General features: G+C 60.8%; 65 protein-coding genes. 7 read left to right on the top strand and 58 right to left on the bottom strand.

Going from position 1 to position 54,714, the window contains the following annotated elements; translation table 11 throughout:
* Window positions 1–55 precede the first annotated feature (55 nt).
* The 22 genes from ABCN01_RS06725 to ABCN01_RS06620 all read right to left on the bottom strand — a co-directional run bounded on the left by ABCN01_RS06725 (window position 56) and on the right by ABCN01_RS06620 (window position 9,148).
* The gene (locus ABCN01_RS06725) at window positions 56–370 is read right to left on the bottom strand and encodes a hypothetical protein (protein WP_342996554.1); all 315 of its coding nucleotides are present in this window, start codon (window positions 368–370) and stop codon (window positions 56–58) included.
* Window positions 360–686 (bottom strand): DUF4406 domain-containing protein, encoded by a 327-nt coding sequence (locus ABCN01_RS06720; protein WP_343014239.1) that lies wholly within the window; start codon window positions 684–686, stop codon window positions 360–362. Before ABCN01_RS06720 ends, ABCN01_RS06725 begins: the two co-directional genes overlap by 11 nt.
* Before the next feature lie 24 nt (window positions 687–710).
* A complete protein-coding gene (locus ABCN01_RS06715) occupies window positions 711–905 on the bottom strand; it encodes a hypothetical protein (protein WP_342996556.1) in 195 nt (64 codons plus the stop codon).
* A complete protein-coding gene (locus ABCN01_RS06710) occupies window positions 905–1,306 on the bottom strand; it encodes a hypothetical protein (protein ID WP_342996557.1) in 402 nt (133 codons plus the stop codon). The genes ABCN01_RS06715 and ABCN01_RS06710 overlap by 1 nt, the downstream gene beginning before the upstream one ends.
* The gene (locus ABCN01_RS06705; RefSeq protein WP_342996558.1) at window positions 1,306–1,608 is read right to left on the bottom strand and encodes a hypothetical protein; all 303 of its coding nucleotides are present in this window, start codon (window positions 1,606–1,608) and stop codon (window positions 1,306–1,308) included. Before ABCN01_RS06705 ends, ABCN01_RS06710 begins: the two co-directional genes overlap by 1 nt.
* On the bottom strand, window positions 1,605–1,901 hold the full coding sequence (locus ABCN01_RS06700) for a hypothetical protein (RefSeq protein WP_342996559.1): 297 nt from the start codon (window positions 1,899–1,901) through the stop codon (window positions 1,605–1,607). The genes ABCN01_RS06705 and ABCN01_RS06700 overlap by 4 nt, the downstream gene beginning before the upstream one ends.
* 8 nt (window positions 1,902–1,909) lie before the next feature.
* Window positions 1,910–2,212, bottom strand: a complete 303-nt coding sequence (locus ABCN01_RS06695; protein ID WP_342996560.1) for a hypothetical protein — start codon at window positions 2,210–2,212, stop codon at window positions 1,910–1,912.
* 222 nt (window positions 2,213–2,434) lie between these two features.
* Window positions 2,435–2,677 (bottom strand): hypothetical protein, encoded by a 243-nt coding sequence (locus ABCN01_RS06690; protein ID WP_342996561.1) that lies wholly within the window; start codon window positions 2,675–2,677, stop codon window positions 2,435–2,437.
* Window positions 2,674–3,537, bottom strand: a complete 864-nt coding sequence (locus ABCN01_RS06685; RefSeq protein ID WP_342996562.1) for a DUF6291 domain-containing protein — start codon at window positions 3,535–3,537, stop codon at window positions 2,674–2,676. Before ABCN01_RS06685 ends, ABCN01_RS06690 begins: the two co-directional genes overlap by 4 nt.
* Window positions 3,538–3,646: 109 nt before the next feature.
* Window positions 3,647–4,123: a single-stranded DNA-binding protein gene (gene ssb, locus ABCN01_RS06680; protein WP_342996563.1), complete on the bottom strand. Its 477-nt coding sequence runs from the start codon at window positions 4,121–4,123 to the stop codon at window positions 3,647–3,649.
* The gene (gene mihF / locus ABCN01_RS06675; RefSeq protein WP_342996564.1) at window positions 4,120–4,461 is read right to left on the bottom strand and encodes an integration host factor, actinobacterial type; all 342 of its coding nucleotides are present in this window, start codon (window positions 4,459–4,461) and stop codon (window positions 4,120–4,122) included. Before mihF ends, ssb begins: the two co-directional genes overlap by 4 nt.
* A gap of 3 nt (window positions 4,462–4,464) precedes the next feature.
* Window positions 4,465–5,463, bottom strand: a complete 999-nt coding sequence (locus ABCN01_RS06670) for a DUF1351 domain-containing protein (protein ID WP_343014238.1) — start codon at window positions 5,461–5,463, stop codon at window positions 4,465–4,467.
* Window positions 5,463–6,326, bottom strand: coding sequence for a hypothetical protein (locus ABCN01_RS06665; RefSeq protein WP_342996566.1), 864 nt, complete (start codon window positions 6,324–6,326; stop codon window positions 5,463–5,465). Before ABCN01_RS06665 ends, ABCN01_RS06670 begins: the two co-directional genes overlap by 1 nt.
* Window positions 6,319–6,684 (bottom strand): hypothetical protein, encoded by a 366-nt coding sequence (locus ABCN01_RS06660; protein ID WP_342996567.1) that lies wholly within the window; start codon window positions 6,682–6,684, stop codon window positions 6,319–6,321. Before ABCN01_RS06660 ends, ABCN01_RS06665 begins: the two co-directional genes overlap by 8 nt.
* The gene (locus tag ABCN01_RS06655; protein WP_342996568.1) at window positions 6,684–7,142 is read right to left on the bottom strand and encodes a RusA family crossover junction endodeoxyribonuclease; all 459 of its coding nucleotides are present in this window, start codon (window positions 7,140–7,142) and stop codon (window positions 6,684–6,686) included. Before ABCN01_RS06655 ends, ABCN01_RS06660 begins: the two co-directional genes overlap by 1 nt.
* Window positions 7,139–7,279 (bottom strand): hypothetical protein, encoded by a 141-nt coding sequence (locus tag ABCN01_RS06650; RefSeq protein WP_342996569.1) that lies wholly within the window; start codon window positions 7,277–7,279, stop codon window positions 7,139–7,141. Before ABCN01_RS06650 ends, ABCN01_RS06655 begins: the two co-directional genes overlap by 4 nt.
* Complete coding sequence (locus ABCN01_RS06645; RefSeq protein ID WP_342996570.1) at window positions 7,260–7,508, bottom strand: DNA-binding protein; 249 nt, start codon at window positions 7,506–7,508, stop codon at window positions 7,260–7,262. Before ABCN01_RS06645 ends, ABCN01_RS06650 begins: the two co-directional genes overlap by 20 nt.
* Before the next feature lie 281 nt (window positions 7,509–7,789).
* Window positions 7,790–8,002: a hypothetical protein gene (locus ABCN01_RS06640; protein ID WP_342996571.1), complete on the bottom strand. Its 213-nt coding sequence runs from the start codon at window positions 8,000–8,002 to the stop codon at window positions 7,790–7,792.
* 2 nt (window positions 8,003–8,004) lie between these two features.
* Window positions 8,005–8,175 carry a hypothetical protein gene (locus tag ABCN01_RS06635; RefSeq protein ID WP_342996572.1) on the bottom strand — a complete coding sequence of 57 codons (171 nt, stop codon included), beginning with the start codon at window positions 8,173–8,175 and terminating at the stop codon, window positions 8,005–8,007.
* On the bottom strand, window positions 8,172–8,459 hold the full coding sequence (locus ABCN01_RS06630) for a hypothetical protein (protein WP_342996573.1): 288 nt from the start codon (window positions 8,457–8,459) through the stop codon (window positions 8,172–8,174). The genes ABCN01_RS06635 and ABCN01_RS06630 overlap by 4 nt, the downstream gene beginning before the upstream one ends.
* Before the next feature lie 2 nt (window positions 8,460–8,461).
* Entirely contained in the window at window positions 8,462–8,794 is a 333-nt protein-coding gene (locus ABCN01_RS06625) for a hypothetical protein (protein ID WP_342996574.1), read from the bottom strand.
* Between the two features lie 150 nt (window positions 8,795–8,944).
* Entirely contained in the window at window positions 8,945–9,148 is a 204-nt protein-coding gene (locus ABCN01_RS06620; RefSeq protein WP_342996575.1) for a hypothetical protein, read from the bottom strand.
* A gap of 120 nt (window positions 9,149–9,268) precedes the next feature.
* Between ABCN01_RS06620 and ABCN01_RS06615 the strand changes: the two genes are divergently transcribed.
* From ABCN01_RS06615 to ABCN01_RS06600, 4 genes are all read left to right on the top strand, one after another.
* Window positions 9,269–9,907 (top strand): helix-turn-helix domain-containing protein, encoded by a 639-nt coding sequence (locus tag ABCN01_RS06615; protein ID WP_342996576.1) that lies wholly within the window; start codon window positions 9,269–9,271, stop codon window positions 9,905–9,907.
* An 18-nt stretch (window positions 9,908–9,925) separates the two neighbouring features.
* Complete coding sequence (locus tag ABCN01_RS06610; RefSeq protein ID WP_342996577.1) at window positions 9,926–11,215, top strand: SNIPE associated domain-containing protein; 1,290 nt, start codon at window positions 9,926–9,928, stop codon at window positions 11,213–11,215.
* Between the two features lie 97 nt (window positions 11,216–11,312).
* Entirely contained in the window at window positions 11,313–11,762 is a 450-nt protein-coding gene (locus tag ABCN01_RS06605; protein WP_342996578.1) for a hypothetical protein, read from the top strand.
* Window positions 11,763–11,915: 153 nt separating this feature from the next.
* Window positions 11,916–13,043, top strand: coding sequence for a hypothetical protein (locus ABCN01_RS06600; RefSeq protein WP_342996579.1), 1,128 nt, complete (start codon window positions 11,916–11,918; stop codon window positions 13,041–13,043).
* Between the two features lie 146 nt (window positions 13,044–13,189).
* Here ABCN01_RS06600 and ABCN01_RS06595 read toward each other — a convergent pair whose 3' ends face one another.
* From ABCN01_RS06595 to ABCN01_RS06580, 4 genes are all read right to left on the bottom strand, one after another.
* Window positions 13,190–13,849: an SGNH/GDSL hydrolase family protein gene (locus ABCN01_RS06595; RefSeq protein WP_195544807.1), complete on the bottom strand. Its 660-nt coding sequence runs from the start codon at window positions 13,847–13,849 to the stop codon at window positions 13,190–13,192.
* Window positions 13,850–13,928: 79 nt separating this feature from the next.
* Window positions 13,929–15,029 (bottom strand): TIGR02452 family protein, encoded by a 1,101-nt coding sequence (locus ABCN01_RS06590; RefSeq protein WP_342996580.1) that lies wholly within the window; start codon window positions 15,027–15,029, stop codon window positions 13,929–13,931.
* A 138-nt stretch (window positions 15,030–15,167) separates the two neighbouring features.
* On the bottom strand, window positions 15,168–15,863 hold the full coding sequence (locus tag ABCN01_RS06585; RefSeq protein WP_342996581.1) for a Bax inhibitor-1 family protein: 696 nt from the start codon (window positions 15,861–15,863) through the stop codon (window positions 15,168–15,170).
* An 83-nt stretch (window positions 15,864–15,946) separates the two neighbouring features.
* Window positions 15,947–16,249, bottom strand: coding sequence for a hypothetical protein (locus ABCN01_RS06580; protein WP_117646482.1), 303 nt, complete (start codon window positions 16,247–16,249; stop codon window positions 15,947–15,949).
* A 286-nt stretch (window positions 16,250–16,535) separates the two neighbouring features.
* On the opposite strand from ABCN01_RS06580, the gene ABCN01_RS06575 reads away from it, so the two are divergent.
* The 3 genes from ABCN01_RS06575 to ABCN01_RS06565 all read left to right on the top strand — a co-directional run bounded on the left by ABCN01_RS06575 (window position 16,536) and on the right by ABCN01_RS06565 (window position 19,090).
* Window positions 16,536–17,585 (top strand): inorganic phosphate transporter, encoded by a 1,050-nt coding sequence (locus ABCN01_RS06575; RefSeq protein WP_117655139.1) that lies wholly within the window; start codon window positions 16,536–16,538, stop codon window positions 17,583–17,585.
* Window positions 17,586–17,652: 67 nt separating this feature from the next.
* Window positions 17,653–18,276 carry a DUF47 domain-containing protein gene (locus ABCN01_RS06570; RefSeq protein ID WP_117820377.1) on the top strand — a complete coding sequence of 208 codons (624 nt, stop codon included), beginning with the start codon at window positions 17,653–17,655 and terminating at the stop codon, window positions 18,274–18,276.
* A gap of 283 nt (window positions 18,277–18,559) precedes the next feature.
* Complete coding sequence (locus tag ABCN01_RS06565; protein WP_342996584.1) at window positions 18,560–19,090, top strand: nitroreductase family protein; 531 nt, start codon at window positions 18,560–18,562, stop codon at window positions 19,088–19,090.
* A 167-nt stretch (window positions 19,091–19,257) separates the two neighbouring features.
* Here ABCN01_RS06565 and ABCN01_RS06560 read toward each other — a convergent pair whose 3' ends face one another.
* From ABCN01_RS06560 to ABCN01_RS06405, 32 genes are all read right to left on the bottom strand, one after another.
* Window positions 19,258–19,953: a DivIVA domain-containing protein gene (locus ABCN01_RS06560; protein ID WP_342996585.1), complete on the bottom strand. Its 696-nt coding sequence runs from the start codon at window positions 19,951–19,953 to the stop codon at window positions 19,258–19,260.
* Window positions 19,954–20,014: 61 nt separating this feature from the next.
* Window positions 20,015–20,260 (bottom strand): YggT family protein, encoded by a 246-nt coding sequence (locus tag ABCN01_RS06555; RefSeq protein ID WP_227790178.1) that lies wholly within the window; start codon window positions 20,258–20,260, stop codon window positions 20,015–20,017.
* A 57-nt stretch (window positions 20,261–20,317) separates the two neighbouring features.
* Window positions 20,318–21,040 (bottom strand): cell division protein SepF, encoded by a 723-nt coding sequence (locus ABCN01_RS06550; RefSeq protein WP_055251691.1) that lies wholly within the window; start codon window positions 21,038–21,040, stop codon window positions 20,318–20,320.
* A gap of 60 nt (window positions 21,041–21,100) precedes the next feature.
* Complete coding sequence (locus tag ABCN01_RS06545; protein WP_342996587.1) at window positions 21,101–21,838, bottom strand: YggS family pyridoxal phosphate-dependent enzyme; 738 nt, start codon at window positions 21,836–21,838, stop codon at window positions 21,101–21,103.
* Window positions 21,839–21,957: 119 nt separating this feature from the next.
* Window positions 21,958–22,815, bottom strand: coding sequence for a phosphate signaling complex PhoU family protein (locus ABCN01_RS06540; protein ID WP_006234247.1), 858 nt, complete (start codon window positions 22,813–22,815; stop codon window positions 21,958–21,960).
* Between the two features lie 92 nt (window positions 22,816–22,907).
* On the bottom strand, window positions 22,908–23,711 hold the full coding sequence (gene pstB, locus ABCN01_RS06535) for a phosphate ABC transporter ATP-binding protein PstB (RefSeq protein ID WP_006234249.1): 804 nt from the start codon (window positions 23,709–23,711) through the stop codon (window positions 22,908–22,910).
* A 12-nt stretch (window positions 23,712–23,723) separates the two neighbouring features.
* Entirely contained in the window at window positions 23,724–24,629 is a 906-nt protein-coding gene (gene pstA / locus ABCN01_RS06530; protein ID WP_006234250.1) for a phosphate ABC transporter permease PstA, read from the bottom strand.
* A gap of 3 nt (window positions 24,630–24,632) precedes the next feature.
* Entirely contained in the window at window positions 24,633–25,559 is a 927-nt protein-coding gene (pstC, locus tag ABCN01_RS06525; protein WP_006234251.1) for a phosphate ABC transporter permease subunit PstC, read from the bottom strand.
* 1 nt (window position 25,560) lies between these two features.
* Entirely contained in the window at window positions 25,561–26,397 is an 837-nt protein-coding gene (locus tag ABCN01_RS06520) for a phosphate ABC transporter substrate-binding protein (RefSeq protein ID WP_195232066.1), read from the bottom strand.
* Window positions 26,394–27,194, bottom strand: coding sequence for a purine nucleoside phosphorylase YfiH/LACC1 family protein (locus ABCN01_RS06515; protein WP_138374476.1), 801 nt, complete (start codon window positions 27,192–27,194; stop codon window positions 26,394–26,396). The genes ABCN01_RS06520 and ABCN01_RS06515 overlap by 4 nt, the downstream gene beginning before the upstream one ends.
* Window positions 27,195–27,404: 210 nt before the next feature.
* Window positions 27,405–28,559: a cell division protein FtsZ gene (ftsZ, locus tag ABCN01_RS06510; protein WP_022094491.1), complete on the bottom strand. Its 1,155-nt coding sequence runs from the start codon at window positions 28,557–28,559 to the stop codon at window positions 27,405–27,407.
* A gap of 199 nt (window positions 28,560–28,758) precedes the next feature.
* On the bottom strand, window positions 28,759–29,754 hold the full coding sequence (locus tag ABCN01_RS06505; RefSeq protein ID WP_342996588.1) for a cell division protein FtsQ/DivIB: 996 nt from the start codon (window positions 29,752–29,754) through the stop codon (window positions 28,759–28,761).
* Window positions 29,755–29,971: 217 nt separating this feature from the next.
* Window positions 29,972–30,883, bottom strand: a complete 912-nt coding sequence (gene murB, locus ABCN01_RS06500; protein WP_006234257.1) for a UDP-N-acetylmuramate dehydrogenase — start codon at window positions 30,881–30,883, stop codon at window positions 29,972–29,974.
* A 5-nt stretch (window positions 30,884–30,888) separates the two neighbouring features.
* Entirely contained in the window at window positions 30,889–32,307 is a 1,419-nt protein-coding gene (murC, locus tag ABCN01_RS06495; RefSeq protein WP_055286074.1) for a UDP-N-acetylmuramate--L-alanine ligase, read from the bottom strand.
* Between the two features lie 97 nt (window positions 32,308–32,404).
* Window positions 32,405–33,520, bottom strand: coding sequence for an undecaprenyldiphospho-muramoylpentapeptide beta-N-acetylglucosaminyltransferase (gene murG, locus ABCN01_RS06490; protein WP_342996590.1), 1,116 nt, complete (start codon window positions 33,518–33,520; stop codon window positions 32,405–32,407).
* Window positions 33,510–35,003 (bottom strand): putative lipid II flippase FtsW, encoded by a 1,494-nt coding sequence (gene ftsW / locus ABCN01_RS06485; protein WP_342996591.1) that lies wholly within the window; start codon window positions 35,001–35,003, stop codon window positions 33,510–33,512. Before ftsW ends, murG begins: the two co-directional genes overlap by 11 nt.
* A gap of 35 nt (window positions 35,004–35,038) precedes the next feature.
* On the bottom strand, window positions 35,039–36,445 hold the full coding sequence (gene murD, locus ABCN01_RS06480; RefSeq protein ID WP_342996592.1) for a UDP-N-acetylmuramoyl-L-alanine--D-glutamate ligase: 1,407 nt from the start codon (window positions 36,443–36,445) through the stop codon (window positions 35,039–35,041).
* Between the two features lie 9 nt (window positions 36,446–36,454).
* Window positions 36,455–37,474, bottom strand: coding sequence for a phospho-N-acetylmuramoyl-pentapeptide-transferase (gene mraY / locus ABCN01_RS06475; RefSeq protein ID WP_006234262.1), 1,020 nt, complete (start codon window positions 37,472–37,474; stop codon window positions 36,455–36,457).
* A 3-nt stretch (window positions 37,475–37,477) separates the two neighbouring features.
* Entirely contained in the window at window positions 37,478–38,902 is a 1,425-nt protein-coding gene (locus ABCN01_RS06470; protein WP_342996593.1) for a UDP-N-acetylmuramoyl-tripeptide--D-alanyl-D-alanine ligase, read from the bottom strand.
* Between the two features lie 126 nt (window positions 38,903–39,028).
* Window positions 39,029–40,729 carry a peptidoglycan D,D-transpeptidase FtsI family protein gene (locus ABCN01_RS06465; protein ID WP_343014236.1) on the bottom strand — a complete coding sequence of 567 codons (1,701 nt, stop codon included), beginning with the start codon at window positions 40,727–40,729 and terminating at the stop codon, window positions 39,029–39,031.
* Window positions 40,730–40,911: 182 nt separating this feature from the next.
* Window positions 40,912–41,382 (bottom strand): hypothetical protein, encoded by a 471-nt coding sequence (locus tag ABCN01_RS06460; protein WP_022094483.1) that lies wholly within the window; start codon window positions 41,380–41,382, stop codon window positions 40,912–40,914.
* 90 nt (window positions 41,383–41,472) lie between these two features.
* Complete coding sequence (rsmH, locus tag ABCN01_RS06455; RefSeq protein WP_006234266.1) at window positions 41,473–42,438, bottom strand: 16S rRNA (cytosine(1402)-N(4))-methyltransferase RsmH; 966 nt, start codon at window positions 42,436–42,438, stop codon at window positions 41,473–41,475.
* Window positions 42,439–42,458: 20 nt separating this feature from the next.
* Complete coding sequence (locus tag ABCN01_RS06450; protein ID WP_006234269.1) at window positions 42,459–42,893, bottom strand: division/cell wall cluster transcriptional repressor MraZ; 435 nt, start codon at window positions 42,891–42,893, stop codon at window positions 42,459–42,461.
* Between the two features lie 462 nt (window positions 42,894–43,355).
* Window positions 43,356–44,297 (bottom strand): site-specific tyrosine recombinase XerD, encoded by a 942-nt coding sequence (xerD, locus tag ABCN01_RS06445; protein ID WP_342996595.1) that lies wholly within the window; start codon window positions 44,295–44,297, stop codon window positions 43,356–43,358.
* Window positions 44,298–44,299: 2 nt separating this feature from the next.
* Window positions 44,300–45,961: a CTP synthase gene (locus tag ABCN01_RS06440; RefSeq protein ID WP_055286060.1), complete on the bottom strand. Its 1,662-nt coding sequence runs from the start codon at window positions 45,959–45,961 to the stop codon at window positions 44,300–44,302.
* Window positions 45,962–46,139: 178 nt separating this feature from the next.
* Entirely contained in the window at window positions 46,140–46,478 is a 339-nt protein-coding gene (locus tag ABCN01_RS06435; RefSeq protein WP_161159711.1) for a helix-turn-helix domain-containing protein, read from the bottom strand.
* A gap of 256 nt (window positions 46,479–46,734) precedes the next feature.
* The gene (locus ABCN01_RS06430) at window positions 46,735–48,216 is read right to left on the bottom strand and encodes a DUF1846 domain-containing protein (RefSeq protein WP_342996598.1); all 1,482 of its coding nucleotides are present in this window, start codon (window positions 48,214–48,216) and stop codon (window positions 46,735–46,737) included.
* Between the two features lie 605 nt (window positions 48,217–48,821).
* Complete coding sequence (locus ABCN01_RS06425) at window positions 48,822–50,309, bottom strand: YfcC family protein (protein WP_425458736.1); 1,488 nt, start codon at window positions 50,307–50,309, stop codon at window positions 48,822–48,824.
* A gap of 138 nt (window positions 50,310–50,447) precedes the next feature.
* A complete protein-coding gene (gene argF, locus ABCN01_RS06420) occupies window positions 50,448–51,443 on the bottom strand; it encodes an ornithine carbamoyltransferase (RefSeq protein WP_006234279.1) in 996 nt (331 codons plus the stop codon).
* A 105-nt stretch (window positions 51,444–51,548) separates the two neighbouring features.
* Window positions 51,549–52,790: an arginine deiminase gene (gene arcA, locus ABCN01_RS06415; protein WP_006234281.1), complete on the bottom strand. Its 1,242-nt coding sequence runs from the start codon at window positions 52,788–52,790 to the stop codon at window positions 51,549–51,551.
* Between the two features lie 574 nt (window positions 52,791–53,364).
* Window positions 53,365–54,489, bottom strand: a complete 1,125-nt coding sequence (locus tag ABCN01_RS06410; RefSeq protein ID WP_342996600.1) for an aminotransferase — start codon at window positions 54,487–54,489, stop codon at window positions 53,365–53,367.
* Window positions 54,490–54,638: 149 nt separating this feature from the next.
* Window positions 54,639–54,714, bottom strand: a 76-nt coding sequence (locus ABCN01_RS06405) for an arginine deiminase family protein (protein ID WP_195239190.1), incomplete at its 5' end; no start/stop codon positions are given.

The following is a 54,714-nucleotide window of genomic DNA, read 5'->3' as shown; positions in this document are numbered from 1 at the left end:
TACCCCCTAAAGCTCGCCCGCCACGGCAGAACCTTATCAAGCGCCGGGGACCAACTCACCAAGGACGCTCGATTATCGACCCGCAATCAGGGCAGTACGTTGCATCCAGTAGGTATAGCGCAGTGCACCCGCACTCTGAACAAGCTGTGCGCCCGTCCTCGTCCTCGACGAGATGGCACGTCGGCCGGTCGATTAGATCTGCAAGGGCCGCGTACGTCTCGTTCTCAACCTCGTGACTGAACTTGCCGTCCACCTCGACGCCGATTGAGTTTGCAATCACGTCGAGTGAATCAACGTGGCGGTATGCCCCGGTCGATGCTTCGCGCAACTCGGCCACCGCTCGCTTGCGCTCGTCATCGCTAATCCTCATAAAGCACCTCGAGACCGTACGCGACGGCGGCATCATGCTCGATGCGGCATCCACGTGCGTTCTCCCAGCCTTTGCAGAAGTAGGCCGCATGGCACAGGCTCATGTTCTCAAGAGATTTCGCGAGATAGCAGAGCGGGACCTGCACCACGCCGCGCTCCTCCATGGCCTCGTCGCTGTACCACTCGTCGGTGAACAGGGTGTTTACGAACTCGTAGCCCATCTCGCGCAGCTTGGCGTGCGCCTTATCCCTCGTCTCCGCGATTTCCTCGTCTGTCTTACCGGCCATAGGCTGCGAAATCATCGCTCGCTTATTCATTTGTCATCATCCTCAAATTGGTAATCATTCGTCCATCTTCTCCAGCTTGCGCCCGCAGAACGGGCAGAAGTTAATCGGGATGCTCCAAGTTCCGTAATTGTCATGAGGGTGGTCGACTGTGATCGTCGGGTATCCGTCGAGCGTCCAACGAATGAGAATTGCGTCCGGACCGCCCTCGGCGGCATCGAGGCCGTCGTAGCCCCTGCAGTAGTCGCACATCAGTCCTCACCCCGCAGCTTGCGGATGCGCTCCTTGATGTCCTTTAGCGCATACGAGTCACCATGACATGGGCCGTCGCCGTCCAAGATGCATTTGAAACACACTCCGGACGGGTTGTGGTACGAACAAAGGCCGTCCGCCTCGATGCACCTGTCCAAGTCATCCTCCAATTTCTCCCATGTGTCGGGCTCGGGGGTGGTGAGGTACACGAGTGCTGGGTCGAGTGCAAATCCACGGTCGGTAATCGCACGCCATTTGTTCGACCATCCGTCACTCAAATCAAAGTCCGTGGTGAATGTCCAGCGCACGATGCTATATACGTTCCCGTCACGGTTGAACAGCGCCACGGTATCAAGCGGAATCTCTCGTCCCTCGGCATCCTTGGGCAATTCGACGCTCATCACTCAACCTCCTCGTAGTCGCGGCACTCGCCGCACTCGTCCTCGCAGTACAGCAGGTTCCCCATGAGCCACACCACGGCCCACTTCGCCAGGCGCCAGAACCCCTCCTTGCGGTCAGGCGCCTCCGCGTCGAAGGCGCGCTCGAACCCGAGGTGGCAGTAGCCGTAGTCGACGTGGATGTCGCTGCTGCAGAAATGCCTGCAGTTCCCGCACATCCTGGGCTCGCAGGCCCCGCCGAAGTGGCGCTCGATGGCGGCGTCGGTCACCCCCATCGGGTAGCCGCCGACCCTCGAGTCACTCATCGCAGTCCGCCCCCCCCTACGCTCTCGTCGAGCAGGTCGATGGCGTCCCCGACGGTCGCCTCGATGCTCGTGAGCTGGCGGCGCAGGTTCTGCACGAGGTTCGCGCCGGCGACCTCAGCCCTTCCCGCCTCGTAGGCGCGCTCGATCATGTCGGTCACCGCGACCTGCATCGCCGTGTCGTTGTAGCCGCGCCTGACGCGATACTTCCCCAGGTAGGCGTGCGCCCTGTCCTGCGGCCTGCACTCGCGGTCGAAATGGAACACCTCGACCGCGTCGGCCTTGATCTGATCCAAAGTCTCCATCACAAACGTCCCCTCTCTCGGTTCCTCTCGTTGCAGCGCTCGATTGCCGCGTCCACATCCTCCTGCGTGAACCCCTCGGCGTCGAGCAGGCTGACGACCGCCTGGACCACGTCCATGCACTCGTCAATGAGGTCGCGTCTTAGCTCGTCGCAAAAGGCCGCGATCCGGCAGTCCCGGTAGTCGTCGCACTGCTGCCACACGCCGTATACCTCGGCCGCCTCCTCGAGCGGCTTGAGCGCCTGCACCTTGGGCGCATCCGGCTCATCGAGCGCCCCGAACTCGAACCTGTATCCGTCGCGCATCAGATGCGCCTCCCCTCCGCCAGCGCCGCGCGCATGGCGTTGACCTCTCGGCCCGACTCACTCCTCGTTCCGAGGTACACGTCAACGGGCCGCTTGCTCGCATCCCTTCGCGCCACGTTCTCGCACCACCCGCAGCAGTACCTCTGGTTCCTGTACGCCGTGCGGAACCGCCTGCCGCACTGCCCGCACACGAGCACGTAGGCCCCGCGCCTGTCCAGCGACTCAGCCCTCATGTCGCGCCTCCCAGTAGTTGCACCTCGCGAGCCCCTGCGTGGCGTGCACGAAGTCGGGGCAGCGCATGCACGTGTACCGCTTGCGGCCCTCGCCGGACGCCGTCATGACCGCCTCGCTCACGGCGCAGAACCCGCACGTCTCGCAGCGGGCGCTGCGCGGCCCGTCGTCGTAGATGCTCACAGACCCCTTCGGTCTGCCCATGTTCTCGTTCCTCTCGTCGTCCAAGCTCATGACGCCCTCCTCTCGCATGCGGCCCTCGCATCCAGCAGACGCCGCGCGTCCTGGTACGCCTTGAGCGCCACCGGGTCGGCGGTCGTCCCCCTCGGGGCCTTCACCTTCGCCGGGTCGATGCCCGGATGTTCCTCTCGCCACCTGCGCTCGAGCTCCGACCTCGTCTGCTCGGGCGTCCTCGTGGGCCTGAACGTCGCGGCCTCGACCTCCGAGGCGGTGGGCTTGCCGCGGCTCCGGGCCTCGGCGTCGAGCTCGCGCTGGCGGCGGTGCCACTGCCGGGCCTGCGGCTGCCAGTCCGAGATCGGCATGCCGTTTGACTTGCGCCAGCCCTGCGACGCGTAGAAGTCGAAGAACGCCTGCGGGTCGCCGTTCAGGCAGTTGGCCCCGAAGTACGCGGCGACCTCCTCGGCGGTCGGCGGCTCGAAGCCCTCGGGCGCGTCGGGCGCGATGCACTGTCCTGCATTGGCCTGGCTTGGTATGGCTTGGTATGGACTGGTATATAAGGAGGGGTTTTCATGTTCCGAAACCCCCGTTTCGGCAGTTTCCGAAACCCCGAAACCCCCGTTTCGGTTTTCCGAAACCCCCGTTTCGGCAGTTTCCGTATCCTCCGAAACCCCCGTTTCGGCCTTGGAGCCCTTTCGCGGCCTGCCGCCCTTGTTCTTGTTGCGGGCGGCGATGCTGTTGTCGATGTCCTCGCGGAGGCCCTCGAACACGGCCCTGAGCGCCCAGTTGTCGAACTCCGGCTCGACGCCGTTGGTGCCGTACTGGATAATCGCCCAACAGAGTTCCCCGCGCGGCCCATCCGGCACGCATTTCAAGGCGTTGGTGAGCTTCGGGAACCACGTGAACTTGTTGTCCATCAGAACCACCCCCAAAGGATTGAAGAGAAGAACAGGAAACCCGCGGAGAAGGAGGCGGCGAACAGTGCCGCCTCCCAGTGGTCGCGGATGGTGTCGGGTACGCGCCTCATCAGAACGGCACGTCCTCGTCGTAGAACTCGGGCTGCGGGACCGCGGCGTAGGCCTGCTGGGCGCTCCACTGCGGCGCTGCCTGCGCCCGGGACTGAACGGGTACCGTGTCCGCGAGGCTCTGCTGCGGCTGGGCCTGCGTCTGCCCCTCGCGGCGCACCATGACATCGAACTCGTCGACGATCACCTCGAGCTTCGAGCGCTTCTGCCCGTCGCGCTCCCAGGAGCTGTAGCGCAGCTTGCCCTCGATGGCGACCTTCATGCCCTTGGCGAGGAAACGGCTCACGGCCTCGGCGCGGCTGCCGAACATGGTGCAGTCGACGAAGTTGGGATAGTCCTCCCACTCGCCCGTCTGTGCGTTGCGGCGGCGGTCGTTCACGGCGACGCCGAAGGACAGGACCTGCGTCCCGCTCGCCGTGGCGCGCAGCTCGGGGTCGCGGGTCAGGTTGCCGGTGATGTTCACTCGGTTGATGCTCACTGCCCGTCCTCCTTTGCGGTCATGCAGCCCTTGATGGCATCGACGAGGCGCGGCCCCTGCATGTAGCCCAGGCCGCTCACGCGGCGGCCGTCGCGGATATGGCACACCTCGACGATCTTCTGCGCCGTGACCGGGCCGATGCCCGGGAATGAGCGGGCGAACTCCTCGACCTTGAGCCTCTGCGCGATGGGCGCCTCGATGGCGACCTCGGGCGGGATGTTGCCCGCCTTGCACGCCGCCTTGAACGCGGCGCGCTCGCGGCGCGTGTGGACGGCCCTCGCCATCGCCTCCTTACGCTGCTCCGGCGTCCGGAGCGGCGGCAGGTTCTTCTCCTCCATGTCCTACATCCTCTCGACGTATCCGTGAATGTCGTTGTCGACCATGACGGCCCTCACGCGGCGCAACTCGTCCGCCGTGGCGCACTCGATGACCACGCGGTAGCCCCTCTGCGGTGCCGGGGCCGCATCCTCGGCCACATCCGGCTCGGGGCGCGACGGCACCACCCGCACGCACCTCGGCACGCCCAAGGGCGGCTCAGGCTCGGGCTGCTCGTCGGGCAGAGGCTCGGGGTCGGGCGGCTGCGGCGCGGGCTCGGGCTCTGGCGCGGGCTCCGGTGCGGGCGCCGCCGCCTGCTCGTAGGTCGACACGAGCGCGGCGGCCTTGGCGACCTCCTCGCGGTGCGCGGCGACAGCCGCCGCCACCTCGCCCGAGTCCATCGGCAGCGTCCTCGTCCACCATGCGACGGCCCACGCCTTCTCGGACTCGTCCGCGTAGTCCAGCCCGTTGACGAACTTGAACTGGTGCAGCAGCTCGCCCACGCGGCGCTCGATGACGTTCTTGGCCTTGACCTCGCCGAAGCTAGCGTTGAGCCACTTGTCGTCGGCGATGCGCTCGTATGGCACCAGCGGCCCCATCTCGCCCGCGAGGTCGTAGTAGTGGCCCTTGAGCGCGGTGAGTCGGCGGGTCCTGCACTCGCCGTCGTAGCGGTCTATCTCGGCCTTGTACTCATCGGAGAGCGCGTCGATGGGCGCCGTGATCTCGCCGATGGTCTTGTCGAACGTCTTGAGCAGGTCGCTGTACTTCTTCTTCGCGGCCTTTCGCTGCGCCTCGATGGGCTTCTTCACGTCGTTGACCGCCGCGCGGTACTTCTTCGCCGCCTTGAAGTCCTCGTCCTTCTCGATGCGCTTGACGTCCACGTAGTCCGCCAGCTTCTCGTCGACGCTCTCCTTGAGCTTCGCCAGCTTGTCCTCGAGCGTGTCGTCGATGGCGAGCGACGCCACCAGCGTGTCGAAGTCCTCCTCGAGCGGCACGGCCTCGACCGCCAAAACCTCATCTGCCATCAGAAGCCTCCCAGCAGGTCGTCGTCGGTCGCATACTCGGCGGGCGCGGGCTCATAGACGGGCGCGGGCTCCGGCTCGGGGGCGGCGGGCTCGGGCTGCGCCTTGCGTGCCGCGATCTCCTCCTCCATCCAAGAGGCCGCGCGGCGCGCCTGCATGAGCGTCATGTCGTGCATGTTGCCCGACGAGCAGCCCACGGCGGCGCAGATGGCGGCCATGGCCCCGGCGCTGTCGAGCCCAGTCGCCGCCATGAACGGCTTGAACAGGTCGCGCACCGGCTGGAGGTCGACCTCGGGGGCGCGCTCGACCGTGGCCTCGACCGCCACGGGCTCGGCGGCGCCGTCGGGCCCGGTTTGCGAGGCTCCCAGCTCCTCGCCCGTGTAGACGACGCCGTAGAGCGCCTCCGGGCAGGCGTCGCGCGCGCACTCGGTGATGGAACGCGCCGTCAGCATGGCCATCGGGTATTTCTTCCAGTTCTCCTTGTTTGAGAGGTTCGCCTGCTGCGCCTTGGCCATGTCCCATGTCGCGGTGAACGTGAAGTCGGGGTCGTCCCTGCGCACTATCTCGCACGTGGCCGTCCTCGCCCTGTTGTCCTTCGTGACGCGGAGCCTGTGGCCGGCGCGTCGCACGTTGGCCGCGATGAGCTCGGCGCTGGCCGAGGGCCTGCCGCTGATGACCGTGATGCGGTACAGACTCTCGGCGGGCGACAGGCCCATCGAGCGGCCGAAGTCCATGGCGATGAGGACGTTGGCCGGCTGGCCCCTGTAGGCGCTCGGGACCAGCGAGCCCTGGCACACGGTCTTGGCGTACTGCATCTGCTCGGCGAAGGTCATCGCCGGCTGCTGGAGCGCGATCTCGTTACTCATCGACGACCACCTCATCGAACTCGTAGGGCGTGACGGTGTAGTTGTCCTCGTCGAGGAGGGTGTCGTCGTCCATCATGAGGGCGAGCACGCCGGCCGCGCCCTTGCTCTTGAACTCCTCCTCGCAGCGCATCGCGTACGAGACCACGGCGTTGAGCTCCTCTGGCGTGAAGTCGCGAGGCTCGTCGAATGCGCTCTGCGCGATGCCCGCGCAGTAGCCGATGCCGCGCAGCACGGCGGGGTCGACGCCGGTCGCCGACGTCTCGGACTCGGCGTTGAACAGCGCGTTGACGCCGAGGTCGCCCATGTAGCCGATGAACGTGTCCTCCCAGCACGGCTCCGGCTTCTTCTTGCAATCCATTACATTTCCTCCGTTTCGTCCCTGCGCCCGGACCACCCGGGCGCTATCGATATGTCCATGCGCTCGGCCTGCCCGCGCACCCTGGGGTGCTTTACCACGTGCAGGTCGACCACTTGCGCGTCGTCGGCCCAGACGAGCCCGTTGAGCGCGTCCATGACCAGCTTGCCCTCGTTGTCCCCGTCCGGCTTGTAGGTGTCCGGCTCCGAGCGCACGCGCTTGGGCCGACTCTCCGGCAGCGGACGGTAGGCGTCGACGTTGAGGATCACCGGCTCGTGCGGGCCGAAGACCAGGGGCTGGATGCCCGCCTCGGCCATCGCCTCCCGACACGCCGCCGCGATGGCCCGCTCGGCCCTCAGCGTCTCGGTCGGCGTATACATCCGAGCGTGGCGCCGGTCGAGCCTGTGGCGCTGCTTGCCCGCCGCGAACTTGACGGTGAACGCGAATCGCCTGCCGGTCACAGTACCGACCCCATCCCGAGCACAACGCGGATGCCGTCCGCCGCGAGCAGCATCGCCCGCAGGACGTAGGGCATGAGCGCGTACACCGCGAACAGGAGCGCGATGTACGCAGCGCACCTAAGCAGCCTCGATGCCATGCGTTCCCTCCTCGATCCACTGCTCCACCCATTCCGGGCGCACCATGCGCCCCACCTTGCGCCCCTCGGGCAGCTGCGAGCGCAGGCGGCCCGCCTTGCACTCGACGCGCAGCGTGTCGTATGGCACCCCCGTCACCCTCGACGCCTCGCGCAGCGTGTACATCAGCTTGTGCCTGATGCCAAGCTCGTCGGCCATCTGCTGGAACGTTTTGGCTCTGCTAGAATCCATGAGTGACCTCCTTTCAGGTCTGGAGCCGTCCCCGCTTTCCACACCGGGCGGCTCTTTTTTTGTCGGTTTCGGGGCCTCGCCCCCGGCACGGCACCGGTAGGGAACGTCCCCGCGGATGGTTATTGGAGAGCCGCGGGGCAACGGTGCCGCCCCGGGAATGGGGCCCGCGGGATGCCTGAGCGGCAATACCCGCGTTGACGCGTTACACACGCGTTAGGCTTCGGGCCATGATTCGTAGACAGCAGACATATCGCCCGAAGCACGTCCGACCAGCGGGCCCCCTACTCGTGCGGCTCGTCGACTGGGTCGAGCGGCACCCTCGCATCAGCGCCGCGATCGTCCTCGCCGGGTTCATCAACGACGCCTGCGACCTGCTTGGGCGCGTCGTTGATCTCGCGATGCTTCTCATGAAGCTCGCGGGTGTGCTCTAGCACGAACGCGAGCGCAAGAACGTCGAGGAAGACCCGGACGGCCGCATGGATAAGGTCCAACATCCCTACTCGCCGCCCTTGAGAGTCCTGAGGATTGAGATGCCGAGCGTTGTCAACGCCCCGGAAACCATCCTCAAGAGGCACTCGACCAGCGCGAGCGCCGCGACGACCAGAACGAGCGGCGTGGTGACGACGATGGCGACCACGAGGCGAACAGCCTGACAGAACTTGCTCATCGCCCATCGCCGCCCAGGTAGACTTCCTCCAGGCCGGGCATGTAGACGAGCGAGTTGCCCAGCGTGAAGTAGACTTTCCCGTACAGGGCGAACGTCACGGACGAGGCGATGTAGTACGCGGTCCCGTCGAGCTTTCCCAGCTTCTCGGTGCCCTTCTCCAAAATCTTGATGTTCTTCTCGTTGGTGAAGCCGAACGTCTCCGAGATACGGAACGCGGCGCTCTTGTCGGTCTCGACATAGGAGCCGTCGACAAGCTCGAAGTCGTAGCGGACCCGCTTACCCATCGCTACTCACGCCCCTTCTGCAGCTGATACATGACCCACTCGCCCACAGCGAGGCCGACCTCAACCGGCTGGATGCCGGGGTCGATGGCGTCGGCGGTGTTCATGCAGACCGTGCGCTGGACGTAGGCCATGACCGCCTCGCCGCGCAGCAGGCCGTCCAGGCGCCCGCGGGCGTCGAGGAACGACTCGAAGGCCTCATGGTGCCAGCCGCCGCCGGCGTCGCACCAGCAGACGATGGCCTCGATGCTCGCGAAGCCACTCGGGCACTCGATCTCGAAGGACTTCCCGCGCGCCTCGTACCTGATGTTCTCGCGGCGCATCTTCACGTCTCCCATGTCGCCCTCCCCTACAGCTTGAAGTCGGAAAAGTCGCGGGCCTCGACGGGCTCGGCCTCGACCGTGATTGCCTCGGGGATGTTCCAGCCGCCCAGCTCGATGTCGATGTAGTTCTCGTTCATGGTTCTCTCCGTTTCGTTACGGTCAAATCTAATTTGACTTATCAGCTAAAAAAATAGTCGGGTCCACCCCGAAGTGCTCTCCGAGCGCCTTGGCTCTTGCAGGGTTCATACGGTGCTCTTGGTCGTTCTCAAGGGCATCATATGCCGGCAAAGAGATTCCGAGAGCTGCGGCGATGTTCTTCTTCTGGAAGCGTTCGACGCCCGCCTCTCGGTACTCCTGTAAGCTCTGCATGTGCTCCTCCTTTCGTTGACCTAAGGTTAAACCTTATTTGACCGCGGGTCAACTTAAAATTATCTATAAATCAATTTTTCTTTTATTAGAATTAAATTACGTTTAACCGAAGGAGGGTCCATGAGTTTCGCAAACCGAGTAAGAGCCCTGCGTGAGGCGCGTAATTGGAACCAGGAGGACGTCGGAAACAGACTCAACCCGAAGGTCACCAAAGCCGCCGTTGCTTCGTGGGAGTCGGGCAAATCTCAACCGAGAATGTACCGGCTTGAGCAACTCGCCGACCTCTTCGACACGACGGTGGCCGAACTCATGGGCGAGACCCCGGAGCCCGTGCGCCCCAACGGCGCCCAGTACGTGACTCTGCCCGTGCTCGTCGCCGGGCACGCAGGCGAGTTCACCGACGAGTTCGGTCCCGACGAGGTCGCTGACGTGCCGATCTCAGTCCTCGAGCGCGTCAACGACCCGGACGCCTACCTCATGCGCGTGCGCGGCTCATGCATGAATCGCAGGTTTGCCGATGGCGAGAACGCACTGCTCTCCCCCAGGTGCGAACCGCGAAACGGCGACGCCGTGGCGGCCGAGTACAACGGCGAGATGATCCTTAGAAGCTACTACCGCGGGGCGTCGACCCTCGTGCTGTCGCCGGACAGCTACGAGGACGGCTACACCGACATAGTTTTCGACGATCCGGAGAACGCCAGCGTGAACTTCCGCGGCGTCGTCAAGTGGCACCAGGCCAGCGAGGTCAAGAGGTATTAGAGACAGAAAGGCGAACCGATGGCTTTCAGGGACATGTTCAAGGCGACCGAGTACAAGCAGCGGGTAGAGGAGCTCGAGTCCATGCTCACGCCGGAGATGGCGGACGCGGACAGGCTCAGGCGCGAGGCCGAGGACCTCAGGAAGAAAATCGAGGAGGAGAAGGCCTCGCTCGAGAAGCTGGAGAAGCAGAACTTCAAACTGGATGCCATCGTCAAGGCAAAGGAGTCCAAGTCGCGCGTCCTCGATGACGAGCTGCTGGTCGAGGAGTTCGGCCTGTACCGCCCGCGCTTCGACTTCGCCGACTCGACTCACTACAAGGACGCCCTCGACCGATGCCGCAGGAAACAGAAGGAGGCCGTCAAGAGCTTCAGCAAGGCCGCGGACAAGACGTCCTGGACGGTCAACGGCAGCGCCTCGAAGGGCAAGGCGATGGTCCGCGAAATCTCGAAGCTGCTCATGATGGCGTACAACGGCGAGTGCGACGAAATCGTGCGCAAAGTCAAGGCGACCAACGTCGAGCGCTCGCTCGAGAGAATCGAGAAGTCGGCCGCGGCCATCAACCGCAACGGCAAGACCCTCGGCATATCCATCCCCGCCGCATACGTCCTCCTCAAGCAGGAGGAGGTCCAGCTGGCCTTCGAGTTCGCACAGGAGAAAGAGGAGGAGAAGGAGGCGCTGCGCGAAGCCCGCGAGCAGGAGCGCGAGGCCCGGAAGCTCGAGCGCGAGATAGCGGCCGAGCGCAAGAAGCTCGAGAAGGAGCGCTCCCAGTACCTCAAGGCGTACAAGGACATCTCGGCACGCCTGAAGGATGCCGGCGACGACGAGCGCGCCGATCTCGAGGAGAAGGCCGCGGAGCTCAAGGCGAAGCTCGACGACGTGGACAGGGCAGTGTCGGATGTCGATTACCGAGAGGCGAACCAGAAGGCAGGCTTCGTATACGTTATCTCCAACATCGGCTCATTCGGTGAGGGCGTCTACAAGATCGGGATGACGAGGCGTCTTGAGCCGATGGACCGCATCCGCGAGCTCGGAGACGCGTCCGTCCCGTTCAATTTCGACGTGCACGCGCTCATCTTCTGCGATGACGCCCCGAAGCTCGAGGCGGCGCTGCACCGGGCCTTCGAGGACAGGAAGGTGAACATAGTCAACCAGCGCAGGGAGTTCTTCCGCGTGTCGCTCGATGAGATCGAGGAGGTCGTCAAGGCGAACTACGACAAGACCGTCGAGTTCCACAGCGTGCCCGACGCCGAACAGTACAGGACGAGCGAGAAGTTGCGCGAGAAGGGCATTTTCCACCCGCTCGCCTAAAGAAAAAGCCCCGGATTTCGGCTCCGAGACTGGCCACGCCCTGAGCTTTAAGCAAAGGGCTAACTCATAAAAGCCCGAGCAGTACCGAGGTCACGACGTGGCCGATGAGAAAGCCGACCAGAAATTCGAGCAGGTACCTGTAGAGAGGAATGTCGTGCTTCATATCGAAAACCCTTTCAAGAAGGAGCCGGACTTCTCGGGCTATTCCGACCCGTACGGCTTCGCCCCGTTGCCGCCCGGCCTCGAGGCGACACTGGCGAAGATGGTCGACGGCGGCGGCTTCGACAGCGAGGACGATGCCAACGAGCTAGAGAGACTTGGCTATATCAGCGACCTGACCTTTTACTTCCGGCAATACGCTAGATGGGAGATAACTCCCAAGGGGAAGTCCTACGCATCCGACAAGGCCGAATACCTCGAGAGGCGTGAAGCATGGGCGAGGCGACAGCAGCAGCGCGAACGCGATCAGTTCGTCAGGGAAATACTCATAGCCGTGATAGGCGCGGTCATCGGCTCAATCGTCACACAGCTCATCGCAGGGAGGTGATGCCCATGAAAACGAAAAATCTCGGGACCGCAGGCTGATGCCGCGGCCCCGAGACTAAGGAGACGACCCCTGCACTTTGGAACGTGAGACGGGGCCGGAGTCAGAACCGGGCGAAACGGAGAATAAGCCCGCGATCTGAACGGATCTGATTATATGACAAAGAAGCAGCGCCGCCGCGTCTGGGGCTCCGTGACCGAGATGAGGCGCGGCAAGAAGTACGTCCTGCGCTGGATGCAGAACACGCCGCAGGGCCGCAGGCGCAAGACCAAGACCGTGTACGGAACCTACCGCGAGGCATGCGCGGAGCTGGACCGCATCCACGTCGAGCACGCCGACGACGCGCCCGTGCCCACCATAGCCAAGGCCTACGAGACGTGGCTCGTCCCCAAGATGGCCGCACAGGTCGAGGCGGGGACCCTCGCCCCCAACACCCGCGACCTCGTGCTGCGCTCGTGGAAGAACTACGTCGGACCCCGCTGGGGGCAGGCGCCCGTCGACCAGCTGCGCGCCGTCGAGCTGCAAGACTGGCTGCTGACACTTCCCGCCGCCACCGCTGACACCGCCCTGCTCACCCTGCGCAAGGTCTACGCCTGCGTCTCGACCTTCATCCGCCTGCCGCTCGACCCCTTCGCTGCCAGCGTCAGGTACACCATGCCCACCCGCAAGACCCGCGAGCGCTCAAAGCGCGTCTACACCCTCGACGAGGCCCTGGGCGTCCTCGACGCACTGCGCGGCAATCCCCTGGAGCCCGCGTTCATCCTCGCGTGCTTCGGCTCCTGCCGCTCGGGCGAGTCGCTGGGCGTGCGCACCGAGGAGGTGCTGCGCTGGGAGCGTAGCGGCACCGTCCTCGCCTCCGCCGACATCTGCCGCCAGATGCAGCAGTCCGGCACCGAGCCGGTGGGCGCCCTCAAGACCGCCAAGTCCGCCCGCACCGTCGTGATCTTACCGCAGGCCGCCGACCGCCTCGTCGAGATAGCGGCCTCGCGCGCCGCCGAGGGCCGCGAGTGGATGTGCGACCGGGGCGACGGGCTGCCCATGAACCGGAGCATTTGCAACGACCGCTGGCGGAAACTCTGCGCCGCCCGCGGCATCGAGCACATCCCGTGGTCGAACCTCCGCAACTCATGGCGTACGATAGCGGAGGTCGAGCTTCGCCTGCCGTGGGACCTCATAGAGATGCTGATGGGCCACGCCCTCCCCGGCGTGTCGGGCAGGCACTACATCCGTCCCACCGCCGAGCAGGTCGTCCGCGCCGCCTATGACGCGCTTGGGATAAGTTAGGATATTCCCCCGCAAAGCCGCAGGTAGATGGCACGCCGTTAGTTGTGGCAGTATTAAGATTCGCAGCCCAAGCCACCGCAAAGGCGCCTGTCCCCTTTGAACCACCGCAAAGGGGACAGGCGCCTTTGCGGTGGTTTGGGGTCGCGCTACTCACCGAGCATCTCTTGGAGCTTGGCTGCCACGGCGTGACCCAGGCTCTCATGGCTTTCGGGCATCATATGCAGATAGTCGATATCGCCCGGCTCGGCAAAGTCGGCGGCATTCAAAAAGTCGCAGCCAAACTGCTCAGCCACATGCGCGTAGTACTCACCAAAATGTTCCGAGGCTTCTACGGAATGCTCGTCAAAATCGGTCATATATACGTCGGCGATCTGCGGCTTAATCTTGATAGGCGCCATCAGCAGAATGCGCGGACAAGGCGCAGCGTCGGTCCACGGAAACGCGCGGACGGCGCGAATCAGCGCCATGGCGCCACGAGCGATATCGGCAGCCGTCACGTTAAAGACCGTCTTGCAGTCGTTGGTGCCCAGCATGATCACAATGGCGTCCAGCGGCTTATGGGCCTCGAGCATCATCGGAAGCGCGCGAATGCCGTTAAGATTGGTGTCCAGATGGCACATGTCGTCGCGTACCGTCGTGCGGCCGTTGAGGCCTTCTTCAATTACATGCCAGCCCTCGCCTAAGTCACGTTGGGCCACGCCGCACCAGCGCACATCCCGCGCATAGCGCACCGCGGTGCCGTCGCGCATGCCCGCCGGATCGTAACCATAGGTGTTGCTGTCGCCAAAGCATAGAACGTTTTTCATCGTAAGCCCTTCCTTTTAGTAAAAAGCCGGCGGGAGCAGCCTCTCCCGCCGGCTCGACCTATCTGTCAACACGTACCGGTTACAGGTACTTGCGCCAATCGTCCTCGTCCTCATCATCCTCGGTAGCAGCCTGGGCCTGCTCGGCGGCGCGAGCGGCAACCTGAGCATAGGACTCCTCGTTGCGCTCGGGGAAGTTTGCCAGCACGTGCTCGAACTTGGCAAAATCCTCATCCCAGCGCGTAGAAGGCACGGCAAAGAAGACTTGCTTGACCTTAAAGTCGCCCGACGCGAGCTCCTTGCGGAAGAGCTCGGCCACGGCCTCTGCGTCAAAGCCGTTGTTGTCGCAGCCCCAAGCGCCCAGCACGAGCTTCTCGCGACCTAGCTCGTCGCAGATGGCAAGCACAAAGCGAATGCGGTCGCGCAGGGCGTCCAGCAGAGCATCGTCGCTCACGCGATACTCCTGGCGGGCGCGCTTAACGTTGGGCGCGGCGGCCACGATCACGTCGGCGTATGCATGCACGTGGTTGCGGTCGAAGCGCACCGCAGGCACCACTAGGGCGCGGTTACGATAGAGCTCGCAGTTGATGTTGCGGCGACGGTTCTCGCCGTACCACTTACGCTGCTTATCGAGAACGTTGTACAGAAACGAATCGGCGCACAGCGTGGCCTCCTGGCCCAGATAACCCTGAATATAGCCACCGCCCGGGTTGGTGAACGAGGCAAAGGCGAGCACGGCCATGTCGCAGAACTGCGCATAGCCACGACCGTTGTCCAGGATGGCCTGCGTGGCGGAGGCATCGAGCACGGTGACCTCGGGCAGAGCCGGAGCGGGCTCCTCAGCAGGCGCGGACTCAGCTTCAGCGATTTCCTCGGCAGGCTCCTCGACGGGCTCGAGCGCTGCCTCGACCTCGGCAGCCTCCGCGCCCTCGACGTCCTCGGCAACCTGTTCTTCGGCGGCCACAGCAGTCTGAACCTTGGCCTTCATCGCCGTGACAAAGCCGGCAGGCATACCGTCAAACTCGCGAACACCGGCAAGCGAACGCTCGATATCCTTGGCGCACGCTTCGGACACAGTTGCCACGTGACGCTCGGCGGCCTTGGCACGGGCCTCGCGCTTGGGATTGGGCTGACCCGCTCGGTTGGACCTGCGGTTACGGTTCCTGTTGTCGACGTCTGCCATAAGTGGTCACCTTTCTCGGTCTCTGCCGCTATCGGCTTTTCCCATCCATGATACCCCGCCGCGTACAAAAAAGACGGCCCCGAAGGACCGCCTTTCGCATCGATTTACACGCACGGCAAGCACCGCCGCAATTCGCCACTAGTCGCGACGGCCAAGGATGTTCAGGATGCGCAAGAACACGTTGATAATGTCCACGAACAGATTGGACGCCATGAGCACGGCGTTGGGCAGCGTAGGCGGCACCGTCGTGGCAACATAGGTGTCGTAGCCAATAAAGCCGGCGAACACCACGATCACGATCAGGTCGGTGATGGTCTGCGAGACGCCCATGAACATCAGCACGATCTCAACCAGAATAGTGGCGAGCAGAATGCCAAAACCGATGCCATATACGCGCTGGAAAAACTTGGGGAACGTCACGCCCAAGGCGCCAAAGACAAAGGTGATGGCGGCCGTGGCGATAAAGGCAGTGTTGATGGTGGGCAGGTCATAGTTGGCAAGGCCAAACGACGCGGTCAGGCCAAAGGTGCTCGCAAAGATCACGTAACCCACGAGCGACAGGCCCACGGACTGTTTGCTGGCAGCAGCCGACATCATGACGATGCCGACAATAGTCAGGATAAACGAGCCAAAGACCAGTGGCAGGGCGGCGCCGCTCATCATCATGCGGGCAAACGCCATGGTGCTCGTAAAGTAAGCACCAGCGCCCATGGCACAAAAGCCCAAGAAGATCAGGGCAGACATGGCGAGATTGTACGCACGCGGCGACATCTCCTTGGCACGGCTTGCGCCAGTTTCGATGGGGCCGTTCTGATAGCCCTGGATATCGTTCATACTTCGTCCTTTCACAAAGCGCCGTGAAAGACGGCGCAGCAGATGACAAGATTCCTGTCATTGTACCCGAATGCCGTACGTCCTTACCTACGGCGCTCGCCCTCGAGCGTGCGATCAAAGGCCCAGACCCACCAACGCATCACGTGTGCCTGCGAGCCGTCCGCCCGCTCGCGCGTCTGGTCCTCCAGATACAACTCGGTCGCGTGCCCGCCAAAACGCACCTTATAGGTTGCCGTACGGATGCCGTGAACCGTCAGGCCAAACCCAGTGGTCGAGACAATCTCGTCAATCGTAAAGCAACGACCGTCGACCCAGCAGACGGTGACCGGCACGACCTGTCCGCCCGCGAGGATGCGAGCCACGACGTCCACATACTGCTTGTGCACGCGCCGAGTTTTGCCATCTGTCTGTCGATATTCCATGCCCCCTATTATCGAACGCATGTTTGCATGTTGTAAAGCGAACAGACTGTGGTTTTGGAGTGTCGTAGCAATCGCACGTGTCCGCATGGCGTGATAGCAAAAAGAACACCCGCGGTCAACAGGGATAATATTCAATTTTAGTGCCAAAAAATTCACTTCTCCCATCAGAACTCGGCAAAGAAACCCGCAGGAGGTGATACGATTTATCATGTTTTTGTAACGTGCCTGCAAACTTCGAGAAAGCCCATATATGGACGTAACGTTCTCAACCTTCCTCGGCCAAATTGTGTCGAACCCAGTCCTTGCCGTCACCGTGATCCTCGCGTTGGGCGCCATCTTCGTCAATGGATGGACCGATGCGCCCAACGCCATCGCGACCTGCGTCACTACGCGTTGCATGCCCGCCCGCGCCGCCATTCTCATGAGCGCCGCATTCAACTTCCTCGGCGTGCTCATCATGACGCACTTTAATGCGAGCGTCGCCAATACCATCTCACATATCGTCGACTTTGGCGGAAATAGCACCATGGCGCTCGCCTGCCTATGCGCGGCGCTGTTCTCCATCGTCGTCTACGGCGCCACAGCATCGCGTTTTGGCATCCCCACTTCGCAAAGCCACAGCCTTATCGCCGGCCTGACCGGTGCCGCTATCGCCCTCGGCGGCGCGAGCAGCGTCAACGTCCACGAGTGGATGAAGGTCATCTACGGCCTGGCGCTCTCCATCGGCCTGGGATTTGTCATGGGCTGGGTCCTGTGCAAGCTCGTCTCGATTCTTTTCGCCGCCGCCAACAGGCGACGTGCCAACGTCTTCTTTAAATACGCTCAGATCGCGAGTGCCGCGGCCATGAGCTTCATGCACGGCGCGCAGGATGGACAGAAGTTCATCGGCGTGCTCTTTTTAGGCGTGGCCTTCGCCAACGGCCAGACCAGCGTCGGCGATGCCGGCATCCCCATCTGGATTATGCTGCTGTGCTCGGCCACTATGGGTATCGGCACCAGCGTAGGCGGCGAGCGCATCATCAAGTCCGTCGGCCAGAGCATGGTTAAGCTCGAGAAGTATCAGGGCTTCTCTGCCGACCTCGCGGGCGCCGCGAACCTGCTACTTGCCACCCTTACCGGCATCCCCGTGTCCTCCACGCACATCAAAACCTGCGCAATCATGGGCGTCGGCGCCGTCAAGCGCCTCTCAGCCATCAACTTCGGCGTGGTCAAGGACATGATGTTCACCTGGTTCTTCACCTTCCCCGCCTGCGGACTCATCAGCTTTGTCATGGCCAAGCTGTTCATGATGTTCCTCTAGTCAAACCGAGCGTCCATCCGGATCGCAACACTTCGCCCACCCGTCTTCGCCTCGAAAGGACCCACCCATGGCAAAGAAACCCGATTCGTTCTACTTTGACAACTACGTCGCCTGCGCCGACCTCGCCGTCCAGGCCGCCGAGCTGCTTACCCAGATTTTTGAGAACTTCGATCCCGCGAAGATTCACGATATGCTCGAGGAGATGCATGCGATCGAGCATGCAGCAGACAAGAAGCACCACGAGCTCGAAGACGCCTTGCTCACCGCCTTTATCACCCCGCTCGAGCGCGAGGATCTTGATCTGATGAGCTGCTCACTCGACACCGTGCTCGACCGCATCGAGGGCGTCGTGCAGCGCGTCTACTTCACCAACATTCAGAGCATCCATCCCGACGCCATCGTCATCGCCCACAAGGTGACCGACGCTTGCCGCGCCATGAAGGACCTGATGGTCGAGCTGCCCAACTACCGCAAGTCCAAGACCCTGCGCGAGCTGGTCATCCAGATCAACACCATCGAGTCCGAGGCCGACGAGCTCTACATCAACGCCATGCGCAACCTGCACGTCAACGGCAAGGACCCACTCGAGGTCATCGCCTGGCGTGACGTGTATGCCTTCCTGGAGTACTGTGCCGACTGCTGCGAGAATGTGGCCGATGTCGTGGATTCGATTGTCATGAAGAACAGTTAATTGGGGGTACATGTCCCACCGGTCGCGGGCCCGGCCACTAATAACCTTTTTCACTCCGGCTGCAAGCAGAGTCGTTCAAAAGGTTATTAGTGGCCGGGCCCGCTCCCTTATGCACCACCATTGGGAACTTTGGCTGATAGTTAGAGCGCAATGGAGGTTTAGCCGAGGGGGCCTTTAGTACCCAATTGAGCACTTTGGCATTCGGTGGGCGTTTGGGTAGATGGGGCTTTGGGTACCTTTTGGTTTACTTTGGATTGATTCGTTGAATTTGGAGGGCTTGGTTATGAATTACTTGGATTTGGCTCGGGGTCGGTATTCTTGTCGTTTGTTTGAGGCTCGGGCTGTGGAGCAGGCTGTGGTGGATGCCATTGTTGAGGCTGGGCGTATTGCTCCTTCTGCTTGTAATAATCATCCAACCCGTGTGATGGTGTTGGATACGCCTGAACTTCTGGAGAAGGCTGCTGCTTGTCAGCCTCGGTTTGCTCGTGATGGGTCTATCTTTGGGGCTCCGCTTGTCTTCCTTATTTGCAGCGTTACCGATGATGCTTGGGTGCGCCCGTATGACCAGATGAATTCCAGTGAAATCGATACGTCCATCGTGTGCGATCAGATGATGATGGAGGCCACCGAGCAGGGTCTGGGAACGTGCTGGGTATGCCATTTTAAGCCTGAGGTGGCACAGGAGCAGTTCAATCTGTCCAAGGGCGTCTATCCCTATCACATGCTCGTCTGTGGCTATCCCGCCGACCACATCGCCGATCCCGAGCATCGCGAGGCACGCACCATTCCCCTCCCCGACTTCCTCCTCAAGTAGATTTTTGGGACATGCCTTAAAACCTACCCTTGACCGTTCACCCGTTCGCCGAGCCCTGCACCACTATGTGCAGGGCTCGGTTTTTTATGTTGCGCGCCCCGGTACAGTCATAAAAAAGGACCCGCAAGCTGCGGGTCCTTTATAGGCACTAAATTGTAGGCCGAATGTTAGTCCAGGTCGTCGGCGGCAAAGTTGTCGATCGGGGCGAAGGGATCGGCCACGGGGACAACCGGGTCAGCGACGGGCAGCGGCTCGGCGGGAACAGTCACCGCAGGAGAAGCGGCAGAACCGACCGGCGTGGAGGCCATGAGGTCGGCCGGGAAGGAGTTCTGAGCATCGTCCATGAAGTGCTGGATGAGCTTGAGGTACTCGGCCTTAAACTCCTCACGGGAAGCCTTAAGACGATCGATCTCCTCGAGCTCGGCCTGCTTCTCGGTCAGAGCCTGGCGGATAACCTCGCGGGCCTTGGCGTCAGCCTCGTTGCGGATACGCTCAGCGTTCTCGTTGGCATCGTTGACGATGGTCTCAGCGGTCTGCTGGGCAGCGATCAGGGCAGCGGAAATCTGGCGCTCCTGAGCGGAGAAGTCAGGGGCGGGAGCGGCCACGGGGGCGGCAGGAGCGGCCACGGGGGCGGCAGGAGCGGCCTGGGCGGCGGTATCCTGAGCCTGGGCAAGCTGAGCCTGTGCATCGGCAAGCTGCTGCTCGGTAGCAGTCAGACGACCCTTAAGGTCAACGATCTTAGCGAGCATAGCGTCAACCTCGGAGGACAGCGTCTCCAAGAAAACGTCGACCTCGGCAGGATCGTAGCCACGCTTGGCCTCAGAGAAAGTCTGAGCCTGGATGTCTGCAGGGGTAATAGCCATAACAAGTCTCCTTTTTCATCGCCTCGGCGCTACACGCCCGACGTAAGTTACAAAGTCAGTTCTATACGAGTATACCTATAAGAAGCTGCAGAACCAGTCTCTGCACCAACTGCAACGCAATAATCGCAACGACCGGCGAAAAATCGATACCGCCCATCGGCGGGATGAAACGACGGAACAGGTTGAGCCACGGACCGCACACGCTATCGAGCACCGCAGCAATATCCTGAAGCAAACCACCCTGCTTCATGGGAATCCACGTCATAAAGCAGTAGACGACAATGAGCGTGGAATAGAAGTTGAACAGCGTGTTGACCAGCTGGACGATAGTGTAGATATTGATGGGGATCTCCTCGTCTTGTCTTTACTTAAGGTAGCCGTCGGCACGAAGCTTCTTGAGATCGGAATCTTTGACCTCGCAGCCGGCGGGCAGCACCATGAACACGCGGTCGCCTACCTCCTTGACCGTGGCGCCCAGACCACAGGCAAAGCCGTAAGAGAAGTCCAAGACGCGCTTGGCAACTTCGGTGCGTACGCCCACAAAAATCAGTGCGACAGGCTGCTTGGTGCGAACGCGGCGCACCACGGTCTCCACGTCGTCATAGCTCTCGGGGCGCAGGACATAGGCCGGCAGCTGCGGCGTGGCGTTGATGATATTGCTCGCATAGGCCGAGGCATCGCTCGGTGCAGGCGCGGGTGCAGCGGCGGCACGGGCGCGGGTGTTCTCGGCGTAGCTCGACGGCGTGTCATAGGCACCAGGACGATAACCGCTCGCAACACTGTCCTGCGAGCGCGAAGGCGGGTTATACGTCGTGGCATGGCGGGAGTCATCGCCGACCAGCTGACCGGAGCGCGTATACACGGCAACCGACTCAGCTTCACCGCGGCGCGTCTGACCAAGCAGGCCGTTGCTCGGCTCGTCTTGGGTGTAGAAGCCCTCGCCCGAAGCACCGCTGTAGCCGTTGCCCTGATAACTATCGTCATAGCCGTCATCGTAGCCGTAGTCGTCGTCCTGGCCATAACCCTGGTCGTAACCCTGCTGGCCGCCCAGGTGCATCTTATTTTTAATCTCGTCAAGGAAACCCATGGTTGTGTCCTCTCGCGGTTTAGTGCAGGCGCCCCGATAATCAGTGCGCACTTCAGAGCCTTATTTTACTGCAAACTCCGGGCTAAATACTACCCTGCCCAGGCGAACGAGCGTAGAGCCCTCCTCAAGGGCAGGCTCAAAGTCCTCGCTCATGCCGCAGGAAAGCTCAGGCAGGTTCAAATCGGGATGTGCCACCTCCAGCTCATCCCTCAGCTCACGAAGCCCCGCAAAGGTGCGGCGTGCCACATCCTTATTCCCCCGGGGCGCCATAGTCATAAGCCCCTGCACGCAAATTCCCTCAAGCTCTGCGAGTTCACCCGCGGCGGCGCGAATCTCATCGGGCGAAAAGCCTCCCTTCGACTCCTCACCACTCACATTGACCTCAATGAGTACGCGCTGGGGGCCGACGAGCTCGCCTGCCTCAATCTTGCGGACAGCACGGCTCGAGATCGCCTGCGCCAGATGCAGAGAACCCACCGAGTGAATCAGCTCGGCTGAGCCCAGCACCGCATTGATCTTATTGGTCTGCAGGTTGCCGATCATATCGAAGCGCACCTCGGGCAGCTCCGGATGCTCCGCCAGACCCGTGAGCTTGCGAACCAGCTCCTGCGGGCGATTCTCGGCAAAATGGCGATACCCCGCCTGGATGGCGGCAACGGTCTCATCGACACCAACGGTCTTGGACACGGCAATGAGGCGCGCGGCGTCGTGGGGACGGCCTGCGCGATCGAGCGCCGCATAAAAACGTTCCAGAATCTGCTCGCGGCGAGCGCGCATCAAGTCCAAATAGTTATCCATTGCCAATCGCCTCCGCTGACAGCCAAACAAGTAGTCCCATGATATCGCAAGAGCGCGGCCCCGCATGTGCAAGGCCGCGCTCACTTAGGTATTTACAATCTTTCGACGAACGGGGTTACTTACTCCTCGTCGTCCTCGCCATCGTCCTCATCCTCAAGATGATCGAGCAGGTAGCGAAGACCCTCGCTGACCTCGTTAACGGGCACCTTGGCAACGTAGCGTGCATCGACGGCGGGCCTCATGATAACACCCTCGCCCGAAGGCACGCGCATGCTCTCGAGCTCATCCTCATCAGTGCAGGCGATATCACCGGCAGTCATACGCTGTCCGGTCAACAGGAAGGTCAGACGGCAGGCGGCATCGATGGAAATCGAGGCGATGCGATCGAGATAGCGCGATACCATGATGGCGCGGCGCAGGTCGTCATAGTTGCTGTCGTCGTCCATAAAATCGCCCGTGTCCATGCGGTTAAAGGTGCGGAAGAACTTCTCGTAGGCGGCGTGCACTGGCTCGTCCTCGACGGCCAAGTTGCAGATGATGGACATGTCGTTGGTGACGAGCGCAGAAAGCGAAGAGCCCAGCACCTGGTAGACGGCCTCAGCCTCGGCCTCGACCGTGCCGACAAGCTCCTTGGGCAGCGAGATGTCGGCCTTGATCATATGACGCGTGGCGCGGCAAATCTGGCGAACCTTATCGGTCATGCGCTGCAGGTTAAAGTCGACGTAGATGATCGTCTGCAGCAAGCGGAAGTCGGAGGCGACCGGTGACTGCGTGGCAATCAGGTTGTAGCAGACGGCCTCCAGGTTGGCGCAGCGTGCGTCAATCGAAAGCGTGCGCTTCTTGGTCTTGGTGGCGAGCTTGCGGTCGTCGGTCACATAGGCCTTCACGGCATCGTGGAGGGCCAGATCGACGGCCTCGTAGATGCTCAGCATCTCGTGACGGGCCTCGATGAGCTGACGGGAAAACAGTTTGCGCATGGTTCACTCCAATCAGTTGGGTGCGGTCATGCCGCCCGCACAGTGAATACGCACCGGACCAGATCCGATCGGCTTGGGACTAGTCGCACCGATCAGCCAAAGCGGCCGGTGATATAGTCTTCCGTCCGCGAGTCCACCGGGCTGGTGAAGATCGCGTCGGTTTGACCATACTCGATGAGCGTAGCGGGCTCGCCGGCAACTTCCTGCAAGAAGAATGCGGTGTAGTCGCTAATGCGAGCTGCCTGCTGCATTGAATGCGTGACGATGATGATCGTCATCTCGGGCGCCAGCTCGGCCATCAGATCCTCGACCTTAGAGACGGACGTGGGGTCGATGGCGGAGCAGGGCTCGTCCATCAGAAGGACATCGGGTTGCACCGCAAGCACGCGCGCGATGCACAGACGCTGCTGCTGACCGCCCGAGAGCGCCAAACCATCCTTGTTGAGCTGATTGGATACCTCTTTCCAGAGGTTGGCGCGCTTGAGCGATTCTTCCACGATGTCATCGAGGTCACTTTTGCTAGTCACGCCCTGCAGACGAGGGCCAAAGGCGACATTCTCGTAGATGGATTTGGGAAACGGGTTGGGCTGCTGAAAGATCATGCCCACGCGACGACGGAGATCGACCGGATCGACACCCTCGGCATAGATATCGTTGCCGTCGAGCGTCATGGTGCCCTCGACGCGCGTGCCCTCAATCAGGTCATTCATGCGGTTGATGCAGCGCAAAAACGTCGACTTGCCGCAGCCCGAAGGGCCAATGAAGGAGGTGATGGCGTTTTTGGCGATGTTGAGGTCAAGCCCCGTCAGCGCATGAAAGTCACCGTACCAAAAGTTGAAATCCTTGGCCGTAATGGCCGCTTGCTCCAACGCGGGAGCGGACTGATAAACGGACATGGGACTCCTTAACTAGCGACGCTTGCGCGACAGGAAGCGCGCAAACAGGTTGAAGGCCAAAATGATCACCATCAGCAAGAGCGCGGTGCCGTAGGCTGCGTTCATGTTGATGCCGTCGTTGGCAAGCAGGTACAGGTGAACGGTCATGGGACGACCGGAATCGAGCGGCGAAATAGGTAGATTGATGGCCTGGCCCATGGTGTAGAGCACCACCGCGGTCTCGCCGATGGCACGGCCGATGGCAAGGACGATGCCCGTGGCAATGCGGCCAAAGGCCGAAGGAAGCACGATCTTGGAGACGACCTGCCACTTGGTAGCGCCCAGGCCGTACGCGCCCCAACGGATATAGCGCGGAACGGCGCGAATGGCTTCTTCGGTGGTGCGCATGACGATGGGAAGCATCAAGAGCGCGAGCGCCAGAGCGGCCGAGACCATCGAAAGGCCCAGGCCCATAGCCTCGACAAACAAGGCGTAGCCAAACAGGCCCATAACGATGGAGGGCACCGAGGCCAAAGCGTCAGCAGCGTAGCGAATGAGCTCGACGACCTTGCCCTGCTTGGCGTACTCGGCCAGATAGACGGCTGCCAGCACAGCGATCGGCGTGCAGATAAGCATGGCGAGCGCCGTCACGTAGACAGTCGAGACGATCGTGGGCCAAATTCCGCCCTCGGCGTTGACGCCCTGGGGCCAACCGAAGATAAAGTCGAGCGAGATGTGTGGCAGGCCGTTGATGACCACGTAGGCGATGATAGCGACCAGCACCAGCGTGGTGATGTAGGCAGCGGCACGAAACACGCCAAGCATGATCTTGTTGGACAGGTCCTTGTTGATGCGGCCCTTCTTGCCGTGGGAAAGGGCACGCTTGATGCGCTCGCGCGACGAGGTCGTATCGACCGTCGTGTCAACGGAATCGGACATAGCCTACCCCCTCTTCTTCTTGGAAATCAGACGAACGATACCCACCAGCGTGGCGGAGATGATAAACAGGACCACACCCATGCCGAACAGCGCCGAGCGGTGCAGACCCGAGGAATAGCTCATGTCGAGCGCAATCTGGCTCGTGAGCGTCGAGATGGGGCTCGCAATGCTGTCGGGAATAACCGGGGCGTTACCTACGACCATGAGCACGGCCATGGTCTCGCCGATGGCACGGCCCATACCCAGCACGATGGCATCAACGATACCCAGCTTCGCGGCAGGTAGCACGACCTTATAGATGGTCTGCCACTTTGTGGCGCCCATGGCATACGATGCCTCGCGAATGCCCATGGGAATGGAATTGAGAGCATCGATGGTGAGCGTGGTGATGGTAGGGACGATCATGATGGCGAGCACAAACCACGCCGTCAGCGCACCAAAACCAAGGCCGCCGGTCAGTTGTGCGATAAACGGGCGGATGATGATCATGCCAAAGAAGCCGTAGATGATGGAGGGTATGCCCGCCAGCAGGTCAACGGCGGGGCTGATGAGCTTGCGCACGCGCTTGCTGGCAATCTCGACCAGGTAAACGGCCGTACCCACGCCCAGCGGCACGCCCATGGCGAGCGCACCGACGGTCACCAGACCCGAGCCAGCAAGCAGCGACAAGATGCCGTAGTGGCCCTCGGAAGGCGCCCACGTAAAGCTAAAGAAGTCAGCCAGACCGATGTCAGTAAAGACGGGCAGCGCCGAGTACGTGGTAAAGACAAAAATCAGGATGACGGTAACGACCGCCAAGAACGCGCAGGCAAAGAAGATCCACTGCAGCGCCTTCTCCTTGATATAGGTACTGCGCGATACGAGCGCCAGCTCGCGCTTCTTGGGCGTCTGAACATTCTGCTCAGTCTGGGAGTTTTCCTGTGCTTCCATGCTACTCACTCCCCTTCTCGTCGTTGGTGACGGGAATAAAGCCCGCCTCGCGAATCTGCTTGTCCATCTTTTCGGACGTCACATAGTCGATGTAATCCTGCGCCTGCTGCGAAGGCACACCCTTCACAAAGAAGTAAAGGTCGCGTGAGATGGGATAGCCGCCACTCGCGACCGTCTTCTCGGACGCCTCAACATGATTGACCGAGACGGCCTTGACCGAGGTCTTGGCGTTGAGGCTATCGACGAAGCCCAGCGAAATGTAGCCGATGGCCCCACGCGAACGAGATACCACGTCGCGCACCTGGCCCGTACCCGAAAGAACAGCCGAGCGGCGATCGAACGGCGTGCCATCCATCACGATGGTACGGAAGGCCTCGCGCGTACCGGACGCCTCGTCTCGGTTGATGACCTGAATCCTCAGGTCCTCGCCACCGACCTCTTTCCAATTGGTAATCTTGCCGGCGTAGATATCGCGGAGCTGCTCGGTCGAGAGGTTATCGACGGGGTTGTCGTCGTTCACGATGACCGCAATACCGTCGTGGGCAATGACGATGGGAGTCAGGCCCAGATCCTGTTCGTCGGCATTGAGTCCACGGGAGGAGCTGGCGATATCGGCCGTGCCGGCGCTGACGGCCTCGATCCCAGCGGAAGAACCCAAACCGGAAACGAGCACGTCGATGCCGGTCTCCTCCTTAAAGCCCTCGGCCGCAATCTCGGCGATAGGAAGGCAGGTCGTGGAGCCGGCCACGGTAATGGAAGAGCTAGAAGATCCCGAAGAACAGGCGCACAGCGTAAGCGTAAGCACAGCGGCGCTCAGGACCGATACGATCTTTCTCATAGCATCACGCCGATCGCAGCATGGCGCCCACAGGTGCCGTCCTCGTTACGGTAGGAATAAAAGCGGTCGTTCTGACGCACGGTCGAAAGCTGGGTATCCACGATATTATCCGCGTCGACACCGACATCTACCAGCGCCTCGCGAATGGCAGCGGAAAGATCGAGCATGCGAGAGGTATTCGCATCGATGCAAGAGAACTCGGCGGCAAAGCGATCCATGAGTTCCTGGGATACCTCATATTCGTCACCCAAGATATGGGGGCCGATATAGGCGGAAACGTCGCTCGCATCGCAACCGGCAGCATCGCAAAGCGCCTGGCACGCCTTGGCGGAAATACGTGCAATCGTGCCCTTCCAACCGGAGTGCACCACGGCAAATCCGCCGGGGGCCACCAGCACCACGGGAACGCAGTCGGCAAAGCAGAGCAGCACGGGCACGTTATGCGCCGTGCAGACGATGGCATCACAGCCCTCGGCAATCTGCTCGCGAACGTCCTCAAGGTCATCGGCGCCGTTCGAGGTCACCGCAACGATATGATCACCATGGACCTGATTGGGAACGAGCAGGTTGTGCTCGCACTCGGCGGCACCCATAGCCTCGAGCGCACGACGACGATTTTCTTGAACAGCAAAGGGGTCATCGCCAACATGCGAGCCCAAGTTGAGTGAGGAGTACGCATCTTCGGAAACGCCACCGGCACGCTCGGTGAAGGCAAAGCGAACATCGGATGTCGCGCCCTCCACCAACGTAACTCCATCATGGTCGACACGCGAAACTTTGTCCGCACGTGCTGCCATACTAAAGCCTCCTAATAACACAAGTACCGCGGCATCGCCGCTACAGCCCGCGTTTATACGGCTGTCATACTTCTCTAAAAGGATACCTGCTGCGCTGGAGGCAATCGTAAAGGGAACGTAAAGAGATTGGAGGTTCTAGTTTACAAAGTCGAAATAAAAAGGGCGCGTCCATACGGACACGCCCCTGTGCACAACAATGCAAAGAACGACTTAGAAGCTACCGCGCTTCAGGAAGTCGGGAAGCTCGAACTGATCGTTGCCGAAGTTAGGAAGCTCGGTGCCACCGACGTTGCGGGTCGGAGCGGCCTGAGCCGGGCTCGTGGCAGGAGCGGTGCGCTGCGGCTCAGCGGAGGCAGCGGCCTTGCTCTGAGACTGCTGAGCAGCAAAGAGCTCGTCCTGACGGTTGACGTTGGAGTCGGAGAAGCCCGTAGCGATGACGGTGATACGCACCTGATCGCCCAGGGACTCGTCGACAACGGTACCGAAGATGATGTTGGCCTCGGGGTCGACGGCGTTGGCGACAACGTCGGCGGCGTCGCTGATTTCCTGGATGCCCAGGTCCTTGGAACCGGCGATGGAGAGCAGCACGCGCGTGGCGCCATCGATGGAGCTCTCGAGCAGCGGGCTGGAGATGGCCTGCTGGGCAGCGTCGACGGCACGGGTGTCCCCAGAAGAGGTACCGATACCCATCATGGCGGTACCGGCCTGCTTCATGATGGTCTTAACATCGGCGAAGTCCAGGTTGATGATACCGGGGACGGTGATGAGGTCGGTGATGCCCTGGGTGCCCTGGGAAAGGACGCCATCGGCAATCGCGAAGGCCTCGAGCATGGTGGTCTTCTTCTCGGCGATGTCGAGCAGCTTATCGTTAGGGATGACGATCATGGTGTCGACGCAATCGGAGAGGGTCTTAATGCCCTCCTCGGCGCTCTTCTTGCGCTTGCGGCCCTCGAAGGTGAAGGGCTTGGTCACGACGGCGACGGTCAGCGCACCGACCTCGTTCATCGCGATATCGGCAACGATGGGAGCAGCGCCGGTACCGGTGCCACCGCCCTCGCCGCAGGTGATGAACACCATATCGGCGCCAGCGAGCGCCTCGGCAATGTCGTCGCGGGACTCATCGGCAGCCTTGCGGCCAACCTCGGGGTTGGCGCCGGCGCCCAGGCCGCGGGTAAGGTCGGTGCCGATGTGCACCTTGATATCGGCATCAGAGATCGCAAGTGCCTGAGCATCGGTGTTGATGGCAACAAACTCGACGCCGCGGATGCCCTCTTCGATCATTCGATTGACCGCGTTGGTACCGCCGCCGCCGACGCCGACCACCTTAATGACGGCAAGGTAGTTGTTGATCTCTGTCTCGTGCATGTCGGTCCTCCGAACAAAGGTTATAGCCATAGCATGGGTCGACCCCTGCGCACATTAACCTTCAGGTTGAAAGTAAATGCAAAGGTAAACCGTATTATGGTTGCACATTATGAACGTATCAGTCAAATAATTGACCGTGAAAACCAAACAAACCAGATAAACGGCGTGGTATGGCCCCTCAACAAAGCATCAACCAGCGCTACGAGGTCGGAGCATTCCTAAATGTGTAGTTGCCCGGAGAGCGCACATTGATATACGTTACGCCCTCTACCTGCGAAAGCAACTTGGTGACTACGCGTTCCTTCTTGGCGATATCGTCCGAATCGCCCAGCGACACCTCAATGCCGCTATTGAGGTTTGCCGAGATGGCTTCGACCGAAGGCGTGGAAATATCCTTGACTTGTCCCAAGAACTCGCTCGAAAAACCACGCACATAATCCAAGCCGGCCTTAACGGCCTTGGAGCTCACCGCCTGGCCGGAAACCGGAGCGACATCCGCCGAGACATCAGTCAACAGCACCGCGCCATAATGCTTAGCGAGCGCCAGTGCGGCATCAATGCCGGTCAAGGTATTTGAGCCCTGCCCTGTCGTGATGACGTTGCCCTGATCGTCCACTTCGACCGACGTCGACAGCGGGGCGATCCAGGTGTCATCATCCCCGATGGCCCAGGCAAGGTCATCGGAGCTGATGTAGGCAATTGCAATGACCTTGCGCTCCATCGGCGTAATGATGAGCGTATGCGGGAACTGACGCTGGACATCCACGCCCGAGACCCACGGGTTCTGCTTGAGATCCTCGGTAATCTGGTCGGGATCGACGTTAAAAAGCGACGTTCCCTCGGGCAAATCGATCAGCTGGATAGCATCGTGCTTCGTCACATGCTCGCTGCCTTGAATCTGAATATCAGTGGCGGTAAACAATCCAGAGTTGATCACCACGATGGCAACGACGACGAGCACGGCCAAGACGGCCAGAACGCCGCCCACGATTTTGCCTTTGCCTGTAACGAGAGAAGCGGCGTCTGACGTTTTATTTGCCATCGCCCCAAGTGAAGACAACGGGTTGACGCCTTTTTTACCCGAAGGCTTCTTGGCGGTAGCCGGCACCGATGTCAGCGAGCGCGGTTTCGATGCGCCCAGCGTGCGACCCGGACGCGCCGCCTTAGTTCCCGTCGAGGTCTTAGGAGTTGCCATGGGACGGGCAGGCTTGGCGCCCATAACAGGCTTTGACGTCACCGAGGGACGCGAGGACTTTTTTGCGGCCGGACGATTACCGAGCTGAGAGCCGACGACCGGACGCCCGGCCTGTCGTGCATGCCCGACAGACTTAGAGTGCGCGACGGTATTGCGTTGAGGTTTGGCAGGCGCGCCGGAACGCCCTCCGGCGCGGCGGAAGGTGGGTTTCGATGCTCTAGAAGCCGAGGAATTTAACTTCCGGTCTGAGCTCGATGCCATACGCCTCCCTCACCTTTCCGTGCACATGTCTGATAACCGCGGCAACGTCATCGGCCGAGGCAGTTCCGTTATTAACGATAAAATTAGCGTGAACGGGCGAAACTTCCGCGCCGCCAATCGAAAAACCCTTTAATCCACAATCCTCGATAAGCTTGCCCACACTCGCATCGGGCGGGTTGCGAAAGACCGACCCGCAGGATGCGCGACCCATGGGCTGTGTACGCTTGCGCCTCGTCAGGTACCGCTCCATGCGCTCGCGAATGTCGGCCTTGGGCGCCGGTTTAAGTTTGAGCACGCACTCGAGGATGATCTCATTGCGGGGAAGGCTACATTCGCGGTAGCCCCAAGTGATCTCGGACCCCGCATAATGCTTGATACCGGATGCCGGGTCAAACGTTACGACATCCTCAACCAGCGAGCCAATCCATTCGGTCCGTGTGCCGGCATTCATAGATATCGCACCGCCGACCGACCCAGGGATGCCAACGGCAAACTCAAGGCCCGAGAGGCTACGCGACAGGGCATCGTTGACCAGGCGCGCAAACATCACGCCCGCACCGACCGTCAGCGTACAACCGTCATCGGCAACAACCGTGCGCTGAAACTCACGTCCGAGCGAAATGACGGCACCGCGATAACCGCCATCGGCAACCAGCAGATTGGAGCCCTTGCCGATGATGACCCACGGCACCTGCTCGCGATCGAGCACCGCCACGGCGCGGCGGAGGGCATGATAGCTATGGCACGTCACAAAGAGGTCGGCCTTGCCGCCGATACGATAGCTCGTATGACGCGCAAGGCGCTCGTCCTCGATCACATCCGTGTCGATCATGCCCGAGAGCGCCATGACGGCGTTAAACAGACCCATTAGACTTAAGCGTCTTTCTTGGCAGTCAGATACTCGATAAACTCGGGACCGACGGTCGTAACGTCACCGGCACCCATGGTGAGCAGCAGGTCGCCCTCGCCCACCATCTGCTCGAGCTCCTGATTGAGCTCAAGACGGCTGGAGCAATACACGACCTCCTTACCAGGATGCTTGGCGCGCACGGTATCGGCGAGCATCTTAGAGGTGACACCCGGAATGGGCATCTCGCCAGCCGAGAACACATCAATCAGCAGCAGTTTATCGGCATTGGCAAATGCATCGGCAAAGTCGTCGCACAGGGCCTGCAGGCGCGAATAGCGGTGCGGCTGGAACACGACATCGACGTGCTTGTAGCCCAGCGACGAAGCGGCAGCAAGCGTCGCCTTGATCTCGGTGGGGTGATGGCCGTAATCATCGACCACGGTGATGCCATCGATATCGCCCACGTGGGTAAAGCGACGACGGACGCCCTCAAAGCTCGAGAGCGCCTTGGCGGCGGCGTCAATGTCAAGGCCCAGGACATGGGCGACGGTGAGCACCGCCGTGGCGTTAAGCATGTTGTGGCGACCGGGATTGCTCTTGATTTCCACGGCATGCTCAGTGCCGTCCTCAAAGCGAACGATAAAGTCACTCTGGATGCCCTTAACATCCGGGTGCATGCAGACGATGTCGTTGCTCTCGGCAAAGCCGTAGGAAAGCACGTGACGGCCCGTCGACTTGGCGAGCTCGACCAGATGCGGGTCCTCACCGCAGACGATGACGGTGCCGTCCTCGCCCACCAGGCTCATGAATTTGGCGAAAGTTGCCTCGATCTCCTCGATGCCCGAGTAGTGATCGAGGTGGTCGGCCTCGACGTTGGTCACAATGACTACGTTGGGGTTCAGGAACAGGAAGGAGCTGTCGGACTCGTCGGCCTCGGCGACAAAGTAGTCGCCCGAGCCGTTCTTGCCGTTCGTGTCATAGCCCTCGACGATGCCGCCGATCAAGAAGCTCGGATCCAGGCCCATGCGGTCGAGCATGGTGGCGCACATCGAAGACGTGGTAGTCTTGCCATGCGTGCCGGCAACAGCGACGGTGGTGTAGCCGTGGCCCAAAGCAGAGAGCATCTTGGCACGGGGCCACACGGGAATACCAAGCTCGCGAGCGCGCACGAGTTCGGGGTTGGACTCCGGAATAGCGGTGGAGACAACAACCACGTCGGGCTTGACCTCGTCGATCGTGGCGGCCTCATGGCCCACATGCACCTTCACACCAGCGCGGGTAAGCTGGCGAATATAACGTGACGTCTTAAGGTCGGAGCCGGTAACGGCATAACCGCGCTCGTGCAGAACGAGGGCGATGCCACTCATGCCGGCGCCGCCGATACCGATAAAGTGGGCGCTCTTAAACTCGGGCGCGGAGGTTGCAGTCTGGGAATCAGCCATGTGCTCGTGTACTCCTTGCGTAAACACTGCCTGTAACCCGTTAACTGTACCGCACCTACCGCATCAGCGCGAGGGCGACCGACGATATCCCGTCTAACTAACGCAAACCCTCTACCGCATCCGCCAGAAGAGCGGCGGCCCTATCCTGAGCCAGACCACGCGCCGCCTGACGCATGGCGTCGCGTGCCGCCGCGTCATCGACCAGGTGCAGCAGTTCATCGGCAAAGGCAAAACCGTCGATATCGGCATCGGCGCAGAGCACGCCGGCCCCGGCGTCGACCAGATAACGGGCATTGGTGGTTTGGTGGTCGGCCGTCGCATGCGGGTACGGCACGAGCACCGAAGGCACGGCGAGCGCAGCGATCTCGGCCACGCTCGATGCACCCGAACGCGAGAGCACCAAATCGGCAGCAGCCAGCATATCGCCCATGTTGTCGATGTAAGGCTGGACGCGGTAACGCTTCGCCTCCTCGGGCGTCAGCGCCAAAGCGCGCTCGGTCTCCTCAAAGCCGTCGGCACCAGTCGAATGCAACACATAGAGGTTCTTGCGCGAAAGCAGCTCGTTTTTGAGCGAAACCACGCGCTCGTTGAGGTGCTGGGCGCCAAGTGAACCGCCAAAGACGAGCAGCAGCGTAGCGTCCTCGGGAACACCAAGTGCCTTGCGGCCGCGAGCGCGATTGCCCTCGATCACCGAGCGACGTACGGGGTTACCGGTCATGAGCACGTGGTCAGGGTCACCTTCGCGCTCAAAGACCGAACGCGCTGCCGGCACCGAGATGCACACGCGGGCGGCGTGGGAGTTCATCATCTTGTTGGCCAGGCCCGGAACAGAGTTCTGCTCATGCAGCAGATACGGAACGCCCGCGCCCTTGCACCACCCCAGCAGCGGAACCTCGACATAGGCACCAAAACCGATGGCGGCATCGGGCTTGCCGACCTTTGAGAAATGACTGGCGAGCGCACGCTTGGCCTTGTTGACACGCCACAGCGAGGTGAGCGCCGTCCAAGGGCGGGAGCGGTCGAAGCCCGTGACCGTAATGGGCACAAAATCAAACCCAGCGTCGGGGACCAGACGACCCTCGAGCTTGCGCGACTGACCCACGAACACAACGTGGTGACCACGGTCACGCAGCTCTTCGGCCAAGGCGAGCGCGGGGTTGATGTGTCCTGCCGTGCCGCCGGCTGCAATAGCAACGGTCATTTTATCGGTCATGGTAGTCCCTTCGTACACGCGGTCCCTGGTCGTCGGTGCGCAGACGCGCCGACGGGTCCGAGTTCAAATCGATTCGATTATATCCGCCGCCCGCGTTGCGAGGGCTGGGGCGCTGCGAACGGCCTTGCGGAGCCGTTCGCGAGCGTGGACGAGCTGCCGGCTCGGATGCAGAACCATCCAGAACGGTAAAGCCGCTACGCGAAGGTCGTTCACCGCGCACATGGGCTACGCCGGCGGTGCTCTCGTCCATAACGGCAAAGCTCTCACGGCGACGGTCATACTCATCGCGGCGGGCGCTCTCGTACGAAACGCGCAGGATCAACCCGGCAAGCATAAGCGACACAATGATCGACGAACCGCCGTAGCTAATAAACGGCAACGGTTTGCCCGTCATGGGAAACACGTTGAGGATGCCCAGCGCGTTAATCAAAAACTGCACCGCGAGAATGACCGCGGAGCCAGACGCCATGAGCGCGCCCCGGCGATCGGTCGCCTGCTCGGCAATGCGAAACGCCGAGTAGATCAGCATCGCAAACACCAAGAAGAACAGCACGGTTCCGACAAAACCGACTTCCTCGCCAATGATGGCCAGGATGTAGTCGTTGTGCGCTTCGGGCAGATACGAGTACTTCATGGTTGAGTTGCCGATGCCGCGGCCGAACAGACCGCCCGAGGCAAAGGCCATGATGGCAAGCGTGGCTTGATAGCCGTCACCATACTCGTCGGCCCAAGGGTTCAAGGCAACCTGAATACGCACCATACGGTACGGCTCTGCGACAAGCGCAATCACGATCACGAGAATGCCGAAGATTAGCACGCCGATGATAAATCTGGGGTCGAGACCTGCAAACAACGCCATGCACATGAGGGTCAACAGGATGATCAGGACAGTACCGAAATCGGGCTGGATAAAGATCAGAAAGAGCGAAATGCCCAGGTAGATGCCCATTTTGCGAAGGAATTCGTTAATGTTGCCACCGGGCGAAAAGAAGCGATCAAGCATGATGGCCGAATACGCAATGGCAAATGGCTTTAAAAACTCGGAAGGCTGGAACTGAATACCGGCGATGTTGAGCCAGCGCGTGGCGCCACGGCTGCCGCTGCCCACCAAGAACACCAGAAGCAGTAGCCCTATCATGCCGATAAGGAAGATCCTGAGCACATCCTCCCCAAACCAGCTGTCCGGCAAAACGCGCACGATGGCAATCAGCGCTAGAACACCGGCCACGGCAAACGCGGCCTGTCGACCCAGAAAAAACGTCGCCGAGCCATTCTCGTGCAACGCCTCGACCGAAGACGCCGAGTACACCATCAGCAGACCAAAACACACCAAGGTAAACAGGCAGGCCATGAATATCAAACGAGGGCGCATAATACGGGCGGGAACGCCGGCAATATAGCGTTCGCTAAACGACTGCCCGCCGCGGCCGGAACGCGGTGTGGTGCGACGTGAGGAAGCACGGTCCGAGTCGGGCCTCCTCATACCTTGTCGGGGGCTCTCCTCTCTCACCGCAACCCCTATTCCATTTGTGATTTCGCCGCAGCGGCAAGCTGGGCCACGTAGTCCTTAAACACGCGGCCGCGCTCCTCATAGCCCGAGAACTCATCGAACGAAGAGCAGGCAGGAGAAAGTAAGATCACGTCACCACGGCTCGACAACGAACGGGCAACGTCCACGGCGTCGCGTAGGTCATCCGCCTGGGCGATATCCACATCGCCATCGACATCGGCCTCGTCCATAGCGGCGGTGAAGCGCTCGCGCGCATCGCCAAAGCAGACGACCGAGCGCACGTTGTCCATAACGACGCGCGCGAAGTCCGTGAGCGGCGTGCCCTTATCGTGGCCGCCGAGCAGCAAGATCACGTCGTCATCGGGAAATGCCGTCAGCGCCTTCTCGACCGCATCGGTGTTGGTCGCCTTGGAATCGTTGACGTAGCGCACGCCGTCAATCTCGCCACACGGCTCCACGCGGTGCTCGAGCGGCTGGAACGAGGCCAGACCGCGGCAGACACCATCGACATCGGCACCGACTGCCAAGGCAGCCGTGGCAGCGCACAGGGCATTGATAACATTGTGATGGCCCGAGATCTTGAGCTCGGATGTAGCGATGAGCGGGGTCTCGACGCCCTTCAGGCGCACGACCATCTTGCCGTCGCGCACAAAGGCGGCATCCTCGCCCTCAGGCTCGTCAAAGGCAACCTTGCAGATGCGACGACCCGGCGTGTAGATGTACTCATCGAACTCGTGAATGCCGGCGTCTTCGACGTCGACAACCGCCAGATCGTCATCGACCATATTGTCAAACAGTTTGATCTTGGCAAGCGCGTAGTTCTTATGGCTCTTATGCCAGCCCAGGTGGTCGGGCGTGATGTTGAGCAGCACCGCCACGCGAGGATGAAGCTCGGCGGTCGTAGCAATCTGGTAGCTCGAGAGCTCGGCCACAAACCACTCATTATGGGCTCGGCCGTCAATCTCGTTGACCGGCGGCTCGCCGATGTTGCCGACAGCCACGCTGGCCTCGCCGCCAGCCTTGAGCAGATAATCAGTCAGCGACGTGGTGGTCGTCTTGCCGTTGGTGCCCGTGATGGCAATCCAGTTATCGGGCGACAGGCGATAGGCAAACTCGGGCTCACCCATAATCTGGGCGGCATGCTCGCGCCCGGCCTTAAAGAAGCCCGAGAACTCCGAGATGCCCGGGCACGTCACGCATACGTCATAGACGCCCTCGACCTGTTCGGTCCCATAGACAAACGACGCACCAGCAGCCTCGAGCGCACGCGTGGCGTCATTGGGCTCAGAGGTGCCGCCGCCATACACGGTAACGGCGCTTACGCGCTCGGGATGTGCCAGCGCCCAGCGGGCGACATCGAGACCGGATTTGCCCTGACCCAAAACGAGCAGGCTAAAGACATCAGCAAGAGGCATGAAAGACCACTATCCCAACTGGAAGAACAAAGCAAGGCCAACGGCACCAAAGGCCGCAGCGATAATCCAAAAACGGATGACGACCTTGGTCTCGGCCCAGCCCTTCTTTTCGAAATGATGATGGATGGGCGCCATAAGGAAGACGCGCTTGTGCGTAAAGTGGAAGTAGACAACCTGAATCATGACCGACAGGGTCTCAACGATAAACAGGCCGCCGATGATGAGGGAGACGACCTCGGTGTTGGTCATGATGGACGTGCAGGCAAACGCGGCGCCCAGGGCAAGCGAGCCGGTATCGCCCATAAAGATGCTCGCCGGATAGCAGTTGAACCACAGAAAGCCCAAGCAGGCACCGGCACACGCGGTGCAGAAGATGGACAGGTTCACGTCTCCGTGCAAAAACGCCATGGCAGCCATGGCGAGCATGGCAATCATAGAGGTGCCGCCAGCAAGACCATCAAGGCCATCGGTCAGGTTCACGGCATTAGAAAGACCGGCGATCATCAGCCAGCAAAAGACAATGTAGAGCCACGGGAACGAAAGGCCGCAGATGGTGGTCGAAAGAACACCGAGGTCAATCGTCAGGCCGCCGGGAAAACGAATCTCGGGGGCGACGCCGCACCAGTTGACGGCAAGTACCGTAAAGGTGACACAGATAATGGTTAGGCCGATCATCTTGGCATGAGGCGTCAGACCGAGCGAGCGCCCATGCGTAACGGAGGTCAGGTCGTCGATCAGGCCCAGCACGCCGGTCGCCAGCGTGGCGAGCAGCACGAGCACGAGCTCGGTGGTGAGCTTGCCCATCAGCAGGCAGGTCAGCGAGATCGCGACGAGGATGACAACACCGCCCATGGTGGGCGTTCCCTGCTTAACCAGATGACGCTTGGGGCCGTCGGCACGAACCTGCTGGCCGATACCCTCGACCTTAAGCAGCTTGATCCACCACGGCATGAGCAGCAGCGCAATGGCGGCGGCGATGCCAAGCCCCAAAAAAGCCTGATACGTTGGATACGAGGGATTGCCGAACATGGGCTAGCACACACCTTCCACAAAGCGGTCGAGCTCAACAAAGCGGGAACCCTTGACCAGTACAACATCATGTTTTTCAAGCGCGCCGCCCATGCGGTCGAGCACCTGCTGATAATCGGAGAACACCTGGATGCGGTCCTCGTCCATACCCATCATGCGCGCGGCATCGGCCATAAGCTGGGCCAGCTCACCACCCACGCACACCAGCATGTCGAGCTTCTTGGCGGCGGCATAGGCGCCCACGAGCTCATGCATGCGAGGAGCCTCATCGCCCATCTCGCCCATCTCGCCCAGGATCGCCATGCGAGACCCCGTGCACGAAAGCGAACACAGTAGATCGAGACCAGCAGCCATGGATTCGGCGCTGGCGTTATAGGAATCGTCGATGACGCGGGCACCGCTCTTGGCGCGCTTGATCTCCTGGCGGTGACCGGTGATCGTGAGGCCTCTAAAGGCAGCATCGATCTGCTCGGGCGTCACGCCCAGGCGATAGGCAACCGCGGCGGCCTTAACGGCATTTGGGACGGACTGCACGCCGGGGATGGCAAGCATGGTATCGATCGTCTCACCCTGGCCAAAATCGAGCGTAAAGACCGGACGGCCTTCGTCATCAACACGAATGTCGCGGGCGCGGACCTCATCATCGTCCGAGACACCGGCCAACATCACGTCGATACCAGCAGAATGGGCGAACGTATCGCGAATGAACGGCGTAAAGTCGTCCTCGCCACCCAAGACCAGCAGCGGCAAGAAGTCGCCGGCGGCGCACATACCCTGGACAATCTCGGCCTTAGCGCGGGCGATGTTCTCGCGGCTGCCCAAAATGCCGATGTGAGAGGTGCCGATCTTGCTCACGATGGCAAAGTTGGGATTGGCGGATTGGGAAAGGCGCTCGATCTCATGGAAATGGTTCATGCCCATCTCGAGCACCAGGACCTCGGTATCGGCCGGGGCGGAAAGCACCGTGAGCGGCATGCCGATCAGGTTATTAAAATTGCCCTTGGTGGCCCAGACACGATAGCGCTTGGCGAGAACAGCGGCGAGCACGTCCTTGGTCGTCGTCTTGCCGATGGAACCGGTAATGCCAACGACCAGGCAGCCAAGCTCCAGGCGATACGCGTGCGCCAAACGCAGCAGAAACTCCTCGGGATCATCGGTCAGCAAGATGGCACAGCCCTTGTCCTGCGCCAGCGAGACCAGCTCGGCCTCGGGCTCACGCGTCATCACGACGGCGCCGGCACCCGACTGGACGGCACGGGAAGCAAAATCATTGCCATCGACGTTTTCACCGGGAAAGGCGACGAAAATCGTCCCTTCCTCGACCTGGCGCGAGTCGATAACGCACCCGCGGCATACCCGATCGGCTTCTCCCGTCACGGTTCGGGCCCCTGTTGCGGCCGCGAGGTTGTTGACGGCGATCTCTATCATTGCAGCTCCCCTGTAAACCTAATAATGCTATCGGCGTATTGTATCCCAGCGCCGCACATGCGTGGTGCAGGGCATGTGAACACCCTCATATGGGACAACAAACCACGCCCCAAAGATTGTAACCCCCTACTTCGTGTGCGGGATACCCAGCACGTCGAGCGCGTTGGCCATAATGGACTGGAACGGCACCGCAGCGGCATCTGAGCCGCTCGGCGTTCCGTCGAGCGTGATATAGCACAGCACCTTGGGCGATTGTGCCGGTGCAAAGCCCATAAAGGACGACATGTAGTTCTCCTTGAGGTAGCCGCCGTTCTCGTCGGCACGTTCGGCCGTACCGGTCTTACCCGCCACGTCATAGCCGTCAACCGCGCCGCCAACGCCCGTTCCCTCGGACACGACCGTCTGCATGCACGATGTCACCTGGGATGCGGCATCCTCAGAAATCGCGCGCTCGCCTTCGCCCCAGTCCTTCTCGTCGCCCTTGCTGGACTTATAGAAGTGCAGGGTCATCATCACGCCGCCGTTGGCGATGCCGCCCACGGCACGTGCGATCTCAATCGGCGAGACGGACAGTGCCTGTCCAAAGCTCATCGAGCCCAGCGTGGCGCCGTCATACTGGTCACGCTCCTTGACGATGCCCAGGCTCTCTCCCGGAAAATCGACACCCGAGCTGTGACCGATGCCCCACTTGTCCACATAGGCGGCAAAGTCGTCGGCACCGATCTTGCGCCCCACCAGGACAAAGCCCACGTTGGACGAACGGCGCATCATCTCGCGCACATCCATGGTCATGGCGTAGTCGCGCTTGTCGGCATCGGTGACGGTATCGTCGCCCACCTTGATGCTCGCCGGCACCTCAAACGACGTACTCGATCGCACGACGCCCAAGTCGAAGCCGGCGCCTGCCACGAGCGTCTTAAAGACCGAGCCGGGCTCGTAGGCGTCGGTGACCAGGCGCAGGTTCATATCCTCGGTCTTGGCGTTTTCCAGATTGGTCTGGTCGTAAGTCGGATACGAGCAGGCTGCCAAGATCTCGCCTGTCGTAGGATCGGTGACCAGCGCCGAGCCGTTCTTGGCCTTAGTCTTCTCAACTGCCTCTGCCAGGGCATCCTCGGCCGCACGCTGGATATTGACGTCGAGCGTCGTCACGATATCAACGCCGTCGACCGCAGCCACCTTTTTATAGGCACCGCCCGCGATATAGCTGCCGTCCCTCGCGCGCTCGCGTACGAGAGAACCGTTCGTGCCTGTCAGAAGCTTGTTGTATTGCTTTTCGAGACCCGTCAAGCCGTCGTTGTCTACATTCACTACACCCAGCACCTGCGATGCCAGATTGCCGTATGGATATACGCGCTTCATGGCCTGCTCAAAAAGCACGCCGGGCAGGTTCTTCTTCTCCAGCGCCGCAGCATCGTCTTCGTCCACCTGGCGCTTGATATACACCCAGGTGCCATCGGACTCAACGAGCTTGCGGCAGGTCTTTTTATCGATTCCAGTTGCCTTGACCAGCGCCGACACCGTCTTGTCAACATCCTCGACAAGTTGCGGGTTCACGGCGATGTTGCGACATTCGACCGACGACGCCAGCACGTTACCATTGCGGTCATAGACGGTGCCGCGTTTGGCATAGAGGGTCTGCGCAAGCAGGCGGCGCGCATCGGCACGCTCGCGCAGTTTATCGGCTTCGACAATTTGATAGTCGGCAAGGCGAAAGACGCCCAAGCCCAAGCCAAGCCCAATGAATCCCATGACGGCTTTGCGGCGAGGCAGAGGCGTGCCTGTGAGCCATTCGGTCGACGAACTCTTGCGCGACCTGGTGTTATGCACTTGAGGGCCGCCCGAGCCGCGAAGTCGCGACGCCGGGTCGTTGCCACGGGACCGCCCGGCGTTGTAAGATTGCCGACCCGTTCCTTGATAACCAGAACGTCCCCGCGACGAGGGACGTCCAGAACCGCGGCCCCCATCGGAACCGCGGCGATAGTCATTTGTCATACTCAGCTACCGTCTTGCTACTGAGCGGTCGCGGTCGCGTTGGCGCCCGCGGCTGCATCCTGCGAAAAGTCAAGTGTAACGCTCTCGCTGGGCTCCACCATGCCATAAGCGCCCGCAAGGTCGCGAATGCGCGTGTCGGCGCCATAGACCGAATGCATGACCTCCAAGTCGGAGCTCTCATCGGTCGCCTTTTCGAGCGTGTTGGTAAGCTCGGCGTTGCTGTTGAGCACCTGGGCCGTAACGCCGGCGAGCGCCACGCGGGCGACGCCGATCGTCATGAAGATAGCCGCAATGATGCAAAACGTTTTAAGAACGCTCATGAAAACCGGGCTTACCGCCTGGTTTGCCTGACGGCCCGCGCCCGTGTAGACATCAAAGCGCGGCGTGCGCTGCTCACGGGGAGCAACGGGGGCCTGCGGCGTCTCACGATAGGCGGGCATGGCGTTCATATCATAGGCGAGTGCTGCGCTTGAAGTGTTGTAGCCCATGATATGCCGCCTCCCATCCCGAGTACGTTGGTAGTGTGTTTAAGCTTCGTTTATGGTGCGAGCGGGAGGTCCAATATCGCGCGGTCGCGCCTACAGACGCTGCGCCACGCGGATTTTGGCTGATCTCGCCCGAGGGTTGCGCTCAACCTCATCAGGCTGGGCAACCAAGGGTTTGCGGGTGATGACCTTGAGTATCGGCACGTTGCCGCACACGCACACCGGAATCTCCGGCGGACACGTGCACCCCTGGCTCATCTCCTTAAAGTGGTTCTTTACGATACGGTCCTCGAGCGAGTGATACGAGATGACGCAGATACGTCCGCCCGGGTTGAGCCACCTGGTGGCGGCATCAAGCCCTCGTTCGAGCACATCGAGCTCGTGATTGACCTCGATGCGAATGGCCTGGAAACTTTTCTTGGCCGGGTGTCCGCCATGCCGACGAGCGGCAGCCGGGATACCCGCCTTGATGATCTCGACAAATTGACCGGTGGTTTCGATCGGTTCTTGCTCGCGGCGGCGCACGATCTCGCGCGCGATCTGCGAGGCGAACTTCTCTTCGCCGTAGACGCGTAGAATCCGGGCGAGGTCGTGTTCGTTATAGGTGTTGATGACCTCAGCTGCGTTTAAGGTGTTATTACCCGGATCCATCCGCATGTCCAATGGGGCGTCCTCGTTATACGAAAAGCCCCTGCCAGGGATATCGAGTTGCGGTGACGAAACGCCCAAATCGAACAGGAAGCCATCGACCCCGGGCACCTCGGCCGAGCAAAGAAGCTCGTCCAAGTCGCCGAAGTTGCCCTTCAGCAGCTGGTGCGGAACGCCGGGAACCTCGCGGTCCAGACGGGCGCCAGCGGCCTCGAGGGCCATGTCGTCCTGATCGACGCCGAGCAAAAGGCCCGTCTCCCCCACCTGCGCGGCCATCTTTACCGAATGGCCGGCACCGCCAAGGGTGCAATCGCAGACAACGGAGCCGCTCTTTAGCCGCAGCGACTCAAGCACTTCGCCGAGCATGACAGGTTCATGCCGATATTCTTGTGTCAAGATCCCACGCTCCATCCGTTACCCGTGCCTTGCCCTTACGAGAAGAAGAGGTCCAGCAGGGCCTCATCGTCATCGTCCTCATCGGCCGCGGCGCGATCCCAAACCTCAAGGTGGTCGTAGTTGCCCACAACCGTGACCTCGCGGTCGAGGTTCGCCTGCTTGCGGAGAGACTCGGAAAGACCGATACGACCGGCGCTGTCCACGTCCATCGACGTGGTGCGCTTGTTGATCGCCCTCATGAGCTTCTGGTCATTAATGTCACGCGGGTTAAAACCCTCGTGGCCCTCACGACCCGCGAAGAGTCCTTCGACCCACTTATCGAAGGCCTCGGCAGAGAACACGTACAGAGCATCGACATCCAGGGCTTTGAACACGCGAACGTGCTCTCCAAGCTCCTCGCGAAGGGGTGCAGGCAGGGACAGACGACCTTTTGCATCGAGATTGCGCTCGTATGCACCAGTCATTCCCATGTGCGCCCTCCCCTCGGTTACTCAGATGGCACGTACGCGGGGAACCACCCCGCCTGTCGACGTCATCAATAATATGGGGAACCGCCCCATTTTTCAACACCTTTCCCCACCCCTTCCCCCACCCCGCCCCACCACTCCACTCACCATATATTGCAAAACACCCCCAAGCATATGTTCGAAAACACAATATGTTGTGTTTTCAGCAAAGGCGTGATGCCACCTGTAGAACCACGCCCGCGAACCTCAACCTTCAAGTTGACCTTGAGGCGATTTTTACGTCCCTTTACACGCCGTTCACATCGCCCCCAAACTCCCCCACCCAAGGCACATGCGGCCCACCACCGCGACGCCAAGTGGCGAAAAATGGGACGGGCCCCAGATTGCCCATGCGCGCGCAAAAGCACGCCGCGGCAATCTGGAGCCCGTCCCCAAATACCTATAAATATGCAGGTCAGCGATGTGTTAACGATGTGCCAGCGGGTGCGCCGCCAGATAGACCTCGGTCAGTTGCGTACGATCGACATGCGTGTAGACCTGCGTGGTCGATATATCGGCATGTCCCAAGATCTCCTGTAGCACACGGAGGTCTGCGCCGCCCGCAAGCATATGGGTGGCAAAGGAGTGACGCAGCGTATGGGGATGGAGCCCCACCAGTCCCACCTGGCGCCCGTAGCGCTCACAGATGGCATGGATGCCCTGGCGCGACAGGCGGCGGCCGTTCTTATTTAAAAAGACCGCCGAGGTCTCGGTTCCGCGGGCATGGGCCGCCAAGCGAGAACGCCCCTCAGTTACATAAAGCGCCAGAGCTCGCGCCGCGCTTCCCACCAGCGGGGACAGGCGTTCCTTCGAGCCCTTACCGCGAACGAGCACAAAGCCATCGTCGATATGGATATCGCCCACATCGAGTCCCACCAACTCGCTCACACGCAAACCGCATCCATAGAGCACTTCCAAGATGGCATGGTCGCGCAAGCCCATCTCGCCCTCGGGGAAGTCTTGATCGAGCAGCGCCGAGACATCCTCCACCGATAGATACTCCGGCAAACGCTCAGCCTTTTTAGGCAGGCGCAACGCCGTCGTTGGATTTTGGGCCACAGCCCCATCGCGCACCAAAAAGGCATGCAGGCCCTTCACGGCCGCAAGCGCACGCTCCACCGAGGCATCGGAATAGCCCCCATCGCGACGGTCGGCGACAAAGCCCTCCACGACCTGACGAGTCACCTCTTCAAAAGACACAATACCCGCCCGCTCCAGATAGGCGCAGTACGTCGTCAGGTCACGACGATAGGCCGCAATCGTGTTGCGCGCCAAACCCCGCTCGACCGCGAGGTAATCGAGATACTCCCCCGCCGCCACGGCGAGCGACGAGGGAGTAGCTTCGGTATGTCCCTTATTCGACGGCACCCTTAGTCCGTAGCAAGGTTCATGGGCGTCACCTGCAGACGGTCGACACCCTCGTGCTGGCCGATCGAAGCGCGCACGAACTCGCGGAACAGCGGCTGCGGGTTGGTCGGGCGGCTCTTGAACTCGGGATGAGCCTGGGTTGCCACATACCACGGATGCACGTCGCGCGGCAGCTCGACCATCTCGACCAGGCGCTCGTCGGGCGACAGGCCCGAGATAACCAAACCGGCGTCCTCGAGCTGGTCGCGGAAGGCGTTATTGAACTCAAAGCGATGACGGTGACGCTCGTAGACGAGCTCCTCGCCATATGCCTCGCGAGCGAGGGTATCGGCGGCGAGCTTGCACGGATAGGCGCCCAGGCGCATGGTACCGCCCTTCTCGGTCACGTCCTCCTGCGAGCTCATCAAATCGATGACGCTAAACGGGCCGTCCGGATCGAACTCGGAGGAGCTGGCGCCGGCAAGGCCGACGACGTTGCGGGCGAACTCGCACACGGCCACCTGCATACCCAGGCAAATGCCCAGATACGGAATCTTGTGCTCACGGGCAAACTCGGCCGCGAGGATCTTGCCCTCCAGGGCGCGCTTGCCAAAGCCGCCGGGGACCAGGATGCCCGAGGCGTCGCCCAAAACCTCGGAGACATTCTGCTCGTCGAGGCTCTCGCCGTCGACCAGCTGGACGTCCACATGGCGATCGTAGAAGACGCCCGCATGGTGCAGGGCCTCGATAACCGACAGGTACGCATCGGGCAGCTGCGTGTACTTACCCACGACGGCAATCTTCACCTTGTCGGCGTGATGGTTGGCGTGATTCTGTTTGCGCAGGAACTCGTTCCACTCGCTCATGTCGCGCTCACGCGGGTCCAGACCCAGGCGCTCGCAAATGCGCAGGTCAAAGTCCTGCTCGGCAAGCAGCTGCGGAACATCGTAAATGCTCGCGCAGTCCTCGTTGGTAAAGACACAATCGGTGTCAACGTCGCAGAAGCTTGCGATCTTTCCGCGGATAGCGTCATCGATATGGTGGTCGGAGCGCAGCACGATGATATCGGGCTGGATACCAAAGCTGCGGAGCTCCTTGACGGAATGCTGCGTGGGCTTGGTCTTGACCTCGTGGGCGGCGGCGATATAGGGAACGAGCGACACGTGGATGTAGCAGACGTTCTCGGGGCCGGCCTCCTTGCGGTACTGACGGATGGCCTCGACAAACGGTTGGGACTCGATGTCGCCGATCGTGCCGCCCAGCTCGGTGATGACTACATCGGAGCCGGTCTGCTCCTCGATGCGGCGGAACTTGTCCTTAATGGCATTGGTGACGTGAGGAATCACCTGCACGGTACCGCCCAAAAAGTCGCCGCGACGCTCGCGGGCGATCAAGCTCTTATAGATGGCGCCGGTCGTAAAGTTGGAATCGCGGGTCAGGTTCTCATCAATAAAGCGCTCGTAATGACCCAGGTCCAGGTCGGACTCGTAACCATCCTCGGTAACGAAGACCTCACCATGCTGGAAGGGGCTCATGGTACCGGGGTCGACGTTCAGATACGGATCGGCCTTCTGCATCGTTACTTTGTAGCCACGCGACTTGAGCAGACGGCCCAGCGAGGCCGCGGTGATACCCTTGCCCAGAGACGAAACCACGCCACCGGTTACGAACACATGCTTGGTCATATTGAGTTACCTGCGCTTCCCGTAGAAGTTGTTTATCCACATCTTACGGGTCTTCATTGTAATACTCGCGCCGCGGACCGTTCGCAATTTTTCTCGCGTGCGATTGCATTTCTCAATCTTGAAACAAAACGCCGCCCGGTTTCCCAGGCGGCGTCGCTATGGCAAGGGTTACATGCTGCTATCGATCAGCAACCTCGTCCTCAAGCATTTCTTGAACGAGCATGCCGGTACGGACGCCCTCAAGATACCACTCGCCACGTTCGGTGAGGCAAATGCCATTTGCAAGCTGACCGCCGTCGTCGCTATAACGCGAGACGACATCAATCATGCCTTCGGAATCCAAGCGATCGATTGCGGCGCGGGCACGATACGGCGAAACCCCCACGCGCTCGGCAAGCGTTTTGCGCGAGAAACCATACGGCCCGCCATTGTCTTCGGTTTGCCGGTCGATCTCCATCAACACCAGCACCTCGACACGCTTCATATCGTTGACACTCGCACGACCCTTGCCCGCCATAGCAGCCTCCTCAAACCGAGCACGAGCATCTAACGCGCCGTGCGCGACCGACACACCTCACGATGGCAGGTAATATCCATCATGCGGCATCCCGCTAAGGATGAAACAGTTACGGTTATTGTATACCGCTCAAATTGTTTCTAGGCAGGTAAACAGCTATTTTTCGCCGAAATAGGCGCTTTATTGATCAAAAAGCCGTACCGGGCGCTAACCCGATACGGCCAAAATGCAATGCAATTACCGCGGTGCTTCAAACTTAGCGATGGAAGAAACCGCGGCGCTCAAACTTGGGCTCGCAGCACACGTTGATACCCAGTTTGCGCAGTACCGTCTCGTCCGTCGGCGAGATAATCACGCTAAAGAAGGCATCGCAACCGCGCAGCTGCTCCAGGCCCGAAAGGACGCGAGCGGCCGTCTCACTCGTGGCCGAGGTGATCGACAGCGCCATAAGCGTCTCGTCGGTGTGGAGGCGCGGGTTTTTGCTGCCCAGGAAATGCGTCTTGAGCTTGCTGATGGGCTCGATCGCTTCATCGCTAATGACCTCGAGCTCAAGGTCGACGCCCGAGACATGCTTAAGTGCATTCATGATGAGCGAGCTCGCGGCGCCCAGGCGCGTGGAAGTCTTGCCGGTCACCACGGAGCCATCGGGCATGACCATGGCACCCACGGGACCACCCGTCAGCTGCTCCCTGGTGAGGGCCGCCGAGCGCGCCGGTGAGTAGTTCTTATCGATGCCGGCTTTCTTCATAATAATCTTGAGACGGTCGACTTGTTCATCGCCCACGCCGGTACGGCGCACATTTTCGACCGCGGTAAAGTAGCGGCGGACGATCTCCATCTTGGAAGCGTCGCGGCAGGCATCGTCATCGGTGATGGCAAAGCCGACCATATTGACGCCCATGTCCGTAGGACTCTGGTAGGGGCTCTTGCCCAGGATCTTTTCCATCAGAGCACGGACCACCGGGAAGGCCTCGACGTCGCGGTTGTAGTTGACCGTGGTCTTGTTATAGGCCTCAAGGTGGAAGGAGTCGATGATATTGGCATCGTCGAGGTCCGCCGTGGCCGCCTCGTAGGCGATGTTGACCGGATGCGTGAGGGGAAGGTTCCAGACCGGGAAGGTCTCGAACTTGGCATAGCCGGCGGCCGTGTCATGCTTGTGCTCGTGATAGAGCTGAGACAGGCAGGTGGCAAGCTTGCCCGAGCCAGGACCGGGGGCAGTGACCACGACGAGCGGTCGGGTGGTCTCGACAAACTCATTCTTGCCGTAGCCATCGTCGGACACGATCAGATCGACATCGTGCGGATACCCCTCGATGGGATAGTGCAGCTTGGCGGGAATACCGAGCGCGTTCAGGCGGTTGCGGAACACATCGGCAGCGGGCTGGCCGGCGTACTGGGTGATGACCACAGCCGCGACAGCAAAGCCGTTGCCGCGAAACAGGTCAACCAGGCGCAGCACATCCTCGTCATAGGTAATGCCGAGGTCACCACGAGCCTTGTTTTTCTCGATGTGGTTCGCGTTGATCGCGATGATAACCTCGACATCGTCGGCGATACTCTTGAGCATGCGGAACTTGCTGTCCGGTTCAAAACCCGGCAGCACGCGGCTCGCATGATAGTCATCGAACAGCTTACCGCCAAACTCCAAATAGAGCTTGCCACCAAACTGCGAGATGCGCTCCTTAATGTGAGCAGCCTGCAGCTCGATATACTTCGCGTTGTCGAAACCCTGGCGCATATATGGCTCCCGTCCCGTTTCCATTTAATGTTCTAGGCGATTATAACGGAGCAGACCCTCCCCAACGCCCAAGCAATCAACTGGCACCAACCAAACACGCCATCGATAAGTTGCGGTGAAATAGTTCCCGTTTAACCCCTCAAGACGGCCAAACAGGAACTATTCCACCGCAACTTCCCCTTTTTGGTTCAAACAAACCTGGCCTTTGTATCAATAATGGAAATGTCGCAGATTGAGCATAAGCCAGCGAAAGCCCGCCAGAGTAGGCAAAGCGCCCTCTGCACCAACAATGGAAAGCGCCGCAGGCAGAGGACGGACAGCGAGCGCCGTCCAGAACGTACAAGTTGGCATGAAAAAGGCGAGGCATAGACCTTTTGGTCATGCCTTGCCTTTTGAATGACAAATTGTCGTTCTGGACGGCACGTAGCGTCGACCGGTTCCGCGGTTTGGTAAAACCGCGGAACAAAAAGTCGCCCCCTCCCGCGCACGGAACGGAAGGGGGCTAAAGGTAGGAGTCTACCGGTGGGTTGACCCCACCGGACAGACGATGACCAGGTGATCCTTTACAGGATCGTCAAGGTTTCCGTGGGGTACCCGTTGGGTACTTAGAGCAACACGCAGGCGACGGTCAGGATGATGGCGCAGACGACGGAGAGCGCGACGATGAGCTTAAGGGCAAACTTGAGCCAGGTCGTCCACTCGATCTTGGCCAGGGCGAGACCGCCCATGATGGCGCCGGAGGTCGGGGTGAACAGGTTCACGACACCGATGGCGGCGGAGAAGATCATGACCATGACCTCGGGCGAGAAGCCGAGCTTAACAGCCAGCGGTCCCATGATGGGCATGGAGACGGTGGCCATACCGGAGGTCGAGGGGATCAGGAAGGACAGGCCGAAGTAGACCAGGAAGCTCATGGGAGCGAAGATCACACCGGACAGGCCAGCCAGGGCATTGGCGGCAGCGTCGAGGACGTAGACGTCGAGGCCGGTGTTAGCCATGAGGACGGAGATACCACGGGCGAGAGCGATGACGAGAACAACGGACATCATGTCGGCAGCGCCGGTGATGAAGGTGTTGACGATCTGCTTCTCGGACAGGCCACCGATGATACCGATCAGGACGGCCATGAGGAAGAACCAAGTGGAAGCCTCGTCGAAGTACCACTGGCCAATGGGCAGGCCGGTGATCAGGGCAGACCAGCCCTGGACGACGGCGTTACCGTCGGCGTCGTAGACAGCGCCAGCGTCGAAGAAGTTGGCGACGCCCTCGTTGAGGTCGGCCAGCGGAATGAAGCCGACGATCATGACGACGAAGGTGAAGGCGAAGGCGATCAGAACACCCTTCTGACGACCGGTGAGCTTGACCTCCTTGTGGACCTCGGAAGCAGCCTTGCCGTGAGCCTCTTCGGCGTCCTTGAGCTCCTGCATCGACAGGATGGTGGAACCCTTGTCAGCCTTGACCTTCTTGGCGTAGCTCATCACGAAGAAGATGGACATAGCGGTAGTGACAATCCACAGGACGGCACCGAGGCCGATGATGATGGACTGGTTGACCTCAATGCCAACGCCGGTCAGAGCGTCGACGGCAGCGCCGACGGCGAACGGGTTAACCGTGGAGCCCAGGCAGCCGCAGCCAGCGCCGAGCAGGACGGTAGCGGCACCGACCATGGGGTCGAAGCCAGCAGCCATCATGGTAGCGGCGAGCAGGGCGTAGAAGGGAACGGTCTCCTCGCACATACCATAGGTGGTACCACCGAGGGAGAAGATGAGCATCAGCACGGGAATGAGCATAATCTCGTTGCCCTTAAGCTTCTGCACCAGAACGGCGATGCCGTTGTCCAGGGCGCCGGTCTCGGTCATCATGCCGAGGAAGCCGCCCAGGATCATAACGAAGAGGCAGACGGGCAGAGCGTCAGCGAAGCCCTTAATCGGGGCGGTGCAGAAATCGCTCAAACGGGCGGCAGTAACCGCGCCACCGGACGTGCCGGAGACGATAACGGTAATCACTGCGACAATTGCCAGCAGAGCAAGAAGAATGGTGAACGATGAAGGCATACCGCGCTTTTTCTTAGCGGTCTCAGTCATAGTTCTCATCCCCCCTTCATAAATCATTTACTGATCTCGCCAGAAGCGGCTCTTCCGTGCCGTGCCTGCCGCTTGATGCGAGATTATTACCAGATAAAACCGCTCGGGGTGTGCAGCAATACACCCCGAGCGAGATGCTAGATGCTCTTACTTGAGCGTGGCGTACATGACAGCCTTGATGGTGTGCATGCGGTTCTCGGCCTCGTCGAAGACCTTGGAAGCGGGGCTCTCGAAGACCTCGTCGGTGACCTCCTGCTCGGTGATGCCGAACTGCTCGCACTTCTCGGCGCCAATGGTGGTGTTGGTGTCGTGGAAGCTGGGCAGGCAGTGCAGGAAGATGGCACCCGGGTTGGCCATAGCCATGACCTCGGAGGTGACACGATACGGGGTGAGCTGAGCGATGCGCTCGGCCCAGACCTCGTCGGGCTCGCCCATGGAGACCCACACGTCGGTGTAGATAACGTCGGCACCGGTGACGCCGTCCTTGACGTCGGTGGTCAGCTTGATGGTGCAACCGTTGGCCTCGGCGATGGGCTTGCAGGCCTCGATGACGTCGTCAGCGGGCATGCACTCCTCGGGACCGCAGGCCACGAAATTCATGCCGAGCTTGGAGCAGACAACCATGAGGGAGCGAGCAACGTTATTCTTGCAGTCGCCCATGAAGACGAGGGTCTTGCCCTTGATGTCGTAGTTGAAGTTCTCCTGGACGGTCAGGATATCGGCGAGCATCTGGGTGGGGTGCCACTCGGTGGTCAGGCCGTTCCAGACAGGCACGCCGGACTTAGCAGCGAGCTCCTCGACGTCGTCCTGGGCAAAGCCACGGAACTCGATGCCGTCATACATGCGGCCGAGAACGCGGGCGGTGTCCTCGATGGACTCCTTCTTGCCCATCTGCGACGAACCCGGATCGAGGTAGGTGACGCCCATGCCCAGATCCATGCCGCCGACCTCGAAGGCGCAGCGGGTACGAGTGGAGGTCTTCTGGAAGAGCAGAACGATATTCTTGCCCTCGAGATAGCGGTGCGGAACGCCAGCGCGCTTCATATCCTTGAAGTTCTTGGAGAGCTTGAGCAGGTACTCGATCTCCTCGGTGGTGAGGTCGAGAAGCTTGAGGAAGCTACGGCCGGAGAGGTTAACACCCATGGTTCGATTCCTTTCGAAGAAATGAATTACGTAAGTATTAGTGTTGCCCGTTTAACGGGCGAAGCCGGTGCGGTTGTAGGGGGACCGCACCGGAAACGGAAAGACTTAGAGGTCCTCGCGCCAGAAGGGCATGCTCATGCAGCGCGGGCCGCCGCGGCCGCGGGAGAGCTCGGCGGAGGGCACGACGAGAAGGTCCAGGCCCTCCTTGTACAGTACGTCGTTGGTGACGGTGTTGCGGGCGTAGACGCAGATCTTGCCGGGCTCGACGCACAGGGTGTTGGAGCCGTCGTTCCACTGCTCGCGGGAGGCCGCGATCGGGTCGCCGCCGCCGCAGGGGATCAGCTTGACCTGGTCGACGCCGGTGGCGTCCTCCAGGACGTGCTCGAGGGTGTCCTCGATCAGGCGGATGTTCACGTCGCCCGGGTTCTTGCCGGCGGTCAGCTCGTAGACGCGCAGGGTGCCCATGATGGCGGGGTGGATCGTGAACTTATCGACGTCGATCTGGGTGAAGACCGTGTCGAGGTGCATGAAGGCGCGCGAGACCGGGATGTCGAAGGCCAGGATGCGCTCGACCTTGGAGTCGGAGTTCCAGAAGATGTTCTGGGCCATGACGTCGATCGCGGCGGCCTGGGTGCGCTGGGAGATGCCGACGGCGAGGGTCTTCTCGTTGATGTTCAGCACGTCGCCGCCCTCGGTGTGGAACTGGCAGTCGCGGCGGAAGTACAGCGAGACGTCCTTGTAGTCGGGGTGGTACTTGAAGACGTACTTGCCGTACAGGGTCTCGCGGTTGCGGGTGACCGAGTACATGCGGTTGAGGTTGACGCCCTCGCCGACGACCGCGAACGGGTCGCGGGTGAAGTAGAGGTTGGGCATCGGGTCGATGATCAGGTCGGACTCGGACTCGGAGTTGACCAGGGAGTCGAGGGTCGTGGAGGCCGTGAGGGGCATGTCAATCTCGGACTTGGTCATGCCGGCCATGGTCTTCTTGACGAACTCGAGGTTGTCCTCGATGGAGTCCAGCTTCTCGCGGACGATCTGCGGCATGTGCTGGCCGCGGATGCCGGCCTCGGCGATGTACTGGTCGGTGAACTCGGCGCGGGCGCCGGGGACCTGGTCGAACACCTCGGCGACGAGGTTCTCGAGATAGAGGACCTCCACGCCCTGGTCCCTCAGGATCTGGGCGAAGGTGTCGTGCTCCTGCTGCGCGACCTCCAGGAACGGGACGTCGTCGAACAGGAGTCGCTCGAGCTCGTCGGGCGGCAGGTTGAGGAGCTCGTCGCCGGGACGGTGCAGGCAGACCTTCCTGAGCTTGCCGATCTCGGAAGGCACGTGCAGACCTTTCGTCATGGCCTCCTACCTTTCTTTCGGGCCCCTGTCAGGGCCGATTCGTTAGCGCCCCTCCGTGTGAGGCGTTATTGCTGACGACATATTTATATCCAAAATCAGTCCATACTTCCACCTCGCCCCCGAACGGTTTTATATGAGGGGTGAACGGCATACACATATACTTCACGCATGGCACACTTTGATTTAATAAAGTGTATTTACGTGCTTAAACGCGTTTTCAATCCAAAAATCAATTGGAACTAAACTTTGTAAAACCACCCTCATATTGCATATTTCCAATAAAGCTATGAATAGAATTAGCGATTCATACTGCGTCTCAACCATTTTCATTTTTATTCAGAAAATAGTTTGTCCTATTCATTTCTGGTAAACAAATTACCGTTTACCAGACGCTTGATACCGTTCACCGGAAGCTCAGTATAAGGCCCAGCGGATACCGGCTCGCCTTACGGCCCCATTTGTAACAACTTGACTTCTCGGTATGGAAAAACGGACCCGCTTCCCCTAGGGAAACGGATCCGTTTTCGATTATCTTCGGCCAATTTGGATAAGGCCCTCGAAGATCATCGGAATCCTAGCGATCAAACTCCGCCAGTGCCTCGCCCAAAAGCCTCAGGCCCTCGCGCAGAACGTCCTCACTCGCGCAGTAGCCCAGGCGTGCGCCGCAGGGAAGCTCAAAACGGCTACCGGGGACCAGCAGCACTCCCCTCTCGGACAGCAGGCGCGTGCAAAACTCCTCGTCATCCTCGGGAATATCCAGCTGGATAAACGAGGTGGACACGCCCTGCGGGGCCGTCCAGGAAACGCGATGCTGCGTATCGATCCAAGCCTGCGCGATATCGCGGTTGCCAAACACGATCTTGCGATTGCGCTCGAGAATCTTATCCTTGTGCTCAAGCACATAGGTCGCCAGGGCATCGTTGAACACGCCGCCGCAGATCATGGTGTAATCGCGATAGGTACGGATGCGGTTGGACACCGCTTCGTCGGCCACGACCCAGCCCACGCGGGCCGCAGGCGTCGAATAGGTCTTCGACAACGAGTTGGTGACAATGGCCCTCTCGTACACGTCGACCATCGACATAAAGGACTCAGGGTTTTCGAGCGGCAGATACACCTCGTCGCACAGCACGTAGGCGCCCACCGAACGGGCGATCTCGGCAATCTGGCCGAGCATATCGGCATCGAGCACCGTACCGATGGGGTTCGATGCGTTGTTTATGCAGATAAGCTTGGTGTTGGGGCGCACCAAGCGCTTGAGTTCCTCGATATCGGGCTTCCAGCCGAGTTCCTCGCGAAGCTCCCAATACTCGACCTCGGCGCCCAGCGTGCGCGGAATCTCGTAGAGCGGCGCGTAGGTGGGCCACTCGGCGATAACATGGTCGCCGGGCTCGACCACAGCCATGATGGCGTTGAGGTTAGCGCCCGTGCAGCCATTGGTCTGCAGAATGTGATCGGGATTGACCTCCCGACGATACAGCTTAGCAACCTCGGCCTTAAACTCCGGCGAGCCCTCGATCCAGCCGTAGTTCATCTTCTCGCGGTCCAGGCGCTCGTAGAACGTGGCGCCGTCCTGTTCATCGAGCGCGCGCAGCTCGCCCATGGTGAGCGACGAGATCGTCGACTGGGCGATGTCCCACGTGGCGCTCTTCTCCCAAACGTTGAGCCATTCCTCAACGCCAATCGTCTTGATGTCCATGGCCAAGCTCCTTACAAAAGCAGTCGTCCAATCGTGTTGACGTTCCTCATACAAGATTGGGGCGGTGCGAAAACCCGCACCGCCCCAATGGGAGACATCTAATGGCAGCTAGATGTATGTATTATGACCTGTACGGGTCCTTGAAGACCTTAGAGGTCCTCGCGCCAGAAGGGCATGCTCATGCAGCGCGGGCCGCCGCGGCCGCGGGAGAGCTCGGCGGAGGGC

It is taken from the genome of Collinsella aerofaciens (assembly GCF_039062365.1).
Classification (GTDB): domain Bacteria; phylum Actinomycetota; class Coriobacteriia; order Coriobacteriales; family Coriobacteriaceae; genus Collinsella.
The sequence above is the reverse complement of the archived record's forward strand: the minus strand, read 5'-3'. Positions and strand labels throughout refer to the sequence as shown.

Excerpts from the sequence above, each read along its gene's own strand:
- arcA (WP_006234281.1), bottom strand. The coding sequence starts at position 52,790 with ATGACGAAAGGTCTGCACGTGCCTTCCGAGATCGGCAAGCTCAGGAAG.
- ABCN01_RS06725 (WP_342996554.1), bottom strand. The coding sequence starts at position 370 with ATGAGGATTAGCGATGACGAGCGCAAGCGAGCGGTGGCCGAGTTGCGC.
- mihF (WP_342996564.1), bottom strand. The coding sequence starts at position 4,461 with ATGGAGGAGAAGAACCTGCCGCCGCTCCGGACGCCGGAGCAGCGTAAG.
- ABCN01_RS06710 (WP_342996557.1), bottom strand. The coding sequence starts at position 1,306 with ATGAGCGTCGAATTGCCCAAGGATGCCGAGGGACGAGAGATTCCGCTT.
- ABCN01_RS06590 (WP_342996580.1), bottom strand. The coding sequence starts at position 15,029 with ATGGCAGACGTCGACAACAGGAACCGTAACCGCAGGTCCAACCGAGCG.
- murG (WP_342996590.1), bottom strand. The coding sequence starts at position 33,520 with ATGACCGATAAAATGACCGTTGCTATTGCAGCCGGCGGCACGGCAGGA.
- ABCN01_RS06435 (WP_161159711.1), bottom strand. The coding sequence starts at position 46,478 with ATGGCGGGCAAGGGTCGTGCGAGTGTCAACGATATGAAGCGTGTCGAG.
- ABCN01_RS06585 (WP_342996581.1), bottom strand. The coding sequence starts at position 15,863 with ATGAACGATATCCAGGGCTATCAGAACGGCCCCATCGAAACTGGCGCA.
- ABCN01_RS06640 (WP_342996571.1), bottom strand. The coding sequence starts at position 8,002 with ATGTTGGACCTTATCCATGCGGCCGTCCGGGTCTTCCTCGACGTTCTT.
- ftsZ (WP_022094491.1), bottom strand. The coding sequence starts at position 28,559 with ATGCACGAGACAGAGATCAACAACTACCTTGCCGTCATTAAGGTGGTC.
- ABCN01_RS06645 (WP_342996570.1), bottom strand. The coding sequence starts at position 7,508 with ATGGATTCTAGCAGAGCCAAAACGTTCCAGCAGATGGCCGACGAGCTT.
- ABCN01_RS06695 (WP_342996560.1), bottom strand. The coding sequence starts at position 2,212 with ATGCGCGACGGATACAGGTTCGAGTTCGGGGCGCTCGATGAGCCGGAT.
- ABCN01_RS06620 (WP_342996575.1), bottom strand. The coding sequence starts at position 9,148 with ATGCAGAGCTTACAGGAGTACCGAGAGGCGGGCGTCGAACGCTTCCAG.
- ABCN01_RS06575 (WP_117655139.1), top strand. The coding sequence starts at position 16,536 with ATGGACGTAACGTTCTCAACCTTCCTCGGCCAAATTGTGTCGAACCCA.
- ABCN01_RS06410 (WP_342996600.1), bottom strand. The coding sequence starts at position 54,489 with ATGGACATCAAGACGATTGGCGTTGAGGAATGGCTCAACGTTTGGGAG.
- murB (WP_006234257.1), bottom strand. The coding sequence starts at position 30,883 with ATGGGTCTGTTTAACGCCGTCATGGCGCTCTCGGGCATGATCGACACG.
- ABCN01_RS06690 (WP_342996561.1), bottom strand. The coding sequence starts at position 2,677 with ATGAGCTTGGACGACGAGAGGAACGAGAACATGGGCAGACCGAAGGGG.
- ABCN01_RS06430 (WP_342996598.1), bottom strand. The coding sequence starts at position 48,216 with ATGCGCCAGGGTTTCGACAACGCGAAGTATATCGAGCTGCAGGCTGCT.
- ftsW (WP_342996591.1), bottom strand. The coding sequence starts at position 35,003 with ATGAGGAGGCCCGACTCGGACCGTGCTTCCTCACGTCGCACCACACCG.
- pstC (WP_006234251.1), bottom strand. The coding sequence starts at position 25,559 with ATGGAAGCACAGGAAAACTCCCAGACTGAGCAGAATGTTCAGACGCCC.
- ABCN01_RS06565 (WP_342996584.1), top strand. The coding sequence starts at position 18,560 with ATGAATTACTTGGATTTGGCTCGGGGTCGGTATTCTTGTCGTTTGTTT.
- pstA (WP_006234250.1), bottom strand. The coding sequence starts at position 24,629 with ATGTCCGATTCCGTTGACACGACGGTCGATACGACCTCGTCGCGCGAG.
- ABCN01_RS06670 (WP_343014238.1), bottom strand. The coding sequence starts at position 5,463 with ATGGCAGATGAGGTTTTGGCGGTCGAGGCCGTGCCGCTCGAGGAGGAC.
- murC (WP_055286074.1), bottom strand. The coding sequence starts at position 32,307 with ATGGCTGATTCCCAGACTGCAACCTCCGCGCCCGAGTTTAAGAGCGCC.
- ABCN01_RS06545 (WP_342996587.1), bottom strand. The coding sequence starts at position 21,838 with ATGGATAACTATTTGGACTTGATGCGCGCTCGCCGCGAGCAGATTCTG.
- ABCN01_RS06720 (WP_343014239.1), bottom strand. The coding sequence starts at position 686 with ATGAATAAGCGAGCGATGATTTCGCAGCCTATGGCCGGTAAGACAGAC.
- ABCN01_RS06610 (WP_342996577.1), top strand. The coding sequence starts at position 9,926 with ATGGCTTTCAGGGACATGTTCAAGGCGACCGAGTACAAGCAGCGGGTA.
- ABCN01_RS06460 (WP_022094483.1), bottom strand. The coding sequence starts at position 41,382 with ATGGGCTACAACACTTCAAGCGCAGCACTCGCCTATGATATGAACGCC.
- rsmH (WP_006234266.1), bottom strand. The coding sequence starts at position 42,438 with ATGGAGCGTGGGATCTTGACACAAGAATATCGGCATGAACCTGTCATG.
- ABCN01_RS06600 (WP_342996579.1), top strand. The coding sequence starts at position 11,916 with ATGACAAAGAAGCAGCGCCGCCGCGTCTGGGGCTCCGTGACCGAGATG.
- mraY (WP_006234262.1), bottom strand. The coding sequence starts at position 37,474 with ATGTTCGGCAATCCCTCGTATCCAACGTATCAGGCTTTTTTGGGGCTT.
- ABCN01_RS06625 (WP_342996574.1), bottom strand. The coding sequence starts at position 8,794 with ATGGGAGACGTGAAGATGCGCCGCGAGAACATCAGGTACGAGGCGCGC.
- ABCN01_RS06470 (WP_342996593.1), bottom strand. The coding sequence starts at position 38,902 with ATGATAGAGATCGCCGTCAACAACCTCGCGGCCGCAACAGGGGCCCGA.
- ABCN01_RS06715 (WP_342996556.1), bottom strand. The coding sequence starts at position 905 with ATGTGCGACTACTGCAGGGGCTACGACGGCCTCGATGCCGCCGAGGGC.
- ABCN01_RS06515 (WP_138374476.1), bottom strand. The coding sequence starts at position 27,194 with ATGGCAGCACGTGCGGACAAAGTTTCGCGTGTCGACCATGATGGAGTT.
- ABCN01_RS06570 (WP_117820377.1), top strand. The coding sequence starts at position 17,653 with ATGGCAAAGAAACCCGATTCGTTCTACTTTGACAACTACGTCGCCTGC.
- ABCN01_RS06705 (WP_342996558.1), bottom strand. The coding sequence starts at position 1,608 with ATGAGTGACTCGAGGGTCGGCGGCTACCCGATGGGGGTGACCGACGCC.
- ABCN01_RS06650 (WP_342996569.1), bottom strand. The coding sequence starts at position 7,279 with ATGGCATCGAGGCTGCTTAGGTGCGCTGCGTACATCGCGCTCCTGTTC.
- pstB (WP_006234249.1), bottom strand. The coding sequence starts at position 23,711 with ATGTCCGTTTATCAGTCCGCTCCCGCGTTGGAGCAAGCGGCCATTACG.
- ABCN01_RS06665 (WP_342996566.1), bottom strand. The coding sequence starts at position 6,326 with ATGAGTAACGAGATCGCGCTCCAGCAGCCGGCGATGACCTTCGCCGAG.
- ABCN01_RS06615 (WP_342996576.1), top strand. The coding sequence starts at position 9,269 with ATGAGTTTCGCAAACCGAGTAAGAGCCCTGCGTGAGGCGCGTAATTGG.
- ABCN01_RS06520 (WP_195232066.1), bottom strand. The coding sequence starts at position 26,397 with ATGAGAAAGATCGTATCGGTCCTGAGCGCCGCTGTGCTTACGCTTACG.
- ABCN01_RS06595 (WP_195544807.1), bottom strand. The coding sequence starts at position 13,849 with ATGAAAAACGTTCTATGCTTTGGCGACAGCAACACCTATGGTTACGAT.
- ABCN01_RS06550 (WP_055251691.1), bottom strand. The coding sequence starts at position 21,040 with ATGGGTTTCCTTGACGAGATTAAAAATAAGATGCACCTGGGCGGCCAG.
- murD (WP_342996592.1), bottom strand. The coding sequence starts at position 36,445 with ATGCCTCTTGCTGATGTCTTTAGCCTGCTCGTTTTGGGTCAGGGCAAA.
- ABCN01_RS06660 (WP_342996567.1), bottom strand. The coding sequence starts at position 6,684 with ATGGATTGCAAGAAGAAGCCGGAGCCGTGCTGGGAGGACACGTTCATC.
- ABCN01_RS06540 (WP_006234247.1), bottom strand. The coding sequence starts at position 22,815 with ATGCGCAAACTGTTTTCCCGTCAGCTCATCGAGGCCCGTCACGAGATG.
- ABCN01_RS06505 (WP_342996588.1), bottom strand. The coding sequence starts at position 29,754 with ATGGCAACTCCTAAGACCTCGACGGGAACTAAGGCGGCGCGTCCGGGT.
- ABCN01_RS06440 (WP_055286060.1), bottom strand. The coding sequence starts at position 45,961 with ATGACCAAGCATGTGTTCGTAACCGGTGGCGTGGTTTCGTCTCTGGGC.
- ABCN01_RS06450 (WP_006234269.1), bottom strand. The coding sequence starts at position 42,893 with ATGGGAATGACTGGTGCATACGAGCGCAATCTCGATGCAAAAGGTCGT.
- ABCN01_RS06425 (WP_425458736.1), bottom strand. The coding sequence starts at position 50,309 with ATGAGAACTATGACTGAGACCGCTAAGAAAAAGCGCGGTATGCCTTCA.
- ABCN01_RS06560 (WP_342996585.1), bottom strand. The coding sequence starts at position 19,953 with ATGGCTATTACCCCTGCAGACATCCAGGCTCAGACTTTCTCTGAGGCC.
- ABCN01_RS06630 (WP_342996573.1), bottom strand. The coding sequence starts at position 8,459 with ATGGGTAAGCGGGTCCGCTACGACTTCGAGCTTGTCGACGGCTCCTAT.
- ABCN01_RS06685 (WP_342996562.1), bottom strand. The coding sequence starts at position 3,537 with ATGGACAACAAGTTCACGTGGTTCCCGAAGCTCACCAACGCCTTGAAA.
- ABCN01_RS06635 (WP_342996572.1), bottom strand. The coding sequence starts at position 8,175 with ATGAGCAAGTTCTGTCAGGCTGTTCGCCTCGTGGTCGCCATCGTCGTC.
- argF (WP_006234279.1), bottom strand. The coding sequence starts at position 51,443 with ATGGGTGTTAACCTCTCCGGCCGTAGCTTCCTCAAGCTTCTCGACCTC.